The following is a 56,220-nucleotide window of genomic DNA, read 5'->3' as shown; positions in this document are numbered from 1 at the left end:
GAAGGGCGTGTTCCGCAAGGCCGCGCCGTTCCTCAAGACCCTCGCGAAGACCGCCGGTCCGCTCGTCGCCACCGCCATCGGCGGGCCGGCCGCGGGCGCCGTCGCCCGGGCCGTCACCTCGCAGCTCGAAGGTGAGTACGAGGAGGAGTTCGAGGCCGAGTTCGAAGAGATGGCCGCCACTCCCCTCGCGCCGTCGCAGGCCTTCGCCGAGTACCTCGCGGCGCAGGCGGCGGCCACGGAGTCCGAGTCCGAGGCGGAGGCCCTCGGCGGCGCGGCGGCGTACTCCGGCATCAACGCGCAGGACCGGCGTGAGCTCGAGCGACTGCTGCCGTACCTGTTGCGCGGCGCGGCCACGATCACCCGGATGCTGCACGGCAACCGCAGCACCCGTCCCGCCGTACGTCTCGTGCCCGGTATCGCCGACGGCGCGGCGCGGACGGTCGCCCGGCGGATCGCCGCCGGTGAGCCGGTCGGCCCGGTCGAGCTCGGCCAGGTGATGGGCGCCGCGACCACCAAGGCACTGATGCCCGGTCGCGTCCGTCAGGCAGTGATGCGGCGGCACGCCCGCGGACTCAGCCGCAGCCGCCGGCGCTACCACGGTCGGCGTGGCTCGATGCGTCGTACCGGCGCCCGTCGCGGACGTCCCGGCTACCGCAGCGGGCGGGGCCGGAGCCTGACCGTACGTCGTCAGCCGGTCCGCAGCCGGACCGTCGGCACCGGACGGGTGCCACGTCCCCGTCCCGGCACGGTGCGGATCACCACACCGGTGCGCATTCCGCCGAAGGGCGGCCGGCCCGCGCGAGTGGTCCGGGTCGTCAGTGACGTCCGGGTGCCGAAGGGCGCCGTACCCGCCGGACGGCCGACCAGTGCGGCCGGACGCCGGCCGCGCCGTTGACAGCCGCTGACGACCGCTGATCGCAAACCGACTGGAGGGACAGGACCATGGCATCCGCGCTGAACCGCAGCTACCCCGAGATCCAGGGTGAGTTCGAGCTCGAGGACGAGTTCGAGGACGAAATGGAAGTCGAGGCCGAGGACGAGTTCGAGACCGAATTCGAGGCCGAGGACGAGGACGAGGACTTCCTCGGCGCCATCGGCGGCATCGGCAAGGCCCTGGGCGGCCTGCTGAGCGGCGGTGGCGACGGCGAGTACGAAGCGGAGTTCGAGTTCGAGGCCGAGGCGGAGACCGAGGACGAGGCCGAGGAGGAGTACGAGGACGAGGCGTTCGTGAACCCGGTCCGGCGGATCTATCCCGACGCCGAGCTGATGGCGCACCTGTCGGCGAAGGCCGCGCAGACGTCCAGCGAGTCCGAGGCGGAGGCGTTCCTCGGAGCGCTGGTGCCGATCGCGTCCAAGCTGATCCCGCGCGCCGCGAGTGTCCTGTCCCGCAACGCGCCGGCGCTGATCCGCGGTACGTCGGCGCTCGGTCGGCGCCTGCGCCGGAACCCGGCCACCCGCAAGTACGTGATGGCGATGCCGGTGATCCTGCAGCGGACCGCACAGAGCCTCGCGGACCAGGCCGCGGCCGGGCGCGACGTCTCCCCCGAGACGGCGATCTCGACGATGACGCGGATCGCCGGCCGGATGTTCGGCCGCGCGCCCGAACGCAACCGCGCGATGCGTGCCGTCAGCACGTTCGACCGCCGGTACCGCCAACGCGGCCAACGCAGCCAACGCGGCCAGAGGCCGGATGGGCCGCGGCCGGCGAGGTCCGGCGTCCGGCGGGTACGCCGGCCGCAGCCCACCCGGCGCCGCCGGGCCCGGCGCTGAACCGTGGTGGGGAGGGACGATGCCGTACCTGACGGACCTCGCGGCCGTCGCCCGTAAGACCAGCCTCGAGGTCATCGAGGTGCCGGGCTGGCAGACCCGCGGCCGGGACGAGATGAGCGACGTGCGCGCGGTCGTGTGCCATCACACCGCGACGCTGAACAAGACCGCCGACATGCCGTCGCTGGAGACCCTGATCAACGGGCGGCCGGATCTGAGCGGTCCGTTGTCGCACTTCGGGTTGTCGAGGTCCGGCAAGGTGTACGTGATCGCGGCCGGGCGGTGCAACCACGCGGGGACGGTGCGGGATCCGTCCTGGGGCAACAGCCACTCGATCGGGATCGAGGCCGAGGCGACCGGTACGGACGCGACCTGGCCGGAGGTCCAGATGGCGGCGTTCGCCCAGCTGTGCCGGGTCCTGATCGACCACTTCGGCTTGAGTGTCAGCACGGTGCTCGGGCACAAGGAGGTCGCGGATCCGCCCAAGCGGAAGATCGACCCGAACTTCGACATGGACGCCTTCCGCGCCCGGGTCAGCGCTCTGAGCGGGACCACTCCCCCGGCGATCACCCCGTCCGTCCCGGCCACCCCGGCTCCGTCCACACCGTCGGCGCCACCTACTTCCTCGTGGTTGTCGTGGTTGCCCTCGCTGCCCTGGTTCGAGGGCGAGGCGGCGGCCGCGACCCCGGTTGTCCGGCCGTCGTCGGAACGGGCGGGACGCGACGTACTTCCGGCGTACCTGTCCGGGCAGGCGCTCAACGTCCGCCGGCACCTCACCGCGCTCCGCGACTTCCGCCGCGACGAGTTCGGCGGCCAGCCCGCGCGCCCCAGCGAGGGCCACGTGCAGGCGGTCAACGCGCTTCTCGCCACGCTGCGCGGACCGCTGAACACGATCGTCGAGCGGCTGGACCGCGCGGCCGACGCCGCGCAGGCCAATCCGTCCCCGCACCGGGTCGGCCTCGCGCTGGACCTGAAGACGCAGGCGCACGACCTGGTCCGGGCCACGGAGCGGGTCTGGGATTTCTATTTCGAATTGTTCGGTCAAAGGCAAGGTGCATTCGGTGAATGGCTCGACGCCTGCGACCGGATCACGCTCGACTGCTATCAGCACGTCTTCATGCACCTGGGCAACGAGCGCAGCATTCCCGCGCCGCCGCCGTTCTGCTACATGCGGACCGGCTTCTCTCCCGCGACGTTCCGGCGCGGCATTCCGCTGCGCCGGCTCGGGCGGCAGCTGAACCCGTTCCCCCTTGTGCAGCTGCCTTATCACCGCCTGGTGAACCCCTGGACCATCGGCGCGATCCTGCACGAGGTGTCGCACAACCTGCAGAACGAACTGCAGCTCGAGCAGGCCGTGCCGTCGTCGATCGGACGCAGCCTGCGCGAGGCCGGCGTACCTGTTGCTATCAGCAACATTTGGATCAGGTGGAATCGCGAGATCTTCGGCGACATGGTCGGTGGGCTTCTCGGCGGCGAGGCGTTCGTTTCGTCGTTGATGGACGTGATCGGCCGCGGTCCGGCGCAGAGCTTCGGGTACACGCCGCGGTCGGTGCACCCGACGCCGTACCTTCGAACGTTCCTGTCCTGCGAGCTGTTGCGACGGATGGGGTTCCCCGAGCGGGCCGGCGAGTTCCGGCGCGCCTGGTCGCAGCTGTACCCGGCGCCGCGCGAGTCGGCGATGCCGCCGAAGCTGCTCGCCACCGCCCGGACCGCGATCCCCGCGGTCGTCGACGCCGTCTGCTACACGTCGTTCCAGGGACTCGGCGGCAAGTCGCTGCGCGAGGTCATCTTCTTCGAGCCGCGGCACCAGGCGATGATCGACGAGGCCGGCGTACGGCTCGCGAAGGGTGTCGACCCCGGCGTCGTCCCGGAACGGTTCCTGATCGGCGCCGTACGCTCCGCGCTCGACCACCACCGCGCCGAACCGGACCGGCTGATGCGCAACTTCTACGCGCAACTGGCGAGGCGGTGACCGCCATGACGATCGCAGACCGCCGTACGGCGTTGCACCAAGCCCTGCACACACTCTGGCTCGCCGTCGCCGAGCTGGTCCTGAACGCGAACGACGACCAGCCGGACGAAAGCGATCTGGCGTCGGCGGAACACGTTGCCCAGCTCACGGTCGAGATCCAGGGCCGGCTGGCCGAGGCGATCGCCGCGCAGGACGAGTCGGCGGCGGTCGAGCTCTGCGAGGTCGACCGGCTGGTGCAGGAAGCAAGCCTCATCTACTGGCGCGATCTGCGCGCCCACGAGGCAGTGTCGCGACTGCGCGGCTCCACGAGACGCCGGGGTGGTACCTGGCCGTCGTGGTGGTCAGGCGTCGAACAAAGCCTCGAACGCTGTGAAGAACCGCTCGTCGCCGCCGGTCAAGCGATCGGCGACGCGTGGCACGAGCTCGTCACCGGACCGACCCTCACCGGGATCGGGACGAATACCTCCAGGAGGTCGTCGTGACCGAAAAGAAGCTGCAGCCCGGACTCCCGGTCGTCGAGGTCGACCAGGCTTTCCCACTGCTGACGACGGACGCGGTCGCCCGACCGTCCAGCGCGGGCGGTACCAGCGACCAGGGTCCGGTGGTGAGCGCCGCGATCCGGGACGTGCTCGGCTGGCGCCCGCGCGTCGAGGACCCGAAGGCCTTCACCGCCGCCTTGTCGGCCTCCTTCGAGCTGTCCACGGTCGAGGACCACGTGATCGCGAAGTACGTTCCCCGCGGTGTCGCCGTCCAGGCCGACCTCGGCGGCGTCACCGGCGGCCAGGCGTCGCTGTACCTGCGCGCCAAGTCGGCGCACGAGCAGATCACCCGGATGCTCGACAGCCTCCAGCCGCTGCGCACCGACGCGGACCCGCAGGACTGCGAGGCTTACCGCACCCTGGTCCGCGACTCGGTCCGCCGCGTCGTCACCGAACTCGGCCGCGAAGGCGGTCCGAGGGTCCCGGTGGTCGACTCCGCGTTCAGCGTGCTGACCGGCTTCAACCCGTCGGCGCCACCCTCCGCCGGTGTCCCGGGCGGTGTCATCGTCGACGTCTCCAGGAACGGCGGAACGCGGTCCTCGTCGAACGGCAAGACGCCGCCTGTACCGGCCGTGCTGCCGGGAACCGACCCCGACACCATTCCCGGCCAGCTCGGTGCGTTGCGGGACCGCTTCGGGCTCGACGACGACCACGTCAACACCGTCGACGAGGAGAAGCAGCGGACCAGCTTCTGGACCCTCGTCGATCTGGTCACCGACCTGCAGAACTCCTGGACGAGCCGCCGGATCGGCTTCACCCTCGGCAACGGCAGCGGATTCCTCGGCACCGACCTGGTCCAGATCAGCCGCCTGCTCGCCGCGACCTCCGAACAGGTCGACGAGTTCGAGGCGGTCCTCGACTCGGTCCTGGTGTCCGGAGCGGAGCGCCAGACCGTCCTGCTCGATCGCACCACCGGCCTGACGCTCGACGACATCGTGCAGTGGCTGCGCATCTTCGTCACCCAGGACGGCCCGAACATCATCCGTAACACCGGTCGCGACGGGCTCGTTTCGACGTTCACGCCGACCGTCATCGACCTGATGCTCACGCTGCGCTCGAAACTGGTGCAGCGCCTGGTCCCGTGCGCCGGCCCGAACTGCGCGAACGGCTGCACCTGCAGCTCGCGCAACCGGACCAGCTGCATCCCGCTGGGCTGCGACACCCCGCTCCCGCCCGGCATGTACTCCGGTCGCGTCAAGATCGCGGTCTCCACGCTCTGCGGTCTGATGGAACGCCTCACTGCGAAGGCCATCCGGATCGGCCGGTACGCCGGCGCGGTCCTGCTGGATCTCTCGCTGACGCGCTTCGAGGGCAGGCCGGAATTCGTCCGGGCCGAAGTACGCGGCCTGCACCTGCGGCCGACGTACGTCCCGGCGTTCTTCATCGGCGACGGCAGATCCTTCTCCGATCTTCTGCTCCCGCTGCAGGGCAGCGCGAGCGGCGACGACGACCGCCTGTCGGCCATCTTCCAGATCAACAAGCTGCCGGAGCGCGTGCAGCGGCTCCTCGACGACGGCGGCGGCGTGCTGATGGCGGCGAGTACGGCGCCGATCGCGGTCCTGGACGGCGAGCTCGGCCGCCTCGTCAGCGGCCCGGCCGTCACCACCTGGCCGAAGCTCCGGCGCGCGGACGACCCGGCGAACACCGATGACGACCCGGTCAACTGGGGCGAGATCGGGTCCAACCAGCGCTTCTTCCCGCAGTCGCCGCCCGATCCGATCCAGCCGGAGGCCGAGGAGGACGACTCGGCGCCCGAATGGCCGGCGGACTGGTTCGACGACGACGAGGACGACGACGACCGGGAGCCGGTCGCGGGGCGCACCGTGTCATCGCCGCCGCCGATGGTGAACCCGGCGGATGGGCGGGCCGAGGCACTGGAGGCCGTGCGGCAACTCACCGCGCAGCGGATGGGCAACCTCGAGACGCGCGTCCATCAGATCAGAAACGAACCGGAGGTCCAGAGGTTGCTGATCACCCTGCTGGCCTCGCCGACGGACGACGGCCGATCCGGCACGCACGGAGAGGGGCACTGACATGCTGTCCGAGCGGGATTACCAGAATCTGCTGGATCGGATGCAGGCGCTGCGGAGTCAGGTGGCGGACCGGTTGTCGGGGAGTTTGGTGTCGAATCCGGCGTTGGCGGAGGAGATCAACAAGCAGCTCGACGATCTGGTGACGGCAGCACGGGAGGCTGACTCGAGTGGTCCGCTGCCGCCGGACCGGGGGCTGGCCGAGTTGGTCGGGGTCGGGCCGGATGCGGCGCGGCAGTTCGGCGACGTCAAGATTCCGCAGGGCGTCGCGGAGTACGACGAGAACGTCAACTCCGAGCGCGTCGTCGCGGTCGGCGATCTGTACTACATCTACCAGCACGAGAAGATCGGCGTCTTCAAGGTCGTGCAGCGCCTGAAGCAGCTGTTCGAGGGCGGCGCGATCCGGCTGTCGGGCGGCGAGGGCGCGTACCGGCTCTACCAGTTCGACCGTCGCGACGTACTGCGGTACACGGCGAAGGACCGGCTGGCGGCGTACCGCCGGGTGCTCGGCTACGGCCGCGGACTCGGCGCCGGGCAGAGCCGGCCGAACACCGACTTCCACATGCTGTTCTCGCACTTCATCAACCAGGTCACGCTGTTCTGGCGCGACAAGCGGATCAGCGACGTCATCCGGGAGCGGGCGCTGGACCCGAGCTTCGGGTCGATCGCGGTCGTCCGCCGGGCCGGCCTCGACCTGCGCAACAACCTGAAGTTCACGTCGTACGGTCACCTCAACGTGCTGCGGGTCGAAGTCATGCAGTTGCTCGAGGAGTGCTTCGCGATCCTCGGCTCCGATGACGTGAAGGATCTGTTCGGCGCCGCCAACGCGTGGGACGTCGTCGACGAGGTGCTGATCAGGTACTTCGACGTCCGCCTGCAGAGCAGTCCACGCCAACGGATGGCCGTCAACGGCCGGGAGGTACTGCGTTGGCTGTCGGGCAACCACGTGATGGAGACCGGCCGCGGTCAGTTCGAGTCGCTGCTGATGGAGATCGCCGAACCGGCCGAGGAATGGCTGACGTCGGCCCAGGCGATGAGCCTCGCCCGGCGCAGCGGCACCGACCGGGTCATGCCGTGGGAGCAGCTCGGACAGTCCGGCGTCGCGGCCCGGTACGGCGAACGCTCGCCCTCGCAGATGCCGGCAACCGCCCGCGCTGGTGGTCCCGTCTACCCGAAACGCAACGGTCACGGCACCTACCGCGGCGGCCAGGGCGGCGTACCCGTCCGAACCCGTCCGTGAGTGAGCGATGGTCCCGCCGCACGTGCTTGCCGCTGTCCACCAGCGGCAAGCGCGCCGCCTGACCGAACTCCTCGACTGGCTCGCCATTGCCTCGGTCAGCGCGGATCCGCGCTACGAGCCCGACCTCGGCCGGGCGGCGCGCTGGCTCGCGTCCTGGCAACGGGCCCGTGGCGCGACGGTCGACCTCCGCCCGACGCGCCGCGGACGCGACGTCGTGGTGGCGCGCTGGCCGGCGCGACCCGGTGCTCGGCAGGTCGTCATCTACGGCCACTACGACGTACAACCGGCCGGGCCCGGCTGGTCGTCGCATCCGTTCCGTCCGGTGATCCGGGACGGCGTCGTCTACGCTCGCGGGGCGAACGACGACAAGGGTCAGCTCTTCGCGCATCTGTGCGCGCTGGATGCGTGGCCCGGTGTACTGCCCGTCGAGGTCGTCGTGATCGCGGAGGGGGCCGAGGAGGTCGGGAGCCCCGGCTTCGCCGACGTCGTCCGCGAACTGCGGCTCCGCCCCGCCGCGCTGATCGTCTCCGACACCGAGCGGTACGACGACGGCACGCCAACCGTGACGATCAGCCAACGCGGCCGGCTCTCGGCGACGCTGCTGGTCGACACGGGAGGTACGGCGGTGCACGCCGGGCGACTCGGTGGCGCTGTCGTCGACCCGAGCCTCGTCCTCGCCAACGTGCTGCGGACGCTGCGGACCGAACTCTTCCCGCGTACCGTCGCGGGCCGGTCGTCGGCGACGGTACGGACCGACGACTCCGTCAGACGAGCCGCCCGCGGCCGTGCCACCTTCGGCGCCGGCCTGGACGAACGCGTGACGCTGAAGGGATCGGTCGGCGTCACCCAGCTCGACGCCGGCGTCGGCGGCGCGTCACTCCCGTCCGAGGCAGTCGCGCGACTCGACCTCCGGCTGCCACCACGCTCCGCCCCGGCGGACGTCGTACGACGGGCTCGCCGGCTGATCGAGCGGTGCACTCCGCCGGGGACGCGTATTCGTGTGCATTTCAGCGGTGGAATACCCGCGCTCGAGAGCGTTCCGGATGCTGCCGTTCGTCGTGCGGTCGATCAAGCGTGTGTTGAAATTCTCGGCCGGCCGCCTGTTTATGTGCGGTCGGGCGGCACGATCCCCGCTGCCGGGATCCTGGCCCGGGCGTTCCGGATTCGCCCGCTGCTGCTGGGATTCGGGCCGCCGGGCGGGAACGCGCACGGTCCCGACGAGGCCTTGGACATCGCGGGCTGGTCGTCCGCGATCCAGACGTCCGCCGCGCTGATTTCGGCATTATCCAGTCCAATCGGAGTCCGGCCGGTATCGGTATTGCGGCGAAAGGATCACCATAGGAAAAGCCGGCGGTTTCGTTGCGGCGACGGGCCGGTGCATTTCGAGGGGGAGGAACGATGACCGCTACCGCTACGCCTGTGCCGATCCGGGGACCCGCCACCTCCGGTCATTCGCCTCCACCGCTCGCGACCAGTCCCGAGGACACAGCCGACGAGGCCCTGCGGCAGTGCATCGTGACCGCGTTGCAGGCGATGCTCGATCACGTGGAGCTGTACGTCGTGGAGACGACGACCAGCGACAGCGGTGTCTCGGTGATGCTCGAACACGACAACGTCCGCTGCGTACTCGTCGTCTCCGCCCAGGTCCCGCGGCACACACTCAGCCCCCGTGAACTGCAGATCGCCCGCCTCGTCGCCGACGGCGCCACCAACCGCGCCATCGCCAGCTCCCTGGAGATCAGCCCCTGGACGGTCTCCACCCACATGCGCCGCATCTTCGCCAAGTTGGACGTCTCCAGCCGCGCCGAAATGGTCGCCCAGTTCTTCGGCGCCTGAATCAACGCGGACGGGGTGACAGCAGGCTGAGCACCAACGACAGCGGGGGCCAGTTGGTGCGGCCGCGGCGGGTGAGGGTGTAGGCGCGCATGCGGGGTTCTGGGTCGGGGAGGCGGCGGAGGGAGATGCCGGTGGTTTTGGGGTAGGCGGCGGGCATGAGGGCTACGCCGAGGCCCGCGGTGATCATCTCCTGGACCAGTTGGAGGGTGTCGGCGCGCTGGGTGATGTGGGGTTCGAAGCCGGAGAGGGCGGCCAAGGTGCGGACGACGTGTTCGTCGGCGGTGTGGCGGGAGTTCACGATCCAGTTGCTGTCGGCGAAGGCGGCCAGTACGTCGAGCGTCGTGCCGGTCGTGCGCGGGGAACGTGACGGTACGGCGAGGGCCCAGGTGGACTCCCAGAGCGGAGAGGACTCGAGCGCCGGGTCGAGCGGGGCGGGCGCGAGGTTGTAGTCGTAGCTCAACGCGAGGTCGACCTCGTCGCGCTGCAGCAGGTCGAGCGCCTCGGGCGGCTCCTGCTCCTGGATCTCCAGCCGGACGGCCGCAGGCAGTTGGGCCACGACAGGCAGCAGGCTGTCGCGGATCACCGTGTGGAACGCCGCCACGCGAACCGTCCCGGCCGGCTCGGCCGACGGATCGAGGTCGGCCCGCGCGGCCTCGTGCGCCGCGAGGATGTCGACGGCGTGACCGGCCAGCCGCCGACCCGCCGGCGTGAGTCGCACGCGGCGGCCGTCGGGCTCGATCAGCGGCGTGCCGACCTCCTTCGCGAGCGCGGCGATCTGTTGCGAGACGGTCGACGTGGTGACGCCGAGTGTCGCCGAGACCGCCTGCATCGATCCCTGCCGGGACAGCGCGAGGAGCAGCTCGAGGCGTCGTACGTCCATTCATGAATCATGAACGATCTGTCCAGGATTATCACGTGGACGCGAAGAAATTCGCGAGCTTCACTGGAGGGCATGAGCACCCCTGACACCCGGACCGGCGTGGCCTTCGCGGTCCTGTCGATGACGATGGTCCAGCTCGGACTGGCCGCCTCCGTCGGGCTCTTCGACCGCGTCGGGCCGGAGGGCGCGGCCTGGCTGCGGCTGGCCTGCGCCGGGTTGATCGTGCTCGTGCTCTTCCGGCCGCGCCCCAGTTCGTTCGACCGCAACTCGTTCCTGGCAGCGGTCGGTCTCGGCATCGCGACGGCCGGTGTGACATTGCTGTTCATGGCGGCCGCAGCCCGGCTCCCACTCGGTACGGCGAGTGCGTTGGAGTTCCTCGGTCCACTGTCGGTCGCAGTACTGCGGAGTCGCGGGCGGCTGATCTGGCCGGGGCTGGCGTTCGCCGGGGTGATGTTGCTGACCCAGCCCTGGCACGGTTCGGTCGACGGGCTGGGCGTGCTGTTCGCGCTGGGCGCCGCCGCTTGCTGGGCGGCGTACATCGTCCTCACCCAGCATGTCGGCGGGAACGTCACCGGCCTGCAAGGCATGGGCGTCTCGCTGCCGGTGGCGGCGGTGGTCGCGACCGCGGTCGCCGGGCCGAGCACGATCCCGGTCATGACCTGGCAGCTGGTCGTCATCGGTTTCGGGCTGGCGCTGCTCCTGCCGGTGATCCCGTTCAGCCTCGAATACCTGGCCCTTCGCAAGCTCGACGCAGGTCTCTTCGGCACCCTGATGAGCCTCGAGCCGGCGCTGGCCCTACTGGTCGGCTGGATCTTCCTCAGTCAGTCCCCCGGCCTCCTCCAGGCCGTCGGCATCGCCTGCGTCGTGGCCGCCGGCGTCGGCGCCGAACGGGCCGCGCGCCCTCAGGTGAAGGAGCTCGCTGGCGTAGTCGCCGGTCAGTGACAGGTGTACGCCGTTCGACATCAGCCCCGCGCCGGACAGGTCGCCGTAGCTGGCGTGGGCGTCGAGGCCGCGAAGCCTGACCGGGCCGGCAGGTTGGGGGTCTCGAAGGTCAGCATCGTCAGCTCAACCGTGCCGCCGCTGTTCTTGCTGTCGGCGGGTTTGCCGCCCTGTGTGCAGCCGGCAAGCGCTACCGTCAGAAGGGCCGCCAGGGTGACCGTCAACCGCGATCTCATCACGGTCCCTCTCGACGGCACTATGATTTCCTGAATACGCAAGCTAGTTGGCAATATCGGCGCGACCATAAGGACGATTCATCGGATGAGTCAAGATCGAGCCCCCGACGCGCGCACGGGCGATTCGTCGCTGCTGCGCAGGCTCAACCTCTCCGCGGCGCTCGGCGCGTTCCTCGCGGCGGAGTCCTTGACGTTGCGCGAGCTGCGCGCGGTCGTCGGGGTGTCGAGACCGACCGCCGAGGACCTGCTCTCCGAGCTGCTCACCGAGGGGCGCGTCGAGGAGACCTCCGCGCCGCGCACGCCGTCGTCGACGCGCGCGGCCGGGCGACCGGCCCGGCACTTCCGGTTCCGCGCCGAGTCCGGGTACGTCGCCGGCCTGGACATCGGCGCGCACAAGGCGATGGCGGTGGTGACCGATCTGCGCGGCAACCCGCTCGCCACCCATCGGGTCTCGTTGGACCCCTCGCTCGAGGCCCGTGACCGCGTCCGCGCCGCGATCGACGCCGCACAGGCGAGCTGGTCGCAGGCGCGGATCGCCCCCTCGGACATCACCGGCGTCGCGTGCGGCGTCACCGGTGCGCTGCGGGCCGGCGAGGGCGTGCACGACGTCCGCGAGGGACCGGTCGGCTCGGCGCTGGCGCCGTACTCGCTGCCCGGATTCACTGAGATCGACGTGGCCGGGGAGTTGTCGGCGGGGCTGGGGAAGCCGGTCGCGGTGGCGAACGACGTGAAGCTGGCCGCGCTCGCCGAGCACTGGAAGGGGGCGGCGCGGAAGTACCGGGACATCGTCTACATGTTCGCGGGCCACCGGGCGGGCGCCGGCGTCCTGATCGACGGCCAGGTGCACCAAGGCCGGCACGGCGCAGCGGGCGAGATCGGCGTCTTCCCGGCGCTGGGCTGGGCCGCGGCGATGGAGCGACTGCATGCCCGCGGTGCCGAGCTGGCGGCAGCTGAGGCCGCGAGCAACGCCCGCGCGGCGGGTCGCTCCCACGCGGGGCCGTACGGCGCGGGGCACGAGGGCGAGCTGGTGATCGCGTCGGCGGCGCGGCAGGACCCGGACAGCCTCGAAGTACTGATCGAGTTCGCCGAGGTGCTGGCTCGCGGCGCGGCCGTGCTCGCGCTGGCGGTCGACCCCGAGGTGATCGTGCTCGGCGGCGGGATGTCGCGCGGCGGGGCGATCATCGCCGAGCCGTTCCGGCGCGAGCTGGCGAAGCTGACGCTGGTCCCGATCGAGGTGGTCAGCTCCACGATGGGCGCCGATTCGGTCGCGCTCGGCGCGGCCCGGATGGCGCTGGGCGCGGTGGTCGCGGAACTCCTGGCGGTGCCGGGGTCTTGACCGGGCGGGGTCGGCCGATGAAAGATCGGATCTCTGAATAGGCAATCTGGTTGCCGTAATTCTTCCGCCCAGCTGGAAGTGAGAGATCACCGATGGCCCTGCGACTCCCCCGCATCGTCCTGCTCGTCCTCGCCCTACTGGGCACCCTCTTGTCGGTGACCTCCACGGCCCGGGCCGAAGTGGAGAACCCGCGCCAGCAGTGGCTGCGCGACTCCACCGCCGGCCTGTTCCTGCACTGGGGCATGTTCACCGCGCCCCGCCATACCGACTGCGCCGCCTGGGAGCGGGACGTCACCGCCGGCGGCTGGAGCGCCGACTACTGGGTGGACGAGGCACTCAAGCTGCACGCGTCGTACATCGTGCTCGCGACCTTCCACAGCCGCCTGGGGTACGCCCGGCCGTGGCCGTCGAAGATCCCCGGTAGTTGCTCCACGCAACGAGACTTCCTCGGCGAGCTGGTTGCCGCAGGCAAGGCCAAGGGGGTGCACGTGCTGCTCTACATGACCGACGACCCGCAGTGGCACAACGAAGTACCCGGTGTCGAGACGCTCGACTCGGCCGCGTACTCGGCGTACAAGGGTCAGCAGGTCGACCTGACCACGCGGCAAGGGTTCGGGATGTACAGCTACGACCTGTTCCACGAGGTGATGGACAAGTACCCCGACCTGTCCGGGTTCTGGATCGACAACGACAACGAATACTGGGAACAGCACGGACTGTACGAGCAGATCCGGCAGCAACGGCCCTCGTGGTTGCTCAGCAACAACAACGAGGACACGCCGATCATGGACACGGTCAGCAACGAGCAGAAGACCGGCATGACCCCGGCGTACGACTATCCGCAGGCGACGTTCACGCCGATGCCGCGGCTGACCGAGGCCGACTACAAGCTGCCGACGACCGGCCAGTGGTGGTACGACGGGAGCGACGGCAAGGTCGACTACGGCCTCAGCGTCGGCCGGTACGTCGCCAACGCCGGCTCGTCGATCAAGTCGCTGATGGCCGAGACCGCGATGGTCAACGGGAAGTTCCCGCCGCAGCAGGTCGCCTTCAACAACTTCATGGCGGGATGGTTGCCGCCGATCGTCTCGTCGCTGGCGAAGACGCAGGGCGGCGGCTACATGTACGGCGGCATGCAGCCCGGGTTCTGGAACGACGGGGCGCACGGCGTGATCACCTTGTCCGGCGACACGCAGTACGTCCATGTGCTGACCAAGCCTGTGTCGCAGGACCTGGTTCGGTTGCGGGACAACGGGTACGCGGTGAAGTCGGTCAGCGATGTCCGGACGGGGCGGTCCTTCCGCTTCAACCAGTCCGGCGGGTACCTGACCATCCTCGGCGTCAGCACGTGGGACCAGTACGACACCGTCTTCAAGGTCACCACCGCGGGACAGACCGGGGTGTATCCGAACAGCATGCTCAAGGCAACTGCTTCGTCCTCCGCCGCTGGGCATCCCGCCGCTGCGCTGGTGGACGGCAGCTACCCGTCGTACTGGGACGCCGACGGGCAGCTCCCCGTCTCGATGACGCTCGACCTCGAGCGGCCTCGGTTGGCGACGTACCTGGCGGTCAACCAGACCGAGTGGTCCCCGACCCACGCACGCGAATCCTTCGGCCGCCCTGAGGACTCCGCGCGGATCAAGGACTACAAGGTGTCGGTCAGCCTCGACGGACGGCACTGGAAACAGGTGAGCGCCGCCGCCATGCCAAGCCGTCGAGGCGTGCAGTTCATTGACATCGGCAACCAACTTGCGCGGTACATCAAGCTGGACGTACTCAACACCTGGGCCGGCGCGCAGTCCCCGACGTACTTCGGGAAGCTGAAGATCGACGAGATCCGGGTCGGATATGCCTATCCGAAGGCGCTTCACAACTCGCTCCCGCTCGAGGCCGAGTCGGTTCACGGGACGCATGTACGGCCATGCCCGGCCTGCTCGGGGTCCGCCGCGGTGGTCGGCGGAGTCACCTACCGGAACGTCCAGGCTCCCGCAGACGGGTCCTACAAACTCGAGCTGACCGCGCTGCCGACCCACGACCGCGCCTTGAGCGTGCGCGCCAACGGCGGTCCTCCGGTGCGGGTCACGCTCGACGCCGGCAACCCCGACGTACCCACGAGCATTGCCCTTCCCGTGCAGTTGCGGGCCGGCGCCAACACTGTCCAGATCACGGGTGATTCGCCCGTCGACCGCATCACGGTCGGCCCGCTCCCGCCCGCGTCGTACATCCCGAAGACAACCATGACGGTGAAACCGTCAGGCATCGTCTGGGTCGGCCCCGGCGAGCAGTCGGTCACCGTCACGGCAAATCTCCGTCTCGACGAGGACGCCGTCGACAACATCCGAATGGCACCCACCGCCCCAGCGGGCTGGACCGTCACCGGCGCCCCGGTCACCGCATCCCGCCTCCGACTGGGCCAGACCATCTCCGGCACCTGGACCCTCACCGGCTCGACGGCCGCGAAGGTCCCGATCGACGTCACGTTCGACACCGTTGGCCTGCCCCACAAAGTCTCGCAGACGGTACCGATCCAGATCCGCCCCGCCGACCGCATCTTCAGGCGCGAAGCCGAAAGCTCCCTGAACCAGATCGGCTCCGCCGGCATCACCAGCTGCGGCGCATGCTCCGGCGGCCAGAAGGTCCGCAACCTAGGTGGTGCCGATGACGCCCACGTCGTCTTCCCAGACGTCACAGTCCCCACCGAAGGCGACTACTCCCTCTACCTCGACTACACCGTCAACGGCACCAAGTCGTACTTCGTCTCCGTCAACAACGCCGCCCCCACCGAGGTCTCAGTCACCGACGTAGGCAACACCACAGTCCGCACAACCCAACTCCCCATCCACCTAGCCGCGGGCACCAACACCATCCGCATCTACAACACCGAGGATGCTGCCCCCGACCTGGACCGAATCTCGCTCGGCTGACAGCCGTCTTTGAGCACCCACCAACCAGAAGGTCCGCGGACGAACGGTTGGTGGGTGCCCAAAGACGCTGGGCTTGGGAAGTTACGCGGCAGCGCGGGCCGCGGCTACCTCTTGGCCTTTGACGGTTTCGGGGAAGCGGGCGAGCATTTCGCGTAGTTCGGCTGCAGCGACATTCGCGCCGAAAGGTTCGGTGCCGGGCTCGAGGCGTTTGCCCTCGGCGAGCGAGCCGGCGAGGACCGGATCGAAGCCCAGCGCGTCGACGAGCTTCGCCACCTCGGCCGCGTCGACGGACTCGCCGGCGATCGCGATCGCCTTGCGGTCCGGCGCTCCCGCAGGGCGAGCTCCCTCGTCGAGGTCGTGGTAGCCCATGTGGTTGAAGGCCTTGACGACGCGGGACCCGGGCAGGAACTCCTGGACGAGCTCGGAGGACGACGTTCGCGGGTCCGTGAGGTCATCGCGGATGCCGTCGACCTCCCACCAGTAGTTCATCGCGTCGATGACGAGCTTCCCGCGCGACGCGTCCACCGGGATCGTCCGGTGCTTCCCGAGCGGCAGCGCGAGGATCACCACATCGGCCTCGGCGGCCGCCTCCGCGGCGGTCGTCGCGACGGCGCCCGGCGTGACAACCTCCACGATCAGCGCGATCTTCGAGACCTCACCCGACCCCGCGATCAGCACCCGGTACCCGGCAGCGACCGCGAGCCGGGCCAGGACGGTCCCGACCTTGCCGGCCCCCAGGATCCCGATCGTCGTCACTGCGACTCCTCCGCGAGAATGTCCCGCACCAGCGGGATCACCTTCGTGCCGTACAACTCGACGGCCTTCATCCGCGCACTCACCGGCAGCGGACCACCCGAGTAGATCAGGTCGAACCGCGACACCCCCAGCGTCTTCACCGCAGCGGCGATCCGGCGCGCGACGGTCTCCGGCGAGCCGACGTACATCGATCCGTGCAGTATTTCGGACTCGAACTCCTCGCGCTTCAACGGCGGCCAGCCGCGCAGCGCCCCGATCCGGTCCCGCATCACCTTGTACGGCTCGAAGTAGATCTCCTTCGCCAGCTCGTCCGTCTCCGCGACGAACCCCGGCGAGTGCATCCCGACCGGATGCGCAACGGTGCCGAACTGCTCCGCCGCCCGCTTGTACAGATCCAGGTACGGCGCGAACCGGTCCGGCGCCCCGCCGATGATCGCGAGCATCAGCGGCAACCCGTAGTACGCCGTGCGTACGACGGACTGCGGCGAGCCGCCGACCCCGACCCAGGTCTTCAGCCGCCCGGACTCGGTCTTCGGATAGACGTCGGCGTTGTCGAGCGCGGCGCGGACGGTGCCTTCCCAGGTCACCGGCTTCTCGTCGAGCAGCTGCACGAACAGCTGCAGCTTCTCCTCGAACAGCACGTCGTAGTCGGCCAGGTCGTACCCGAACAGCGGGAAGGACTCGGTGAACGAGCCGCGCCCGAGGATCACCTCGGCCCGCCCGTTCGACAGCGCGTCGACGGTGGCGAACCGCTGGAACACCCGCACCGGGTCGTCCGAGCTCAGCACGGTCACGCCGGAGCCGAGCTTGAGGTTCGACGTCTTGGTCGCGATGCCGGCCAGCACCGTCTCCGGCGACGAGATCGAGTACTCCGGCCGGTGGTGCTCACCGAGCGCGATCGCGTTCACGCCGATCTGGTCGGCCAGTACCGCCTCGTCGACGACCTGCCGGATCGCCGCCGCGTCCGTCACCGGCGCGCCGCTGTCGTCCACCGGGATGTCCCCGAAGGTGTCGAGCCCGAAATCCAGCTCGGCCAACTCGGCCATGTCGCCACTCTCCTGTCCGCTCACCACAACAAGTCTAGGTTGACACGTCAACACCAGACCAGGGGTGTTCATTCCCGAGAGAGGGTCAGACCCAGTGCCGCAGTTTGTCCGGGTTCAGAACGATCCAGACAGCGGCAACCCTCGCGCCCGTCACCTTCAGGCTCACGACGGCGACGACCCCGTCGACGCCACGCAGCACGACGCCCGGCTGGCCGTTGACCGCCTCGACGGTCAGCGCCCGGTCCGGGTGTACGCCGAGCAGCTCGCTCACGCACTGCGCGACCTGGGCGACCCCGCGGACCGCACCCGCCGCGGCGAACACCTGCCCGCCGCCGTCGCTGACCGCGATCACCTCAGGCGCCAGCAGACTCCGGATCGCAGCGGCACTACCGGCTCGGCACGCCGTCGCGAACCGGTGCACGACAGCATGATCGCCTCGCTTGAACACTTCTCCTCCAGCTCAAGCGACGGCGGTGAGCTTCGACAGGTTCATCATCCACAGCACCTCGTCGATACCGTCGGCCGACGCGACCACGGTGCAGACCGCGAACAGCTCACCGTCGCGCTTACACATCGCGGCCGTGCTGCCGTTGACCGCGCCGAACTCGACGTCGACGCCCTCCCAGAAGCGCGCGTGGAACGCGCGGTAGTACTTCGCCACCCGCTCCCGCCCGACCACCGGGAACTTCGACGCCCGGGCGGCGCCGCCGCCGTCGGAGTAGCTGATCGCGTCCTTGGCCAGCAACTGCTCCAGGTCGGCGAGATCGCCCGACCGCGCCGCCGCGACGAATGCCGAGAGCAACTTCTTCTGCTCGGTGCCGGTGACCTCGTGACGTCGCTCCGCGCGGATCCGTTTGCGCGCCCGGCTGACCAGCTGCCGCACGGCCGGCACGGTCGTCTGCAGCGTCGTGGCGAGCTCGTCGTACGGCACGTCGAACGCCTCCCGCAGGATGTACGCCGCCCGCTCGGTCGGCGACAGCCGCTCGAGCACGAGGAGGACCGCGAAACTCAGCGCCTCCCCGCGCTCGGCCCCGAGGTACGGGTCGGCGCTGGTGTCGACGGGCTCCGGCAGCCACGGCCCGACGTAGGTCTCCCGCCGGGCGCGCGCGGACTGGCTCACGTTGATCGCGAGCCTCGTCACCGCCGTCGACAGGTAGGCCACCGGATTCTGGACCGTACTTCGATCCGCCGCCTGCCAGCGCAGCCACACCTCCTGGACCAGGTCCTCGGCCTCGGTGTGGCTGCCCAGCATCCGGTACGCGATACCCATCAGGCGCGGCCGCACCTCGTTGAAGACCGCCACCGCGTCGTCGAGCTCCATCGACACCCTTCTGTCAGTAATCAGCTCTGTCAGTTCCCAGCCGGAGAATACGGCGGATCGTCACCCTCGAGGGCCCGGATCGCGCCGCGCAGGCTGTTCAGATCGGCGGTCTCGGCCTGCGCCTCGTACGGATCGAGCGCCCAGTCGGTCTCGTCGTCATCGGGTACGGCGCCGGCCGCGTCCAGCTGGATGTCGGCCTCGACCTCGACCTCGAGGTCCCGAAGGAAAGGATCGCCCTCGCCCATCGTCATCGACCGGCCTGCGCGGCGTACCACTCGTCGTAGTGCAGCTTGCCCAGGGTGACCTCGCCGATCGGGACCAGGCTGCGCTCCTTGAGCTCGGAGCCGAAGTACCGGGCGTGCTCGTCAGAGACGACCTCGCGGGCGTCGCCGCGCTGCGCCAGCGCCTTGCGGAAGAACTCGTCCATCCGGTACTCGTCCGGCCCGGCGATGTCGATCCGCGCGTTCAGCGGCTCGCCCATCGCGACCCGCGCGAGGTTCTCCGCGACGTCCTCGCCGGCGATCGGCGCCCACGCGACCGGCGCGATGTGCACCTTGCCGTCGTCCCGGGTGCCCTCGTCCGCGGTCGGGCCGACGAACTCGAAGAACTGCGTCGAGTGCACCAGCGAGTACGGCAGGCCGGAGGCCTTGATCAGCTCCTCCTGGGCGATCTTCGCCGCGAAGTACCCGTTGTCGGGCATCCGCTCGGTGCCGACGATCGAGATCCCGACGTGGTGCCGGACCCCGGCCGCGTCCTCGGCCTGCAGCACGTTCCCGGTCGAGGTCTTGAAGAACTCCATCACCGGCCCGGCCTCGAACGACGGCGAGTTGGCCACGTCGACGACGACCTCGGCGCCCTTCAGTACGTCGGCCAGGCCCTCACCGGTGATGGTGTTCACGCCGGTGCTCGGCGCGGCCGGCACGGCCTCGTGGCCGTGCTCGGTGAGCTTCGCCACCAGCTTCGTGCCGATCAGGCCGGTGCCGCCGATCACGACGATCTTCATCGCAGAACCCCTTCGATTGTTTTGTGCTGTCATCAGGTAAGACAGGGCACCCACCCGGCTTGTGACAGGCAATCCCCGTCACATCCGAGCTATCTGCGCTGTCTGTTTGTCGACGACCTCTGACGAAGGGAGACGCTGTGCCCAACGCGACCGTCCGCATCCGGGTGCGGATGACGGCGCGGCCGATCGACGAGCCGCACCGGGTCTCCAGTCAGCTGGAGCTGCTGTTCGACCTGACCTTCGTGGTCGCGGTCGCCGCGGTCACCGAGCAGTTCGCGCACACGATCGCCGAAGGGCAGGCCAGCGCGGGCCTGCTGCCGTTCCTGCAGGTGTTCTTCGCGATCTGGTGGGCGTGGATGAACTTCACCTGGTTCGCCTCGTCGTACGACACCGACGACGTCACCTACCGGATCCTGACGATGGTGCAGATGGCCGGAGTGCTGCTGCTCGCCGCGGGCGTCCCGGCGGCCGCGGACCACGGCGACTACCTGATCATGACGCTCGGCTATCTGACCATGCGGCTCGGGCTGATCTCGCTCTGGTTGCGTGCGGGCATCGAGGACCCGGACTCACGGCGTACGGCGTTCCGGTACGCCTTCGGGATCGGGGCGTTGCAGGTCGGCTGGTTCCTTCGGCTGTTCCTGGCCGACAGCGGGGCGTCGGACGGCGTGCTGCTCGCGGCGTTCGTCATCCTGGCGATCCTCGAGCTGTCCGTGCCGCTGTGGGCCGAGCGGCCGCGGGCGACTCACTGGCATCCACACCACATCGCCGAGCGGTACGGACTGTTCACGATCATCCTTCTCGGCGAGGCGGTCCTGGCCGCGTCCAACGGCGTACGGCGGGCCGTCGAGGAGACCGAGATCAGTGGCGAGCTGATCGCGGTCGCCGGTTGCGGTCTGGTGATCCTGTTCGCGTTGTGGTGGCTGTACTTCCTGCAGCCGGCCGGTCCGCGGCTCGAGGAGCGCCGGCACCGCTCGTACCGCTGGGGCTACGGGCACTACGGCCTCTTCGCGTCGCTCGCGGCACTCGGCGCCGGCCTGGAGGTCGTCGTCGAGCAGACCAGCCACGACCTGCACATCTCCCCCACCGCGGCGAGCTACGCGGTGGCCATCCCGGCCGCCTGCTTCGTCGGCCTGTTGTGGGGCGTGCACACGATCGTCTCGGAGCCATCCCGGGTGCAGCTGGGTTCGGCGACGGCGGGAGTGGCGATCCTGCTGTTGCTGCCGCTGGCGACGCCGCAGCTCGGCTCCGTGGCGGACCTCGCGCTGGTCGCCGCGACCTGTGTCGCGCTGGTCGGCGTGGCCTCCTGGCACGAGAGCGTCAAGCAGTCAGACCCGACAGCGTCTTCAACGTCGCTCGGATGACATCCACGATCGATTCGCCGTCCGGGTCGGAGACCCAGCGCTCGTAGGACACCCGGAACACCGCGACACCGGTCTCGGCCGCGAGCGCCGCGACGTCCGGGGCGACTCCACGCTCGAGCAGGCCGTTGGTGAGCGCCGATGTCAGCGCGGCCATCTTGATCAGCTCGCGCTCCCGCAGCTCGGGCGTCGCGTTGATGACGGCCTGCCGGCGACGTGAGTACGTCTGGCGGATGTCGTCGAAGAACTCGGCCGACGCCAGGACGGCGGCTGCGACGGCCTCCATCGGGGTCGCGTCCGCCGGCGCCGCGGCCAGCGCGGTGACCATCTGCTGCTCGAGGAGCTCGGACCCGGCGAACAGCACCTCGCGCTTGTCCGCGAAGTGCCGGAAGAACGTGCGCGCGGTGACCCCGGCCCGGTCGGCGATGTCGGCAACGGTCGTGCCGTCGTACCCGTGCTCGGCGTACAGCGCCATCGCGGCCTCACGCAGCCGCCCGGCCGCGTCCGGTTCCCACCGTCCCATGGGTCGATCCTAGCTGATGTCATTGACTGACATCAGAACGTGTAGCATCGTGATGTCAGTCAATGACATCACTCGAAAGGTACCTCCATGCGTGTGTTCATCACCGGAGCCTCCGGACACGTCGGCTCCGCCCTCGTGCCGGAGCTCCTGCACAACGGCCACTCGGTCCTCGGCCTGGCCCGCTCGGACGACTCGGCGAAGCGCCTGACGGACTGGGGCGCCGAGGCCGTCCGCGGCGACCTCGACGATCTCGACCGGCTGCAAGCAGCGGCAGCCGCCGCGGACGGAGTCGTCCACCTCGCGTTCCGCCACGACGCCATGCAGGCCGGCGACATGGCCGGCGCGGCCGCGTCCGATCTCGCCGCGCTGCAGGCGATCGGCGATGCGCTGGCCGGCACGGACAAGCCGTTGGTCAGTACGTCGGGCACGGGCATGCTCGCCGGCATCGTCCGGGATCGCACCGCGACCGAGGACGACTTCGATCCGAACGGCGGCTACCGCATCGACGCGGAGAACTTCGTCGTCGAGCTGGCCGGCAAGGGCGTCCGGTCGTCAGTCGTCCGGCTGCCGCAGATCACCCACAGCCGGCTCGACCACCACGGCTTCGCTCCCTCGCTCATCGGATTCGCCCGGCAGAACGGCTTCTCGGCGTACGTCGGCGACGGGACCAACCGTTGGCCGTCCGTGCACACCCTCGACGCCGCCCGGCTCTACCGCCTGGCCCTCGAGTCCGCACCCGCGGGCAGCCGTCTGCACGCCGTCCAGGACGAGGGCGTCGAGTTCCGCACGATCGCCGAGGCCATCGGTTCGGGTCTCGGCCTGCCGGCGCGATCGATCACGCCCGACGAGGCAGCGCGGTACCTCGGCTACCTCGCTCGCTTCGCCACCATGAACAGCCCGACGTCCTCAGCCCGGACGCGTGAGCTGCTCGATTGGCAGCCCACGCACCCGGGCCTCCTCGCGGACCTGGCGGAGGGGTTCTACTTCGATTAGACCTTCAGGACCGGCGCGATGGTCTTCGAGCGAGAGCCTTCGTACGCCGCCAGCAGGATGCCGAGGACGGCGATCCCTTCCTCCTCGGTGTGCAGCGGGCGGGTCTTGCCGAGCAGGGAGTCGGCGAAGTGGCCGATCTCGGCGATGAAGGTGTCGACCGGTTCGAAGTCGAAGTTCTCGGTCTCGCCGGACCGGAGGCGGTAGGACAGGGTCGTACCGTCGCTGGTCAGTGAGCCGAGCTCACCGACGGCGGAGAAACGCTCGGTGGACGCGGCCGGCTGGTAAGCCCAGCTGGTCACCAGCTGACCGACGACTCCGTTGTCGAACTTGATCAGTACCTGCGCGGAGTCCTCGCCCTCCATGAACTTCAACCGGTGCGTGGAGAGCATCGCGGTCGCCTCGACCGGCAGCCCGCCGGCGAGGTGCAGCATCAGATAGGTGGGGTGGTACCCGGTGTCAATGAGCTCGCCGCCACCACTCGTCTTGCTGCTCGCCCGCCAGCCCATCGAACTCGGGTCGAAGTCGTTGTAGAAGCTGTCGGTCGTCCGTACTTCGTAAACGGTGCCGATCGTGCCCGCCTGCAGCAGCTCGCGCGCCTTGGCGACAGCCGGCATGAACAACTGGTTGTGCGCGCACATCAGCGTCACGCCGCTCTTGACCACCGCCTTGCGCACGTCGGCTGCCTCTTCGGCCGACAGGCAGAGCGGCTTCTCACACAGGATGTGCTTGCCCGCCTCGGCGGCCGCGACGATCGCGTCCCGGTGCAGGTGGTGCGGCAGGCAGATGTCGACCGCGTCGAGGTCCTCGTTGGCGAGCATCTCGCGGTAGTCCGTGTACGGCGTTGCTCCGAGTTCCTCGCCGCGCTTCGTCGCCGTCTCCGCGACCGCATCCGCGACCGCGGTGACGCCGATCTTGTCGGCATGCGCCCGGTACCCCTTGATGTGGGCCGATGCGATCCCGCCGGCCCCGATAAGTCCGACCTTGATCATGGGCATCTCCTCAGTTGTAGGCGATCACGCGGCTGGACTTGGCGGCCTCGTTGGCGGCCACCACCAAACGGGTCAACTCGACTGCGCGCGCGATGTTGTCGTCCGCCCGGGTCCCGCTGCTGATGTGATCCACCCACTGCGCGAACGCGTCCGTCGAGTGCTCGGGCACGTCGACCTGCTCGCCGTTCACCAGCAGCACGTTGCCGGCGTCGGAGTACGTCAGGGTCCCGTCCGTCCCGAACAGCTCGATCGTGAACGGGTTGTTGCTCGCGAACCCGGCCTCGATCACGCCGATCTTCTGGTCCGGGTACCCGACGACCACGACAGCGTTGTCTTCGAGGCCGCGCTCGGCGATCGAGCGGTACGTCGCGCTCACCGTCTCGGGCCGTGCGCCGAGGAACAGCTGGGTGAGGTAGACCGGGTGGCAGCCGAGGTCGGTGAGCGCGCCGCCGATCGCGGTCGACGGCTCGAAGAACCGCTGCGGCAGCCAGCCCTCGACACCGTCGCGCGGGATGGCGCCGTCGTGCGAGAGCCGGACCCGGCCGTAGGTGATCGTGCCCAGCGTGCCGTCCTCGATGACTTCCCTGATCGCCTGCGTGTAGCCGTGGTAGAGCCGCGGCAGCGACACCGTCAGCTTCACACCGGCCGCGTCGGTGGCGGCGATGATCTCCTCGGCCTCGGCGACCGTCGGCGCGAGCACCTTCTCGGTGAAGATGTGCTTGCCGGCCCGGGCCGCCTTCACCATCACGTCGCGGTGCACGTCGGTCGGGGTCGTGATCACGACGCCGTCGAGATCCTCGCGGGCGAGCAGCGCGTCGAGGTCGTCGGTGAACTCCACGCCGAACTGCTCGGCGCCGCTCTTGCCGCGATCCGGGTCGTCGTCCCAGACGGCCACCAGGTCCGTCCCCGGGTGCGCCTGGGCCTGCCTCGAGTAATCGCCGGCGTGCACGTGCCAGAAGCTGAGGGTCGCGATCTTCAGTGGATTGGACACTCTGGTCTCCTCATATCGGAAGCATTCGGAAACGTTTCGGATCGACCGTCGGCAGATCACGGTACAACGTTGTCAGGAGGTCTGGACAGGGGTCCGGCACGCCCTTTCACACGGTGAGACCAGGGCCGGATCTGTGCGCAGCCGGAGTGCTTATAGTTATCCAGGAGTCCTGGTTAACGTGAGGAGCCACGATGAGTGAGGAGCCCGTCGGCGGGGATCTCTCGCGGTTGCGCCAGCTCAACGCATCCGCCGTACTGCGGGAGTTGCGGGGCGATCAGCCGCTCACGCTCACCGAATTGTCCAAACGGACGGGATTGTCGCGCGCATCGACCGAGGATGTTGCACGCGACCTGCTCGGACGCGGCTGGCTGGCCGAGGTGGCGCCCGCGTTGGGGTCGGTCGGGCGGCCGGCGCGGCGGTACCGGTTCAACGCCGGGGCCGGGCGGTTGCTCGGCGTCGACATCGGCGGGCACAAGGCGCTCGCCCTCGTCACCGACCTCGACGGCGAGGTGCTCAGCCAGACCCGGATCGCAGTCGAACCCGAGGCCGGCCGGCGCGAGCGGCTCGCAGTACTGGACCGGTGCGTGGCCAAGGCGCTCGCCGGGGCGGGCGTCGAGGCCGGCCAAATCTGGTCCACCGGCGTGGCGACCACGGGCCTCGTCGACGGCTCCGGCAAGGTCATGCTCTCCGACTCACTGCCGGAGTGGAGCGGCGTCGACCTGGCTGCGCACGTACGCCGCCTGGTCCCGGGCCCGGTCCGCGTCGAAAACGACTGCAAACTCGCGGCGCTCGCGGAGACGTGGCACGGAGTGGCCCGCTACGCCAAGGACGTCGTCTTCCTACTGGCCGGCCTGCGCACCGGCGCCGGTCTGATCATCGACGGCAAACTCCACCGAGGCTTCGCCAACTGGTCGGGCGAAATAGGCGCCCTCCCCGCCGCCGGCTGGCTGCGCGCCCCGGAACACCTCACCAACTGGCTCGAGGGAACCGCGCAACCGGCCGCGCCATCCAGTGCAACCTCGGCTTCGTCCCCCGCTCCGGTCGAGTTCGAGAGCGTGTTCATCGCCGCCCGGGCAGGTGATCCGGGTGCCACCCAAGCCGTCCGCGACTACGTGCGTGATCTGGCGGTCGGGACCTCGGCGTTGGTGCTGACGCTGGATCCGCAGTTGGTGGTGATCGGGGGTGGGTTCTCGCGGTCGGCGGACGTGATGGTGGAGCCGCTGCGGCGGGAGCTGGATCGGTGGTGCCTGCGGACGCCGGAGATCCGGGTGTCCGCGTTCGCCGACGAAGGGGTCGCGCTCGGGGCGGTCCGGCTGGCGCTCGACGCGGTGGAGTCGACGATCACCACCGGCCTGAGACCTTGACATAATTTTCCTGGACTCCATGATTATTCCCATCGCCCCGCCCAGCGAGAGGAAGCATCATGATGCGTCCGTTCCGCCTGCTCAGCGCACTCCTCACCGGTGCGCTGCTTGCCGCGCTGCTGGTCTCCCCCGCCCAAGCGACGATCAGCGGCACGTCCGCGACCAACACCGCCACGACCGTGACCTACCGCTTCACCTACACCGGCACCCCGCAGTTCCTCCGCGTGTACGTCGACACCGACCGCAACCCGTCGACCGGCTTCGCGCAGGCGGGCACCGGCGCCGACTACCTGCTCGAGAACGGCAGCCTCTACCAGCACACGGGCACCGGCTGGAGCTGGGCGCTCGTCCGCACGGTTACCTTCTCCAGCACCGGCGGAGTCGCCCAGTGGACCGTCAACCGCTCCGACCTCGGCGAGACCGCAACCCCGAACGACGCCGACCTCATCTTCCAGGTGGAAGCACCCCTCGAGACCTCCACGAAGTACACCCACGTGTACTCCGGCAGCGCCGGCGGCGCCGTGACCTACACACCGTCGACCGACAACTTCGCCAACCCCGAGCGCGGCTTCTACCACCACACCGGTGACTGCGACAAAGCCGACTTCTCCCAGAGCACTCTCGAGAGCTACCGCACCGGCCAGGGCATCTCGCTGGTGATGTGCGTCTTCTACCTGGCCGAGTACAAGAACGGCCCGATCGCGCAGGCCGCCCTCGACCAGCTCCAGCAGCAGATCAACACGGTCCGCGCGGCCGGACTCAAGATGGTGCTCCGCTTCGCGTACACCACCTCGACCGCGGGCGACGACACCACCAAGGACAGGATCCTCGCTCACCTCGACCAGCTGGCGCCGTACCTCAACGCAGGCAAGGACGTCATCGCGGTCGTCCAGGCCGGCCTGATCGGCGCGTGGGGTGAGTGGTACTACACGCAGAACTTCGGCAACGCCGGCACGGTCACCTCGACCGACTGGGCCAACCGCAAGGCCGTCACCGACAAGCTCCTGAGCGTCGTCCCGTCGACCCGGATGATCCAGCTCCGTACGCCGAAGTTCAAGCGCACCATGTACTCGACCACGGCCGTACAGCCGGGCGCCGCCTACAACGGCTCGGCTCTGTCGCGGATCGGTCACCACAACGACTGCTTCCTCGCCAGCGCCGACGACTTCGGCACGTACGAGAACCCGTCCGTCGAGTACCCGTACTTGCAGGCCGACACGACGTACGTCCCGATGGGCGGCGAGACCTGCGGGTCGAACCCGCCGCGCTCCAGCTGCCCGACCGCGACCGGCGAGCTCGCGCAGTTCCACTGGTCGTTCATCAACACCGACTACGAACCGACCGTCCTCAACTCGTGGAGCTCCGGCGGCTGCCTCGCCGGCATCAGCAAGAACCTCGGCTACCGCTTCCGCCTCGAGTCCGGCACCTACCCCGCGACCGGCTCCGCCGGCGGCAGCCTGCCCGTCTCCTTCACCGTCCACAACGACGGCTACGCGACGCCCTTCAACCCCCGCAACCTCTCGCTGGTACTGCGCAACACGTCGACCGGCTCGACGTACAAGCTCGCGATGAGTTCCGACCCGCGCCGCTGGACCGCGGGTACGTCGACCACCGTGTCGCAGACGCTCACGCTACCCACGAATCTTCCGGCAGGTTCATACACCCTGCTGCTGAACCTGCCGGATCCCCTCCTGTCCACCCGCCCCGAGTACTCCATCCACCTCGCGAACCAGGGCACCTGGGACGCAGGCACCGGGATGAACTCGCTCCTGCACACGCTCACCGTCAGCTAGTTCGAGGAGATCCCCCATGAGACGGCTTGCCGCAGGTCTCGCCATCGTCGGATTGTTGCTCCCGGCACAGACCGCGATGGCGCACCACGCACCGCCGAGTACCACCGTCACCTACACCACCTCCGACGAGAACATCTCCAACCAGGAGCGCGGCTTCTACCACCACGCCGAGACGCACTACTACGCCGACAACTCCGGCTACGTCCCGCTCGACGTCACCAAGCTGCGCGACTTCCGGACGCAGGAGCACATCACCCAGATCCTGCGCCTGTTCTACCTGGAGAAGTTCTCCAAGCAGGACGTGATCGACAAGCACTACCTCGACCTGATGCAGGCCGACTTCAACACCGCGCGGGCTGCCGGGGTGAAGATGATCGTCCGGTTCGCGTATGCGCTTCCGGGTGACGGCTGGCCGCCGCCCACGCCGTACGGCGACGCGCCGGTCACGCGAGTCGTCAAGCAGATCAAGCAGTTGACGCCGATCCTGCGGAAGAACGCCGACATGATCGCCGTCGTCCAGTCCGGTTTCGTCGGGCTGTGGGGCGAGGGCTACTACACGGACTACTTCTCGAACCCGGCCGACCCGAGCCAGGTCTCGGACCAGAACTGGGCCGACCGCAAGGCCGTCATCGACGCGCTGCTCCAGGCGCTGCCGAAGGACAAGATGGTCCAGGTGCGTACGCCGTACATGAAGCAGCGGATGTACGGGCTGCCGACGGGTACCGCGGGCGGATTGACCGCGCAGCAGGCGTACAGCGGCTCGGCGGTGGCCCGGATCGGGCAGCACAACGACTGCTTCCTGGCCAGCCCGGACGACTTCGGCACGTACCTGAGCGATCCGATCGAGCTGGACAAGGATTTCGTTGCCCAGGACACCAATTACGTCCCGGAGGGCGGCGAGACGTGCGGCGTCGACGCACCGCGCTCGGAGTGGCCGTCGGCCTCGGCCGAGATGGCGCGGCTGCACTTCTCGTTCCTGAACATCGAGTACCACCCGGACGTGCTCGCGAGCTGGGGCGACAACATCAACATCGCGAAGCAGAAGCTCGGCTACCGGTTCGCGCTGACCCAGTCCACGGTCAGCGAGTCCCACGGCAAGGTCCAGGTCGGCGTGAAGATCCGGAACGACGGCTGGGCGGCGCCGTACAACCCACGCCAGGTACAGCTGGTCTTCCAGAACGCCAAGCACACCTACCGCATCAACGTGCCGGCCGATCCGCGCCGCTGGGGGGCCGGCCAAACCGTCAGCCTGAACTGGACCGCCAAGCTCCCCGCAGGCAAGTACAAGGTCCTGCTCAACATCGCGGACCCGAAACTACAGTCCCAGTCCCACCTCCCAGGCTCTACCGAAACCTACAACGCCGTCTACGCGGTGCAGTTGGCAAACAACGGCACCTGGCAACCAACCACCGGCTACAACGACCTAGGCCAGACGGTCATCGTCAGATAGAGACCTGAGGGGTTCTCCTCTGGTGTTGCTCCTTCTCCCCGCTTACACGGCCAGAGAAGGAGCAACACCAAGGGATATCCGTTCGCGTGTCACGGGGTGCGGGCGCCGCGGGGGATGCCGGCGGCGGCGTAGGCGTCGGGTTCGTCGAGGGTTTCGTGGAGGAGGAGTTGGGCGGCGATGGAGTCGAGGCGGGGGCGGTTGTCGCGGAGGAGGCGGCGGGCCTCGGCGTAGCACTGTTCGATCAGGCGGCGGACTTCCTCGTCGACGGTGTTGAGCAGTTCGTCCGAGACGCCCGCGGTCCGCGCGTCGCCCTCGGACGGGAGGATGGAGACCGGGCCGATCGCCTCGGACATGCCCCAGCGGCCGACCATCGAGCGGGCGATCCGGGTCGCCGTCTCCAGGTCGCTCTCGGCGCCCGTCGTGACGACGCCGAGAACCTCCTGCTCGGCGGCCATCCCGCCGAGGGCGCCGATGATCCGGCCGCGTAGATACTCCACGTCGTACCCGTAGCGGTCGGACTCCGGCGTCGACAGCGTCACGCCCAGCGCACGGCCGCGCGGGATGATCGACACCTTGCGGACGGGATCCGCGCCCTTCTGGATCATCCCGAGCAGCGCGTGCCCGCCTTCGTGGTACGCCGTACGCCGGCGCTCCTCCTCCGGCATGACGACGTTGCGTGCCGCCCCGAGCTGGATCTTCTCCAGCGCGTCGGTCAGATCGCGCTGGGTGATCTGCGACTCGCCCTGACGAGCTGCCGCGAGCGCCGCCTCGTTGAGCAGGTTGGCGAGATCGGCGCCGGTCATCCCCGGCGTGGACTTGGACAGGGCGTTCAGGTCGGCGTCCGGCGCGAGCGGTTTGCCGCGCGCGTGCACCTTCAGGATCGCCTCGCGGCCCGGCTGGTCCGGCGCGTTCACCGTGATCGTGCGGTCGAACCGTCCGGGCCGCAGCAGCGCCGGGTCGAGTACGTCGGCGCGGTTCGTGGCCGCGAGCGTGACGACGCCCTCGGTGCCGGAGAAGCCGTCCATCTCGGTGAGGATCTGGTTCAGCGTCTGCTCGCCCTCGTCGTGCCCGCCGATCGAGCGGGCACCGCCGCGCGCCCGGCCGATGGTGTCGATCTCGTCGATGAAGATGATCGCCGGCGCCACCTTGCGCGCCTCGCCGAACAGCTCCCGGACCCGGCTCGCGCCGACCCCCACGATCATCTCGATGAACTCCGAGGCACTCGCGGAGAAGAAGGGTACGCCGGCCTCCCCCGCGGTCGCCCGCGCCAGCAGGGTCTTGCCGGTACCGGGCGCTCCCGACAGCAGCACGCCCTTCGGCGCCCGCGCACCGAGCCGCCGGTACTTCTCCGGATCCTTCAGGTAGTCGACGACCTCCTCGATCTCGGCCTCGACCTCGTCGATCCCCGCGACGTCGGCGAACGTCACGCGGACCGTGGTCGGATCGACCGGCTTCTTCTGCTGGCCGCTGCCGCCGAACAGCCCGCCGATACCACCGAGACCGCCGGAGGCGCGCTGCCGGCGGAACAGCCACCAGTAGAACGCGGCGATCAGCAGGAACGGGCTGAGCGAGATCAGCAGGTTGAGCAGTACGCCGCGCTGCGCGACCACCGGGGTCGCCCGAACCGTGGCGCCGCCCTTCTGCAGATCGGCGTACAGGTTGTCGTTGGCGAACGTCGGCCGCTCGGTGGTGAACTTCGTGAAGTTCTGATCCGTCTTGCCCGGCACCGGCGCGGCGTTCTTCAGCCGGCCCTGGATGGTGTCGCCCCGGGCGAAGACCTCGGCGACGTTCTGCTTCTGCACCTGCGCGGTGAAATCGGTGTAGGCGATCGTCTGCTCGCCGCCGGCCAACTGGTCCTGCATCGTCGTGAGCAGGAACAGGACGAGGTACCCGCCGACGATCCACGCGGCCCACTTCCACCACCGCGGCCGGCGAGGCTTCTCGCCGTCACCGTGCCCGGGCGGCAGACCCTCGGTCCGCCACGGCTTGTGCGGGGGACGCTGCGCGCCGTCGCGCCCATTCCCCTGCGCAGGGCCCTGTCCCGAGCCCTGACCAGACCCTTGGCCGGCGTCCTGCCCGCGATCGGCCGTGGACTGGTCCTTCGGCGGCGGCTGATCCTTGTCGCTCATGAAGCCAACATAGGACCTGAACCGGCCGCGAAACAGCAACAACTCCAGCGACGTACCCTGGCTCATGCCGGTACAGATGCCAACCCCCTTGATCCTCGACTGCGATCCCGGCCACGACGACGCGATGGCAATCCTGCTTGCGGTGGCCGATCCGGCCGTCGACCTGCTCGCGGTGACGACCGTGGCCGGCAACCAGACCGTCGACAAGTGCACCGTGAACGCACGCCGTGTGCTGTCCCTCGCGCAAGTGGCCGACATCCCGGTCGCGCGGGGTGCGGATCGGCCGCTGGCACGCCGTTTGCGCATCGCCGACGACGTCCACGGGCAGACCGGCCTCGACGGCCCGCTGTTCGAGGACGAGCCGTCCGTGCCGGAGTCGCCGTACTCCGCGCACGGGCTGCTGGTCGACGTACTGCGGGCGAGGCCGGCGACGATCGTGGCGACCGGAGCACTGACGAACGTCGCGCGGCTGCTCTCCGAAGAACCGGCGCTGGCCGCGAACATCACCGAGATCGTCTGGATGGGCGGATCCACCGGCCGCGGCAACATCGCACCGCTCGCCGAGGCCAACGCGTCCGTCGATCCCGAGGCGGCGGACGTCGTGGTGCGGTCGGGCGTGCCGTTCACGATGTGCGGGCTGAACGTCACGCATCAGGCGCTCGTGACCGACGAGGTACTGGCACGCTTCGACCGGATCGGTACGCCGTTGGCACGGGTCTGCATGGAGTGGATGACGTTCTTCGCGTCGACGTACCGCGAGCTGTTCGGCTTCGAGGCGCCACCGCTGCACGATCCGGTCGCCGTGGCGCGAGTGATCGACCCGGCCATCGTCGGTTGCGTCGAGGCGAATCTGGTGATCGAGACCAAAGGCGAGTGGACCGCCGGAGCAACCGTCGTGGACCTGGACGGCTACACCGGGCGCCCGGCCAATGCGCGGATCGCGGTCGAGCTGGATCGGGATGCGTTCTGGGACCGGATGGTCGGCGCCGTGAGCTCGTTCGTCTGCTGACAGCGGAAGAGTCTTCTCCCGGCGGATCGGGTGGCGCAGGGTGGTGGGGAACGAAGCAACCGGGAGGAAAGCATGTACCTGGACAAGCCCGCCGCACTCTGGCCGCCGGGTCCGGAGATCCCGAGCCCGGGGCCCGCGACCCCGAGCAGGCCGGGACCCGCACCGTCGCCAGGGACGCCTCAGCCGGCCCCGCAGCCCATCCTGCCCACCTGGTACGAGCCGACCTCGATCAGCCTCGAGCGGGAGCTCGCCGACCGGCTGCTCGCGCAACGGACCATCCTGGTCAGTGGCCGGCTGGACGACGCACTCGCAAGTCACGTGACGGCGCAGCTCCTGCTGCTTGATGCCCACAGCAACGACCTGGTCACACTGCAGCTGTCCTCCGCCGACTCCGAGCTCGAAGCCGCACTCGCGCTCGCCGCCGCGATCGACCTGGTCGGTTCGCCGGTCCATGCCGTTGCCCGCGGCACCGTTCGCGGTCCGGCCGTCGGCGTACTCGCGGCGGCCGCGCAGCGCGAAGCCCACCGCCACACCATGTTCGTCCTGTCGTTGCCGCACTTCGTTGCCGAAGGCACCGCGGACCAGCTCGCCACCCTCGCCGACCACCACGAACGCCAGGTCGCCCGCTTCCGGGACCTGATCGCCCACGCCACCGGCCGCTCCGCCGACGAGGTGGCAACCGACCTCGACCCAGGTCGCGTCCTCAACGCCCAGGAGGCAAAGGACTACGGCCTGATCACCCAGCTGCTGTGATCGTCAGCACCAGGCGGCCGGCGGTATCGCCGGTCGCCTGACGTTTCCACGCGTCCGCGACCTCGTCGAGCGTGACGGTCTCATGTGCCACCGCGATGGCGCCGAACGCCGCATGCTGCAGTACGGCGGTGAGCGCGTCACGCCGCTGGTCCGCCGTCAGCGCGTTGTTCGTGTACCCGAGAACACTCGCGGTCCGGCTCCGCAGTACCGACGACGAGAACACCGCCTCGTCACCCGACGACCCACCGAGATTGACGAGCCGCCCGCCCGCAGCAAGCACCCGCGCCGCAGCCGTTGCCGCCGCACCGAAGACCGGATCGATCACCACGTCGTACGACGGCTCGCCGAGGGCCGCCGTCAGCTGGTCGACCTCGGTGCTCGCGGCAACCACCTCGTCCGCGCCTGCCGCCAGCGCACGCTGTTGTGACGCCTCCGACCGCGCCACCGCCACCACCCGCGACGCCCCGAGAACCTTCGCCGCCCCGATCGCCACCTGCCCGACCGCACCGCCACCACCGAGCACGAGGACCTGCTCCCCCGCCGCCATCTCAGCCCGCCAGGTCAAGGCCATCCACCCGGCAACCCCCGACAACCCGATCGCCGCAACCGCAGCGTCGCTCACGCCGGTCGCGTCCAGCGGCACCAGGTCGGCATCGGGTACGGCGGCCAACTCCGCGAAGCTTCCGTTGCCGGCGGCCATCCCGGCCGAGGTCGCGAAGAACACGCGTGTCCCCGGCGCCACCACCTCGGACTGTTCGACCACGCCGACGCCTTGCACACCCGGCACGTACGGCAGCGCCGGCGGCCCGAAGTACGACGTACCGGAAGCACACAACAGATCGAGCGGCACGATCGGAGCCGCGGTGACGCGGACGATCGACACGCCCTCGGACGCGACCGGCGCCGGGTGGTCGCCGTGCGCCGGTGGCTCACCATGGGTGTGCAGAACAGCGGCTCGCACGCGAACTCCTCAGGTGGCGATGTCGGGATAGGGCAACGAGTAGTGCTCCTGCAGGACACGACCGTACGCCTTCTGGTACTCGAGCGGCCCGTGGTCCCGTTCGAACATTGCGATGAACAGCGTCAGCGTCAGGAACGGATGTGCGCCGAGGCCGAACAGCGCGACATGATCATGGTCACGCAACGCCTTCCGCTCGTCGTCGGTGAACGCGAGCCACGTCGACTTCTCCGCGACCGCGCAGTTCAGGATCTCGTTGGCCCGCTCCTGCTCCCACCACGCCACCGTGCCGGCCGGATCGTCGCGGTAGCGCTCGACCAGCTCAGGATCCCGGTCGACGGTGTAGAGGAACTTGTCCAGCAGGTACTTGCTCATGCCGGCACTCCGTTCGGGTACCAGGTGAAGTACGCCTCCATGGTGTGGAACAGGTCCAGCGAGTCGACGTGATCCGCCTTCGCCCCCGCCCCTGCGGCGCCCATCATGAGCATGAAGTCCATGAACCCGTGCGTCGCGTTGCCCGGCTGGTGCAGGCTGTCCAGCGTCACCTCGGACAGGCATCCCTCGACGTCGCCGCTCGCGATCCACTCCACCGCCTTGCGGTCGAACTCCGGGTCGGGCCCATGCTCGCCGAACTGCCGCGGCCCGCCGAGCTCCAGCGACAGGTGCCCGGTGCCGATGATCGCGACCCGCTTGTCGATCGGCCACGACTCGACCAGCTGCCGGATCGTCCGGCCCAGCTCGACGAACCGGCCGGGACGCGGCAGCGGCGGCGCGAAGATGTTCGTGTAGATCGGCACGATCGGCAGGTCCGCCTCCGGGCGCAGCGTGATGATCGGGCAGGTGATGCTGTGGTCGATCCGCAGTTCGTTGCTGAAGGCAAGGTCGAAGCCGGCGTCCAGCCCGTTCCGCAGCAGGTGCGACGCCAGTTGCTCGTCGCCGGCCAGTCGCATCCGCGGCAGCCCGAACTCGCGCTCCTCGTTGTACCAGTTCGCGTCGAAGTACGGCGCTTTGCCGACCAGGAACTGCGGCATGTTGTCCAGCCACAACTGGTGGAAATGATCGCTGCCGACCATCACCAGGATGTCCGGGCGCGCCTTCGTCAACGTCTCCCGGAAGGCCTCGATCTTCGCCACCCATTCATCGGCGAACGGCGGCCGGTCCGCCCCGGTAGCGGTGCTCGCACGGTAGTAGAACGGATGGTGGGTGGAGGCGATCACCGCGGCGACTGTTGCCATGTGGTGCTCCTTCAGCTTTCCGGATCGACGTAGACGGCGTTGCGATCGACAGTCAGGTAGGCGTCCATACCGATGGGACGCCGGCGCTCCTCGGCGAGCTGGCCGAGGAGGCCCGCCGCCCGCGCGAGCAGCGCGAAGCCCCGCAGCAACTCGACCGGCAGGCCGAGGTCGGCGAGCGCTGCGCCGCACACACCGGCGCCGTTCAACGGGAGCTTGCGGCCCAGCACCTGTTCGTGCACGCGCCCGATCGCCTGGAAGAGTTTGAGATGCGGACCTTCGAGACCTTCCTCGCGGGCGATTCCGATGAGCACCGGGGTCCGTGGGTCCTGGACCTTGTGCACCGGATGCCCGAGACCAGGGATGTACGTTCCGTCGGCGCGGGACTGTTCGACGAGCTCGAGCGCGAGGGCGTCCCAGCCCGCATCATCCGCCGGAAGGTCCTCGCCGAGCGCCGCGTGCAGGAACTGTCCGCAGTCCTCGGTCACGCCCAGGAACCGCGATCCGCCACCCAGCAGACCCGCGGCCAGCGCACCCTGCAAGGAGTCGGGCGCCGACAGGTACGTCAGCCGGGCGGCGATCGCGGTGGGAGTGAACCCGTGATCCGCCAACGCGACCAGGACCGCCTCGAACACCCGGGTCTCCGACGGTGTCGGCCGGCGCATCGCGACCAGCCAGAACGCCAGCTCGCCGAACCCGACCTTCCCCATCAGATCAGCGGTGAGATCCTGCCCGAGCAGGCGGATCTCGTCGGCGGTCGACGTACCGAGCGAGGTCGGGAACGCCGGCGGTACGACCTGGTCGTCGCTCATCGGTCAGCCTCCAGCCACTTCCTCAGCTCGGCGCCGTGTTCGTCGAGCGACGGTGGGGGAAGCCGGTACGACGCGGCGCCATCGGCACCGCCCGAATTGCCGGTGAACGTGATCGGGTTCCGCACACCGGGGATCCCGCCGACCGTCACCACCGGATCCAGCCCGATGTCCTCCGCGAACGCCACCCCGCCGTCGACGGTGTTGATCGGCCCGCACGGCACGCCGGCCGCGATGATGTCCCGGAACCACTCCAGCTTCGTCCGCGTCGCCAACCGCGCGATCAGCAACGGCCGCAGCTCCTCCCGGTTGGCGGTCCGCTTCTCGTTCCGGTCGAAGCGCGGATCGTCGGCCAGCTCCGGTACGCCGAGGACTTCCACGAGCTTGCGGAACTGCCCGTTGTTCCCGGCCGTGATGATCAGGTCCCCGTCCGCGCACGGCATCGGCTCGTACGGGAAGAGGCTCGGATGGCTGTTGCCCATCCGCAGCGGTACGACGCCGCCCGCGACGTACGCGCTCGACTGGTTGACCAGCCCGGACAGCGCCGACGACAGCAGGTTGACCTCGACGTGCTGACCGCGACCGGTCTCGTGCCGCGCGTTCAGCGCGGACAGTACGCCGATCGTCGCGTGCAACCCCGCCATCACGTCGAAGACCGAGATCCCGGCCCGGAACGGCTCGCCGTTGGGGTCGCCGGTCAGGCTCATCAGCCCGGAGATGGCCTGCACGATCAGGTCGTACCCGGGCAGCTCGGCGCCCTTCGGTCCGGAGCCGAATCCGCTGATCGACGCGTAGATCAGCTTCGGGTTGCCCTCGGCAACGGTTTCGTAGTCCAGGCCGAACCGGGCCAGCCCGCCCGGCCGGAAGTTCTCCACCAGCACGTCCGCGCGGCGCGCCAGCTCCTGCGCCGCCGCGCGGTCCCCGGCGTCCTTCAGGTCGAGCGCGATTGACCGCTTGTTCCGGTTCACCGCGAGGTAGTACGTCGAGATGCCGTCGCGGACCGGTGGCTGCCAGGACCGGGTGTCGTCCCCGCCGGGCGCCTCGACCTTGACCACGTCGGCGCCGAGGTCGGCGAGCAGCATGGTCGCGTACGGCCCGGCCAGGATCCGGGAGAAGTCGGCCACCAGCAGTCCCGAGAGCGGACCCGTCACACGACCTCCCCGACGTCATCTACGGACATCTGTCCGCGCTTCAGTCTCAACCGGCCCGGATCCGCCTGTCAACCGCCCTGTCCGAGACCTTGACACCGTTCGCACCGACTCCAATAGTGAGCCCCACCGCCCCATTGACCGTCATACGGACGCCTGTCCGATTGCTCCTGGGAGGGGATCAGATGACCACCGCCGAACCACCGATCGCCGGCCGTCCGGTACTGCTGCGCGGCGGCACCGTGCTGACCATGGACGATCGCCACACGATCGTCGACAAGGGCGACGTGCTGATTGCCGACAATCAGATTGCAGCCATCGGCCCGGCCCTCGAGGTCCCCGAGAACACCCAGGTGATCGACGCGACCGGCGGCATCGTGATGCCCGGCATGATCGACACCCACCGGCACATGTGGCAGACCGCGATGCGCGCGTACGGCGCCGACTGGACGCTGACGCAGTACTTCGTCTGGTACTACCTCGAGCACGGCAAGACGTTCCGGCCGGAGGACATCCACGCCGGCAACCTGACCTCGGCCTGGGAGTCGCTCGAGGCAGGTGTGACCACGACCGTCGACTGGTCGCACGGGTTGCAGAGCGTCGACCACGCCGAGGCGGCCGCGGACGCGTTGCGCGCGGTACCCGGGCGGTTTGTTCTTGCCTACGGCAACATTCAGGCTGGACCGTGGGAGTGGACCGCGGACCCGGCCGTGCGGTCGTTCCTGGAGCGGTTGCGGGACGACTCGCAGCTCGGTCTGCAACTGGCCTTCGACGTGACCGGCGACCCGGCGTTCCCGGAGCGGGCCGCGTTCGAGGTGGCGCGCGAGCTCGGGCTCGGCGTGACCACGCACGCGGGTGTGTGGGGCGCGACCAACGACAACGGCATCAAGCTGATGCACGAGAACGACTTCATGACCCCGCAGAACATCTACGTCCACGCGGCCACGCTGACGACGGACTCGTACCAGCGGATCGCCGCGACCGGCGGATCGATCTCGGTCTCGACCGAGTCCGAGCAGAGCGCCGGCCAGGGCTACCCGCCCACCTGGCAGGTACGCCGGCACGACATCCCGGTGTCGTTGTCGATGGACACGAGCGTGTGGTGGAGCGGCGACCTGTTCAGCTCGATGCGGACCACGCTCGGCGCCGATCGGGCCCGCGAACACCTCGAGGCGCACATGAAGGGCGCCACCGTGACCCACAGCCATCTACGCGCCGAGCATGTCGTCGAGTGGGCCACCCGCGGCGGCGCGAAGGCACTCGGCCGCGACGACCTCGGCAGCCTCGAACCGGGCAAGAAGGCCGACGTGATCCTGATCAAGAACGATGCGTCGCCGGTGTCGTTCCCGCTGATCAACCCGTACGGGCAGGTGGCGTTCCAGGCCCAGCGCGGCGACGTGCACACGGTCATCGTCGACGGCCGGGTGGTGAAGTTCGCGCACGAGTTGGTCGGCTGCGACCTGTCCGCCGTCCGCCAGGAGGTCGAGGCTACCGTCGACTACCTGCGCTCGAGTCTGGGCGAGGAGGCGTGGCGGAGCGGGATGAACCCGGAGCTCCCGAAGGGCGAGGTGCTCGACAACCCGTACCAGTACACCGACTACAAGTCCGACTCGACGCGGGAAGCACGTGGCACCATCTTCGGTGAGTCGTAGTCGATCGAGGAGGAAGAACTGATGGCAGGGCGTGGCGCGGGTCCGGATTTCGTCGAGTCGCTGGCTCGCGGGCTGGATGTGCTCGCCTGCTTCGACGCCGGCCACCGGACCATGTCGCTCAGCGAGGTCGCAAGCGCGGCCGGTCTCGCCAGGCCGACCGCGCGCCGCCTCCTGCTGACTCTCGAGGAGCTCGGCTTCGTCCGCACCACCGACGGCGCGTTCCAGCTGACCCCGAAGGTCCTCACCCTCGGGATGGCGTACGTCGGTTCGCTCGGACTCTGGGACATCGCCAAACCGCACCTCGAATCGCTCGTCGCGCGGACCGGTGAGTCGTCGTCGATGGCGCAGCTCGACGGCTCCGACATCGTCTACGTGGCCCGGGTATCGGTGCCGAAGCTGATCGCGCTCCGGGTCGACATCGGCACCCGCTTCCCGGCCGCGCAGACCTCACAGGGCAAGGTGCTGCTCTCCGCCCTCTCCCCCGACGAGCTGGCCGATGTCCTCGCGTTGCCGAGTCGCGCCGGACTTCCGCCGTACATCGGCCGGACGGCGGAGCAGCTACACGACCAGCTCACCGAGATCCGCGCCCGCGGGTGGGCGCTGGCCGACGAGGAGCTCGCGCCGGGCGTCCGCTCGGTCGCGGCACCGGTCCGCGACGGTACCGGTACGGTCCGGGCCGCGATGAACGTGACCGTCCATGCCGCCGAGACCACCGTCGACACGCTGCTGCACGACCACCTCCCGCTCCTGCTGCGTGCTGCGGGCGACGTGAGTGCGGAGTGGGCGCTCTGGCAATCTCGTCCCCACGTCGAGATCGAGCAACAGCGCGAAACGACTGCTTGAATGGCCGCATGACAGTTCTCGACTCCCCCATTCCGCGCTTCCATCTCGCGATGCCGGTCGACGACCTCGACGCGGCCCGGCACTTCTACGGCGAGGTCCTCGGCCTCGAGCAAGGCCGCAGCTCCGGGTCCTGGATCGACTGGAACCTGCGCGGCCACCAGTTCGTCACGCACCTCGCCCCGGAGCGCCGGCAGCGGATCCACAACCCGGTCGACGGCCACGACGTACCCGTGCCGCACTTCGGGCTGATCCTTACCGTCGAGCAGTTCCAGGAGTTCGCGGAGCGGTTGAAGGCGGCCGGCGTCGAGTTCGTCATCGAGCCGTACGTCCGCTTCCAGGGCCAGACCGGCGAACAGTGGACGATGTTCTTCCTCGACCCGGCCGGGAACGCCCTGGAATTCAAGGCGTTCGCGGACGATTCGCAGGTCTTTACGGCGTGATCCAGCCGGTGAGGATCGTGGTGCCGGAGCGCGTTGCGCAGACCAAACGGTATGGAACGTTGGGCGGTGGATGGAGGACGAAGAAGCCGAGGTCGTCGATGTCCGTGGCCGACAGCTTGCCGCCCTCGCCGCGGGCACTGACCGTGCCGGCCTCGGGCGGGTCCAGCTGACCGAGCACTGCGTCGGGGGTCAGCTCGAGCTCGACCGTCCAGCCGTCGGAGGCGAAGGTGAGCGACCGCAGGATCGCGCTCTCGGAGCGGATCGCGAGTGCGTCGAGTGAGTCCCAGGCCGAGTCGTAGGTGAGCGCCGCCAGTTCGGCGTCGATGGTCCGCCACGCGAACGCCGCCTTGCCTGCGTCGACGAACGCCGTCGGCACCTCATCGGTAGACCCCAGCGCGTCACGCAGGGCATCGATCAACTTCTCGTCGTCGTTCCAGTCCGGATGAATCACGGTTCTCACCTCCTCGTCCCTTGATCGAATCCTTCGGGTCCGTCCGCGGCCAGCAACGCCAGCGCCGGGGTCTGCCGTAGCCGGGTCAGGCAGCGGGCCCGGTTCGGCCCGATGCTGCCGATCGGCACCTGCAGTCGCCGGCTGATCTCGTCGTACGGCGCCGGCGGGTCCTGGATCAGCAGCGCCAGCAGGAGCTGACACCGCCGCGACAGCTCGGCGAACGCCGTCCGCAGGATCGCGCGGCGCTCGTGCCGCAGTACTTCCTCTTCGGCGATCGCCTGCTCGGGCACATCGGCCGACTCCGCGATGTCGACCGGCTCGACCCGGCTGGTCGAACGGATCAGCCGGAAACATTCCCGCTGGGTCGTGGTCGCGATCCACCCCGGCAAGGCGGCCGGCTCGCGCAGACCGGGTAAGTGCTCGACCAGCCGCAGCCAGACACTCTGCCCGACATCGTCGATATCAGGCTGCGCCAATCGGCACCGTCGGCACACCGAGAAGACCAGCGGCGCGTAGCGCTCCACCAGCTCGTCCCAGGCGCTCTTGTCGCCGTCCCTGGCCCGGGTGACCAGGTCGACGACTGTCGGGTCGTCCCGCATGCCGCCCCCCTTTCTCACCGGACCGCTTCACTAGTACAGAGTCGGTCCGGACGACTGCTGATACAACCGGTCGCTAAGCGCCGAGGGCGACGAACGATCGCGCCGCGGCGACAGTGACCGGATCGCCCCGTGCCTCGGCCCGCGCCCCGGCGAACGCGGCCGCGAGCGACTGGCCGGCCTGCAGGTTGTCGTGCAACGCGAGCATGAGCGGCGCGGTGGCCGGATCGTTCACCGGTACGACGCTCGCCAGGATTCCCGCCGCACCCAACGGGATCAGGCTGCTGCTCAACCCGAGCAGCTCGTCCGCGCCGACCGGCTTCGCGAGGCCGGAGTCGCAGCTCGACAACACCATCCGGTACGGCGCTCTGCGCAGCCGCTCGAAGTCGTACACGGTCAGCGGCCCGTCGTCGAGCCGCAACGACGAGAAGAGCGGACTGTCCGCGCGGAACGTCCCATGCGCGGCGATGTGTGCGATCCAGGCCCCGTCGAGCTCGCGCAGGACCTTCTCCGCGGTCGCATCGCCGTCCGCCAGCACGGTCGCGTCCGGATACTTCTCCGCCAACCGCATGACCTCGGCCCGGCCGGCCGACAACCCCGGACCGAGCACCAGCACGACACGCCGATCGGCGGGTGGCCGCAACCGCCGCGCCCGCAACCAGGTCGCCGCCGACGGCACCACGTTGACGGACCGGTCGGCCAAGGCCGGCACCAGCCCCCACGGCAACGCCTGCAACCGGCTCGGCGGCACCATCACCACCGCCCGATCCCCCATCTGCTCCTGCGCCGCCCCGAGAATCGCGTCCCCGAGCCGAGCCCCCAACACCTCCAGCGACGGCCCTCGTTGCGCCTGACCACGCGCTCCTCGACCGTGAGCCAACCAACGGAGGCGGAAGCGGGAGCGTTCGACCTCGACCGCCGCGGCCGTCAGCGGGCCGACCTCGTGCCGACTGATCCGCCCGTCCCGTACCACCACCGCGTGCAGCATGCCGTCGACCTCGATCAGCTCGACGAGCACCGTCTCGCCCAACGCCTCGACCAGAGCGTCGACGTCCAACCGCGCCGCGCCGCCAGGCAACGCGCCGCCCTGCGCCCGCAACGCCTGATCCCGAACAGCCTTCTCCAGTCGCCGACGTTCCTTGTCCAGCGAAGGATCGGGCGACGCGTCCAACCGCCGTACGACGTCCCGCAACGCCGCAAGGTCAGCGCCGAGCTGCTCGTCGTCCGACGGCCGAACCGGCGGAACGCCGAGCGCAGTCGCCCGCCACCGCTCGCCCCAGACCAGCAGGCGCCGCGGATCGTCCCGCCGCAACGCATCCCGCAGCGCCAGCTCCGCCAACTCCGCACCCTGGCCGGTCGCCAATGCCCGAAGCTCGGTCGCCCCCATCGTCAGCCGATGCTCGTCCAACGCATCGAGCCCTCGACCGCAAGCCGCCAACATGCCGCGCACATCGGACCGAGCCTCCGCCCGCAACGCCTTCCCCAGCCAGCCCGCGCTCCGAGCGATCGGCGGCGCATCCTTGCTGTGCTTCCCCGCGAGCTCGAGCTCGCGATCCGCGGTCCGCGACCGACCGTCCGCCAGCGCGAGCCGACCCGCCAGCAGATGCGCGGCCGACGCCTCGGACGCACCCAGCGCATCCAGCCGCCGAGCCACCGCGCCCACCCGCCGCAACAACCGCTCGCCGCGCTCGCCGGACTGATACCGAGACTCCAGCTGCACCATCGACGAACGGACCGACCACCACTCGCGGTGCTGCGCGGAGAACAACCGCCGCGCCCGATCGGCCCGCTCCCGCGCCGCCTCCGGATCGCCCGCCGCGAGCGCTGCCGTCGCGGCGGCGAACCACAGCTCGCCGCGCTTGGTCGCCGTACCGCCCTCTGCCTGCATCTGAGCGATCGCCTGATCCATCTCGGCCAGCGCCTCGGCACTGAGCCCGGCCGCGAGCAGTACGCCGCAGCGGTCGATCGCGAGGTCCGGCCACGCCACACCGACCGTGGCGAACCGGCGGCCGGCTTCGTCCAGATAGCGCAGCGCCGACGGAAGATCGCCCCGCGAGTACGCGACCAATCCACGATTTTGTCGCGCCTCGGCGTACTCGAACTCTTGACCGGTCGCGGCGTACAACTTCTCGGCCACTGCGAAATCCGCGTCCGCACGCTTCGTCCCGCCCAGCGCGAGCTGGATGAATCCGCGATAGTTCCGCGACCGCGCCTCCCAGACCTGATCGCCCGAACGCCGCAACCGCGCGATCGCCAACCGCAGGTCGTCCAGCGCCTCGCGATGCCGACCGAGGACGAGCAGTACGTCGGCGCGCCGTACCAGCACGCGCCCCGTCAGCGCACCGCGACTGAGCTCGACCGCACGATCGAGGCGCGCCAGACCTTCGCGACTCCGGCCCGCGCGACCGAGCGTTGCGCCCAACGTGGCAAGGACATCCGCCTCACGCTCGGAACGCCCGGACTGCTCCGCCAACCGCAGTGCGGTGCGCAACTCGCGCACGGCCGATGTGACGTCGCCGAGCTGACGCAGACCGATGCCCCAGGCCTGGTGCGCGATCGAGGCCTCGACCGCGCGGGCATCACTCGCCAGCAGGCTGCGCGCGGACGCGATCGCATCGTGCGGGCGCGACAACGCGAGTGGCAGCAGATTTTCTGCCGCCTCGGCACTCCCCCCGGCCGTCGGCATTCTGAAATGATAACGGCCGTTACATTCATCGAGGGGGGAAGGAAGGAAATGGCGGATCAAACGAGCGACCGAAAATACGTCGCTCAGATCGAACTGATTCTGGCCGCGTTCGGGCGCGAGGTCGAAGTGTCTCCCGAGGACTGGGAGAAGCGGCCGGAAGGCGCCGACTATCTGTACCGCACGGGGGTCGTCCTGGTCCGGGACGAGGACCTCACCCGGGTGATCGAGCTCTTCCAGGGCGGGCGCCCGGCCGAGGGCGGGATCGGCGGGGTCACCAGGCTGCTGCTGCCGGACAAGGTTCCGCCGGAGGCGCCGGAGGACCGGTCGACGACCCAGCGATTCCTCAAGTACGCCGACCTGCGGCTCGGACGCGGCGTGGTCACGCCCGAGCACCTGTTCTATGTGACGCCGAGCGTCAGCCCCTGTCCGGCCACCGAGCCCGAGGAGGTCCCGCCCGGGATCCCGCCGGACCCGGCGCTACCGACGCCGTTCCTCTCCGCGGGCGCCGCGGACGGGCGGGGCGTGAAGGTCGTCGTACTCGACGTCGGCTGGTCCGACGCACCCGCGGCGTACTGGCTGAACGGCGTGACCGGTGATCCGGAGAACGCGTTCGACGGTTCCGGGCGGATCCGGCCGTACGCCGGGCACGGGACGTTCATCGCCGGCGTGATGCGAGCGATCGCCCGCAACGTCGAGATCGTGGTGAAGAGCTACTTCACCTCGGCCGGCGCGATGTGGGAGTTCGACCTCGCGGCGGCCCTGGACGAAGTACTCGACCTGGCGCCGGACATCATCAGCCTCTCGGCCGGCACCAGGACGCGGTTCGACCTGCCGGCGCTCGGCCTGGACGTGTTCATCCAGACCCGGCTGAACCGCGTCAACGGCCTCACGCTGGTCGCCGCGGCCGGGAACGAAGCGAGCCGGGACTACTTCTGGCCGGCCGCGTTCCCGGAGACCGTCGGCGTCGGCGCGCTCGCGGACAACGGCCGCGACCGGGCGTCGTTCAGCAACTTCGGTGGCTGGGTCGACGTCTACGCCCCGGGCGAGAATCTGGTGAACGCGTTCCTCACCGGCGACTACGAGTGCACCGAACCGCCGAACGCCGGCCAGCTGCGCTCGTTCGCCGGCATGGCGCGCTGGAGCGGTACGTCGTTCGCGACGCCGCTCGTCGCGGGCCTGATCGCCGGCCGGATGTCGCTCACCGGTGAGAACGCCAAGCAGGCCGCCGACGCGCTGCTCGCCTTCGCGCTGACCCAGCCGGAGCCGGGCGTCGGTCCGGTGCTGCGGGCCGGAGACGCGATCCCGTCCGTGAGCTGAGCCCGGCGGATCACGCGCTGAGGCGATGCGGAATCACCGGCCTGACCGCCGGACTTCCGCACCGCCTCAGCCTCCCCCTCTGCGCGCCTCCGCGCTGTCCTCCCCCCTGCGACAACCCGAAGGCTTACCCCCCATTTGTGCGGAGTCACCCTCGGTGCAGGTTGATACACCCGGTCATCGAAAAGTTTTCAGCCGGTCGGGGACTGCGGATGCTCACAGAGGAACGGGGCGCGGTTGGCGCCGGAGTGGTACTGGTACTGCGTCCCGTCGACCTCGAGGACGATCCGCGCACCCGGCACCAGCGCCTGGGTGTACATCATCCCCGGCTCCGGACAGCCGAGACTGCCGTCCGACCAGGTGACCTCCTCCGAACTCACCACCGTCACCCGGGTCGCATCGACACTCAGCCGCTCGGCCAGGTCGGCCTTGGCCTGCTCGACGGGTCCGCCGGCCGGAGTACTGCTGCTGCTCGAGGGGCTCGGTGTCATCGAAGGATTCGCTCCCGTTCCGGTGTCGGTGCCGGTGTTATTGCCGCAAGCAACCAATAGGCCAGCTGTCAGCAGTACGACACTCACTGTCCGCATCACGATCACCTCCCACAGTAGACGCCGGCGTACCTGCATTCGTTGCAGATGTATCGGACGAATGTTGTTCAGCTTCTGTTTGCCGGTCGTGACCCGGAGCCCTGAAGGATCGGGGGGACTCGGGAACCGCCTGTCCAAGGAGCATTGCATGTCAGTCGATCGTCGTTCCGTCCTCCGGGGAGCCGCCGTAGGTGCGGCCGGAGTCGGTTTCACCACCGTCGGCGCCGTACCGACCCTCGCCGAGGCCGCCCCGGCATCGTCGGCGCGCAACGGCCACACCCCGTTCCCGCAGCACCGGCCCTTCCCGCCGCTGCTGGACGACCCGAAGGGCATCCTCGCGCTGCCGGCCGGGTTCAAGTACCGCGTCGTCACGCAGGCCGGCGAGACCAAGCTGAAGAGCGGTCACCCGACGCCGGGCCTGCACGACGGCACCGCGGTCTTCAGCGCCGGCCACGGCCGCTACCAGCTGATCCAGAACCACGAGATCAGCGACAACAACGCCCTCGGAGTACCGCAGCTCGAGGGCACCGTGTACGACGCGGGCGTCGGCTCGGCCGGCGGCTGCACCGTCATCGACGTCGACAAGGACGGCAAGAACCTCGGCGAGTGGGTCGGCATCTCCGGCACGCTGACGAACTGCGCCGGCGGTCCCACCCCGTGGGGCACCTGGATGACGTGCGAGGAGACCGAGAGCAAGGCCAACGGCACCACCCGGCTGAAGGACCACGGCTACGTCTTCGAGGTGTGGGGCGACGGCAGGACCGCGCACCCCGTGCCGCTCAAGGCCCTCGGCCGGTACGCGCACGAGGCGCTCGCGATCGACGAGGACCGCACGCACATCTACCTGTCCGAGGACGCCTCCGGCCCCAACGGCACGTTCTACCGCTGGTCGGCGCCCCGCGGCTACCGGCTCAGCTCGCGCAGCTACAAGGACCTGGCCGACAAGGACTTCGGCACGCTCGAGGCGCTGGCGATCCTCGGCGACGACGGCAAGCCGATCCCGGACGTCGCGTACCTGACGTCGGCCCAGCTGCTCCGGCCGTTCCGGACCGCGTGGGTGGCGGTGCCGGACCGCGACGGCGCGACGACCTCGGTCCGCAAGCAGTTCACCGACGGCCAGATCACCCGCGGCAAGAAGTTCGAGGGCGTCTACGGCACCAAGCAGGGCGTGTACGTGGTGAACTCCTACGCCGAGTCCGGCACCGCCGACCTGCCCGCCGACGCCGTGCCGCACGACGGCATGGTGTGGTTCTACGACTACGAGGCCCGCACCATCCAGCTGGTCACGTACTTTCCCGAGAACGCCGCCGCGAACAAGGGGCCCGAGGCGAAGTACGACGACCTGAACTTCGACAGCCCGGACAACGTCACCGTGACGCCGTGGGGCTCGCTGATCCTGGCCGAGGACGGTCAGGCCAGCAGCCACGTGCTGAGCGCGACGCCGGGCGGACCGGCGTACGCCATCGCCCGGAACATGCTGAACGACTCCGAGTTCACCGGTCCGTCGTTCTCCGAGGACGGCAAGGTGCTGTTCGTCAACATCCAGACCCCCGGCATCACGCTGGCCATCACCGGCCCGTGGCGCGACTACCTCGGCTGAGCGCCGCCAGCAGGGTGAGCGAGCGTTCGTCCGGTCCGACGCGTACCTCGTTCATCAAGTAGGAGAAGGCGGTCTCGCGGCCCGGCCACGCGCCGTGCCGCGAGCCGCCAGCTCCCGCGTGACCGAACGCGTCGGCCGGCCCGTCGCCGGTCTGCAGCTCGAAGCCGGCGCCGTAAACCATTGGACTCCCCCACGTCGGCTCGATGCCGCGCCGGATCTCCCGGCGACCGAGTTCGACGGTCTCCGGCGACAGGACGCCGTCACCCAGGAGGGACGCGTAGAACTTCGCCATCCCTCGCGCCGTCGCGTAGCCGCCGACCGCGGCGAGCCCGGCGCTGCGATATTCCTCGCTGTTCCAGATCTTCTCCGAACCCGGGACCCACAGCGGGTTGGGCCGGTTCAGCTCCGACCAGGGTCCGTCGACGAGCACACCCTCCGGAGACACCATCGTCGCCACCCGCCAGTGCAGCTCGTCGGGCAGGCCGATCCACACCTCGAGGTCCAGCGGTACGGCGAACTCGTCGGCGAAGAGCTGGCCCACCACGCGGCCGTCGACGCGCCGTACAAGCTCGTCGAGGAGCCATCCCCAGGTCACCGGGTGGTACATGAACGCGGCGCGCGGATCGGACGCCGGTGCCTGCGCGGCGAGCTGTGCAGCCATCACGTCGTGGTCGAACAAGTCGGCATACCCGGCCGCCACCCACGGCAGGCGGGCCTGGTGGGACAACACCTCCGCGACCGTGATCCGATCCTTGCCCTCGGCACCGAACTCGGGCCAGTAGCGACTCAGCGGATCGTCCAATGACAGTTGGTCACGCTGCATCAGCAGCAGAACGCACGCACTGGTGAGGCCCTTGGTGCCGGAGAACATCAGGTGGATCGTGTCGCGATCCCACGCTCGGCCCGTTTCCGGATCAGCGATCCCACCCCACAGGTCGACCACCAACTCGCCCCGGTGGTACGCCGCGAACGCCGCGCCGAGCTCACCGCGCTGCGCGAAGTTCCGGTCGAAGGCCTCGGCCACGTGCTCGAATCCCGGTGCTGTCCACATGAGCTTGATGGTACCGATCGTTCTCATCTTGGTCCAGCTCGGTAGGCTGGGGGCCGGAGGTGGTTGGACCATGCCGGTCAAGGCTGGGGAACGATTGGATCCGGAGGCGACCAAGGCCAGGATCCTGAGCGCGGCGGCGGACGTGTTCGGCCGGAGCGGGATCCACGCGACCGGGATGAACGAGATCGTCGAGGCCGCCGGCGCGTCCAAGCTGACCATCTACAGGAACTTCGGATCCAAGGACGGCCTGGTCGAAGCGGTGCTTGCCGACCGCACCCGACGGGTCCGCGCCTGGTACAACGCCGCGGTCGAGCAGGCACCGCCCGGCCTCGACCAGATCCTCGCCGTCTTCGACCTGGCCGCAAGTTGGTACGCCGAGGCCGGGTTCCGCGGCTGCGCGATGATGAACGCCGCGACCGAGGACCGTGGCCAGGACGGCGCGCCGCGACGGCTCGCGCGCGAGCATCTCGCCTTCTACCGCGCGCTTTTCGAGCGCTTGCTGACCAATGCCGGGGCTCGCGATCCCGAGCGGACCGCGCGGCAACTGGTCGTCGTACTGGAAGGCGCGACGCTGATCAGCGCGGTCGACCAGGATCCGGAGCTCGGCGCGGAGGCCCGGGTCATCGTGGAGACCCTGCTCGAGTCGGCACTGTAACCGCGACCAGGACACAAAGCAGTCCCGCTCCGACCGCGAGCGCCAGCGCTACGCCAGCGTGGCCCCGAACGCGAGGTACCCGCACAGGACCGCGACCTACAACCGTCGTACCGGAACAGCCATGGCTGAGCTGGTACCGCTTGTTATTATGTCTGCCGCGGGCGATCCAGGAGAACGACCTCACACGCGTAGTGCTGCGAGGCCGTCATCTCACCGCGGAACCAGAGCAGCGGGACACGAGCCGGATCGCCGGGCGCGACGATCGGCCGGAGATTGTCGACCGCGGAGTTCTCGGTCACCGGCGTCCAGGTCTCCCCGGCGTCGTTCAGGCGCGCGTGGAAGATCTCATGGTGCTTCAGCGCGGCGCCGTCGCGCGGGTCGATCGGTGTCGAGACGTAGACCGAGTCGAGGTCGTACGGGTCGATCGCGACGAGGCCGGTGTAGTCGTTCTCATGGACCAGCAGGCCGTGGCCGGCCTTCGCCAGTTGCCGCACCTGCCACGTGCCGCCCGGAGCGAGGCGCGCGTAGAAGAAGCGGTGGTCCGGCACCGGGTGCTGTCGCGCGAACGCGTCCTCCGGCTTCTCCGGTACGTCGTGGCGCGCCAGCAGGACGGCCGCGAGACATCCGTCGTCGCCGCGACGGATGTCGACGGTCCAGCAGTGCGTCATCGGCTCGCCGTCCCAGACCGAGTCCGCGGCGAGCACCGTGGTCAGCTCCACCTGCGACGGCGCGTCCGCGTCGAGCGCTTTGGCGTCCACCACCGTGCCGTCGGTCCGGTGCAGAGCACCACCCTCCAGATAGCCGTGGTAGATCGAGTTGTTGTAGTCGCGCGGGTGGTGGTCCGTCGTGATGAGGTCGACGCGCTCAGGTGTCGAGACGTAGCGCGTGTAGCCGTTGACGTATCCGACCTTCGGGCGGGTGAACAGCTTGCCGGCGTACTCCCAGGTGTCGCCTTCGTCGTCGGACACCAGAGCGCACGGGTCGTCGTTCACCGCTCGGGCGAAGCAGTAGAGGCGGCCGTCGAGCTCATGCAGGTTCGAGTACGTGACACCGCGGCCGCCGGTGAACTCGCTCCAGTCGAACGTCTGCTCCGGTCCCCACGTGCGCGGATCGCCGGGCTCACTCACCCGCCACCGCGTCAGGTCGTCCGTCTTGTGCTTGGTGTACACCGCCAGCCAACGACCGTCCCGCCGCCGCCACAGCGCCGGTACGTCGTGGTCGTCCGCCTCGAACCGCTCGTGCAGTACGACGACCTCGCTCGTTCCGGACCGCAGATCGACCAGGGTCAGCTCGACATTGCCGGCCCGCTCGTCCCCGTCAGGCCCCTCCGGCGCGGCGATCGAACCGGCGACCAGCACACCGCCGTCCGGATCCACCACCGCCCGCTCGTCCTGGAACCAGCACCAAGCACCGTTGTCATTGATCACCCGAGGCGCATCCATGGTCGCCCAGTGTTGCAGAGATCAGCCGCGTTGGGTAAGCGCTTGCCAGCATGTGGGCAGGATTGTCCGGAGGCCGTGCGAGGATCGGGACATGCCGATCGATCAGCACCTTCTCCTCGCGTTCCTGCTGACCGCGACGATCGCGATGATCACGCCCGGGCCGGACATGCTGTTCATCCTCGGCTGCGGGATGCGCAGCGGGCCGCGGGCCGGGTTGCTCGCGACGGCGGGTGTCGCGACAAGTGAGGCGGTGCATGTCGCGGTGGCCGCGGCCGGTTTGGCCGCGTTGTTCGCGGCGGTGCCGGTGGCGTTCGCCGCGGTCCGGATCGTCGGCGCGGCGTACCTGATCTATCTCGGGGTGCAGATGATCCGGCACCGCAACGACGCCATCGACGACGCGCCGGCCGGTGCGGCGATGTCGGGGCGGAAGGCGTACTTCACCGGCCTCACCACGAACTTGCTGAACCCGAAGATGGTGACGTTCACGATCGCGTTCCTGCCGCAGTTCGTGGTGCCGGACCACGGTCGGGTGTGGCTGCAGTTCGCGGTGCTCGGCGCGATCCTGATCGTGCTCGAGTTCCTCGTCGACGGCACGGTCGGGCTGCTCTCGGGGCGGATCGGCGGCTGGCTGCGCGCTCGCCGTACCGCCCGGCGCCGGATCGACACGGCGACGGGCGGCATCTTCATCGGCCTCGGCGTTCGGCTCGCGTTGCTGCGGTAGAGCTTCAGAAGGTCCTTCAGACCAGACCGAAGCCGCCGGTCCAGGAGACCTTCTCACCGATCGCGAGGGTGAGCTGAAGGAAGCCGAGGGCCTCGAGTTCGCGAGCGCGCTTCAGCGACCCGGCGTCGACCGCCTTCAGACCGCCCGCGGACACGATCCCGGCGAACTGCGCCTTGGCGCCGGCGTCGTCGCCGGCGATCAGGACAGTGGTCGGGACCTGACCCGCCTGCCCCGACGCGACCGTCGCCGCGAACGTGGTGTTGAAGGCCTTCAGCACCTTGGCCTCCGGCAGCTTCTCGGCCAGCTCGGCAGCCGCCGAACCGTCCGCGGGAACGACGAGCGAGTCGAACGTCTCGAAGTTCAGCGGGTTGGTGATGTCGACGACGACCTTGCCGCCCAACTGGTCGGCGCGGTCGGCCAGGACCTGGTCGATCGCCGGGTACGGCACCGCGAGGATCACGACGTCGCCGGTGACCGGCTTGTCCTTGTCGGTGGAGTTGAACAGCTCAACGGTGTTGCCGCCCTTGGCAACGACCGACGAGATCGCCTGCCCCATGTTGCCGCTGCCGATGATGCTGACGTGCGTCATGCTCTCGCTCCTTTTGGTTGTACCTTCAACCATCACGATAGCGCAGAATAGTTGTAGCTACAACCATTAGACTGTTGTCGTGAGCACACGCTGGCTGGACGACACGGAGATGACCGCGTGGGTGCGGCTCGCGGCCGTACTCGAGCTGCTGCCCGGCGTCCTCGACGCCCAGCTGCGACGCGACGCGGAGCTGACGCACTACGAGTACTACGTGATGGCGATGCTCTCCGAGGCGCCGAAGCGCACGCTCCGGATGACCGCACTCGCGCAGCGGACCAACGCCACGCTCCCCCGCTTGTCCCACGTCGTGAAGCGACTCGAGGACCGCGGTCTGATCGAGCGCTTCCCTTGTCCGGAGGATGCGCGCGCGACGAACGCCCGCCTGACCGCCGACGGCTGGAAGAAGATCCGTGCCACCGCCCCCGGCCACGTCGCGACGGTCCGGCAGCACGTCATCGACGTACTCACCCCCGACCAGATCACCCAACTGGCCGGCATCACCGAGGCCATCCTCGGGTCGGTCGACCCCGACGGCAAGCTCGGCGACGTCTACCGCCGCTGACCCTTAAGTTGCCTCAAGCAACTGCTTGAGCCGGGCCAGATCCTTGGTGTTCGCCCGCCGCATCGACGCCGCCATCAACGGCGCCGCGACCCCGGCGAACCCCTTCGGCTCGCCACGGTTCCGCAACGTCATCCGCGTCGCGCCGTCACCGGCCGGCGACCACTCGTAACTCGTCTCCATCGGGAACGGCCCCTGCGCCGTACACATCACGAGGCGACTGCCGGGGACCAACTCGGCGACCTCATAGGTGTACGCGAGCCGCCTGCCCAGAAAGTGCGCGACGAAGTCCATCCGCGATCCGACCCCGACCGGCGGCTCCGTCTGCCACACCACCGACTCGATGTTCGCGTACCACTCCGGCGCGTTGGACGGATCCCCGACGTACGCCGCGACTACGTCGACCGGCCGCGCAATCACCGTCTCCGTCAACACATCGACAGCCATCGTTCCTCCTCCGAGCACTGTACGACGACCTGTCGTGTATCGCGGCGGCCTGTTGATGACTCCGACTGGTGAGGGGGAATCATCATGAGCAACACACTCGAACCACATCGGCGGCGGACCAGGACCGTACGGCGCTCCCACCGTCGGCTGATCGTCGCCATCAACATTGCCGAGGCGCTCATCGCACTGCCGTGCCTCGTCGCGGCGTACGGCCTGGCAGAACACCTGGTCGCGGCGCAGGAGGCCGTCGGCCCACACCATGTCGCGAGCCGCACAGTCATCCCGGGGCTTGTCGCGGTCACGCTGAACATGAGCCTGCTCATCGTCGGCGCTGCCGCCGGGGCGGTCGGCAGCGTCATCCAGCAGAGCATGACCTTCGCCCGTACGAGCAGCCCGAATCACCAGGTCGCGTGGTACGTCATGCGCCCTCTCTGGTCCGCTCTCCTGGCCTCAGTCTCGGTCATCGCCGTCAATACCGGCCTGATCAGCATCGGCGACGAGTCCACCTCCAGCGCCGGCGTAGCAGTCCTGGTCCTCACCGGCGCCCTGACCGGCCTCTTCACCGACCAAGCCCTGACCCGCCTCCGTCGAATCCTCACCCGCCAACCACGCGGAGCCGGTACATAACCAGGCGCTCGGTGCGATCGGCCGGGGCCCCGACAACGTGCCATCCGTTCAGAGGCGTCGTACGCGCAGTACGGCGGTCAGCAGGGGGAGGGTGAAGTCGTTGTGGGCGGTCTCTGGTTTGGTTGCGAGGAAGGCGCGGATTCGGGTCAGTGTTGCCGTTCGGTCCTGTTCTGGCATTACCAGTAGGCCTGCGCGGGTGGCGAGGGTTGCGACGAGGGAGTCCGCCGTACGGCGTTGGCCGTGGGGGAACTCGAGCTGCTCCGGATCGCCGAAGCGGGCTGCGCCAGTCCTTGGAAGGTGCATGCCGGCCGTCTCGGCGCGCCAGCTGGCGGGCGTGTCACGCGGACCGATGGCGGCGCTCCCGCTGACCCTCGTGAGCCCTTCAACCCAACCGACGCTGTCGTCCATGACGTTCCACAGCCCGGCCAGGATGCCGCCGGGTGCAAGAACCCTGGCGATCTCAGGCCCCGCAACAGCTCCGGCCGATGCTCCGCATACGCGACCGCCGCCGTTCCGAACGAAGAAGCATGAACCGACCGCTCACCCTCATCCACACCCCGACGCTACGCCCCCTAGGCTTTGCCGTTGTGACGGACAGCTTTGATCCAGTGGCGTACAACCGTGCCGCCTGGGACCGCGAGGTGGAGAACAGCAACGAGTGGACCCGGCCGGCCGGGGCGGAGGTCATCGCCCGGGCACGGGCCGGCGATTGGTCCGTCGTCCTGATCGGCTACGAGGCAGTGCCGCGCGACTGGTTTCCGGCTGAACTGGCCGGCGCCGAGGTGCTGTGCCTGGCTTCCGGCGGCGGGCAGCAGGGGCCGGTGCTCTCGGCAGCGGGCGCGGCCGTGACGGTACTGGACAACTCGCCTCGGCAACTGGATCGCGACCAGGAGGTCGCCACCCGCGAGGGACTGGCCGTCCGTACCGTGCTCGGCGACATGCGCGACCTGAGCGTGTTCCCCGATGCCTGCTTCGATGTCGTCTTCAACCCGGTGTCCAACGTGTTCTGCCCCGATCTTGCACCGGTCTGGCGGGAGTCGTTCCGCGTACTGCGCCCGGGCGGAATCCTGATGACCGGGTTCCTGAACCCTGACATCTTCATCTTCGACGTCACGGCGTTGGAGGAGCGGGACGAGCTCATAGTGCGCCACCCGCTCCCGTTCAGCAGCCTTGATCTGCCGGACGACGAGCGGCAGCGCTCGTACGGGACCGGGCCGATCGAATACAGCCACTCACTCGCCGGGCAGATCGGCGGCCAGCTCGCGGCAGGCTTCACCCTGACCCACTTCGAGGAAGCCCCGCACCACGCGGATGCCACGGCCCGGTACCTGCCTGGTTACTTCGCCACCCGGGCCGTCAAGCCGTAGCCGAGACAGTTGCTTGCGGCAACAGTCAGCGGAAGTCCCGGGATTTGGTCCGGGCGGCCAGGGGGAGGCGTTGGAGGTGCTCGGCGGAGAGGTTGGTGACTTCGCCGGCGCGTTCTACCCGGCCGCGGATGATCAGGGCGGCGGCGTTGCGGGCTACGGCGGCGTGGTGGTGCCAGCAACCGACGGTGATGACGATGTTGGCCATGCCGGTTTCGTCTTCGAGGTTCATGAAGGTGACGCCGGAGGCGGTGGCGGGGCGCTGGCGGTGGGTGACGACGCCGGCTACCCGGACGCGGGCGCCGTTGGGGGCTTCGCGGAGCTGGGCGGCGGACAGGATGCCTTCGGCGCGGAGTCGTTCGCGGACGCGTTCCATCGGGTGGGTGGAGGTGGTGATCGAGGTGGACCACAGGTCGGCCATGTCGGCTTCGATGTCGCTCATCCCGGGCAGCGTCGGTGGCGGGCCGGCCGCGGTGATCCCGGCGAGCTGACCCGGACGCTCCTCGGCTGCGCGGCCCGCCTCCCACAACGCCTGCCGCCGGTCGAGGCCGAAGCAGTCGAACGCGCCGGCCGTCGCGAGCGCCTCGACCTGGGCCGCGGTGATCCCGGTACGCCGGACCAGGTCGGCCATCTCGGTGAACGGCCCACCCCGCTCCCGCTCCTCGACGATCAGCTTCGCGCCCTTCTCCCCCACCGTGCGCACTTCGGACAACCCGAGCCGGACCGCGAAAGCCCCGTCCCGCCGGTGCACAGTCGTGTCGAACGGCGCCTTCGGGTCGAACGGGCCCACCAACGGCTGCGGATCCGCCAAACAGCCCGGAGAACCGGTCGGCCCGTTCAGCTCCTGCCCGTCGACCAGCAATTCCAGCCCCGCATCGACCCCGGACAGATGCAGCTCCGGACGCCGTACTTCGACACCGTGACGGCGGGCGTCGGCCACCAGGGACTGCGGTGAGTAGAACCCCATCGGCTGCGCCCGCAGCAATGCGGCCAGGAAGGCGGCCGGGTAGTGCAGCCGCAGCCACGTGCTGGAGTAGACGAGCAGGGCGAAGCTGATCGAGTGCGACTCGGCGAATCCGAAGTTCGCGAACGCTTCGATCTTGTCGTAGATCTCGTCGGCCAGGTCCCCGGTGATCCCGTTGCCGGCCATCCCCGCGTACAGCTTGTCCTTGAGTGACGAGATCTTCTCGATGCCGCGTTTGGATCCCATCGCCCGGCGGAGCAGGTCGGCCTCGTCGCCGTCGATCTCGCCGACCGCCATCGCCATCT

54 protein-coding genes (2 of these 54 cut by a window edge) are annotated in these 56,220 nt (G+C 69.3%); 28 read left to right on the top strand and 26 right to left on the bottom strand.

The genetic code is table 11. The annotated features are described in order from the left end of the window. The 8 genes in view from ACIA58_RS21820 to ACIA58_RS21785 are tightly spaced (at most 47 nt apart) and all read left to right on the top strand, a layout consistent with a single transcriptional unit that may run on beyond the window. A protein-coding gene (locus tag ACIA58_RS21820) for a hypothetical protein (RefSeq protein WP_396405563.1) crosses the window boundary here: on the top strand, positions 1-895 show its 3' portion. 404 nt of this gene lie to the left of the window's left edge; 895 of the gene's 1,299 nt are visible here — the last part of the coding sequence; its start codon lies beyond the left edge, outside the window; it ends in the stop codon at positions 893-895. A 47-nt stretch (positions 896-942) separates the two neighbouring features. Further along, positions 943-1,770 (top strand): hypothetical protein, encoded by an 828-nt coding sequence (locus ACIA58_RS21815; protein WP_396405562.1) that lies wholly within the window; start codon positions 943-945, stop codon positions 1,768-1,770. A 19-nt stretch (positions 1,771-1,789) separates the two neighbouring features. Next, entirely contained in the window at positions 1,790-3,739 is a 1,950-nt protein-coding gene (locus tag ACIA58_RS21810; RefSeq protein WP_396405561.1) for an N-acetylmuramoyl-L-alanine amidase, read from the top strand. Between the two features lie 5 nt (positions 3,740-3,744). Then, positions 3,745-4,221, top strand: a complete 477-nt coding sequence (locus tag ACIA58_RS21805) for a hypothetical protein (RefSeq protein WP_396405560.1) — start codon at positions 3,745-3,747, stop codon at positions 4,219-4,221. After that, the gene (locus ACIA58_RS21800; RefSeq protein ID WP_396405559.1) at positions 4,218-6,311 is read left to right on the top strand and encodes a hypothetical protein; all 2,094 of its coding nucleotides are present in this window, start codon (positions 4,218-4,220) and stop codon (positions 6,309-6,311) included. The genes ACIA58_RS21805 and ACIA58_RS21800 overlap by 4 nt, the downstream gene beginning before the upstream one ends. 1 nt (position 6,312) lies before the next feature. After that, on the top strand, positions 6,313-7,548 hold the full coding sequence (locus ACIA58_RS21795; protein ID WP_396405558.1) for a hypothetical protein: 1,236 nt from the start codon (positions 6,313-6,315) through the stop codon (positions 7,546-7,548). 7 nt (positions 7,549-7,555) lie between these two features. Beyond that, positions 7,556-8,950, top strand: coding sequence for a M20/M25/M40 family metallo-hydrolase (locus ACIA58_RS21790; protein ID WP_396405557.1), 1,395 nt, complete (start codon positions 7,556-7,558; stop codon positions 8,948-8,950). Then, the gene (locus ACIA58_RS21785; RefSeq protein WP_396405556.1) at positions 8,947-9,384 is read left to right on the top strand and encodes a LuxR family transcriptional regulator; all 438 of its coding nucleotides are present in this window, start codon (positions 8,947-8,949) and stop codon (positions 9,382-9,384) included. The genes ACIA58_RS21790 and ACIA58_RS21785 overlap by 4 nt, the downstream gene beginning before the upstream one ends. 1 nt (position 9,385) lies before the next feature. On the opposite strand, the gene ACIA58_RS21780 is transcribed toward ACIA58_RS21785, so the two are convergent. Continuing rightward, complete coding sequence (locus ACIA58_RS21780; RefSeq protein ID WP_396405555.1) at positions 9,386-10,264, bottom strand: LysR family transcriptional regulator; 879 nt, start codon at positions 10,262-10,264, stop codon at positions 9,386-9,388. Between the two features lie 72 nt (positions 10,265-10,336). On the opposite strand from ACIA58_RS21780, the gene ACIA58_RS21775 reads away from it, so the two are divergent. From ACIA58_RS21775 to ACIA58_RS21765, 3 genes are all read left to right on the top strand, one after another. Continuing rightward, the gene (locus ACIA58_RS21775) at positions 10,337-11,206 is read left to right on the top strand and encodes an EamA family transporter (protein WP_396405554.1); all 870 of its coding nucleotides are present in this window, start codon (positions 10,337-10,339) and stop codon (positions 11,204-11,206) included. Between the two features lie 318 nt (positions 11,207-11,524). Further along, positions 11,525-12,775 (top strand): ROK family protein, encoded by a 1,251-nt coding sequence (locus ACIA58_RS21770; protein WP_396405553.1) that lies wholly within the window; start codon positions 11,525-11,527, stop codon positions 12,773-12,775. Positions 12,776-12,867: 92 nt separating this feature from the next. Continuing rightward, complete coding sequence (locus ACIA58_RS21765) at positions 12,868-15,699, top strand: discoidin domain-containing protein (protein ID WP_396405552.1); 2,832 nt, start codon at positions 12,868-12,870, stop codon at positions 15,697-15,699. 81 nt (positions 15,700-15,780) lie between these two features. Here the strand turns inward: ACIA58_RS21765 and ACIA58_RS21760 are convergent, their stop codons facing one another. The 6 genes from ACIA58_RS21760 to ACIA58_RS21735 form a co-directional block, all read right to left on the bottom strand. Beyond that, entirely contained in the window at positions 15,781-16,455 is a 675-nt protein-coding gene (locus tag ACIA58_RS21760; protein WP_396405551.1) for an NADPH-dependent F420 reductase, read from the bottom strand. Continuing rightward, positions 16,452-17,525, bottom strand: coding sequence for an LLM class flavin-dependent oxidoreductase (locus tag ACIA58_RS21755; RefSeq protein ID WP_396405550.1), 1,074 nt, complete (start codon positions 17,523-17,525; stop codon positions 16,452-16,454). Before ACIA58_RS21755 ends, ACIA58_RS21760 begins: the two co-directional genes overlap by 4 nt. A 61-nt stretch (positions 17,526-17,586) precedes the next feature. Continuing rightward, on the bottom strand, positions 17,587-17,922 hold the full coding sequence (locus tag ACIA58_RS21750) for a hypothetical protein (RefSeq protein WP_396405549.1): 336 nt from the start codon (positions 17,920-17,922) through the stop codon (positions 17,587-17,589). A gap of 39 nt (positions 17,923-17,961) precedes the next feature. Then, the gene (locus ACIA58_RS21745) at positions 17,962-18,822 is read right to left on the bottom strand and encodes an RNA polymerase sigma-70 factor (RefSeq protein ID WP_396405548.1); all 861 of its coding nucleotides are present in this window, start codon (positions 18,820-18,822) and stop codon (positions 17,962-17,964) included. A gap of 29 nt (positions 18,823-18,851) precedes the next feature. Next, the gene (locus ACIA58_RS21740) at positions 18,852-19,073 is read right to left on the bottom strand and encodes a hypothetical protein (protein WP_396405547.1); all 222 of its coding nucleotides are present in this window, start codon (positions 19,071-19,073) and stop codon (positions 18,852-18,854) included. Beyond that, positions 19,070-19,825, bottom strand: coding sequence for an SDR family oxidoreductase (locus ACIA58_RS21735; RefSeq protein ID WP_396405546.1), 756 nt, complete (start codon positions 19,823-19,825; stop codon positions 19,070-19,072). The genes ACIA58_RS21740 and ACIA58_RS21735 overlap by 4 nt, the downstream gene beginning before the upstream one ends. 137 nt (positions 19,826-19,962) lie before the next feature. Between ACIA58_RS21735 and ACIA58_RS21730 the strand changes: the two genes are divergently transcribed. Continuing rightward, positions 19,963-21,189, top strand: coding sequence for a low temperature requirement protein A (locus tag ACIA58_RS21730; protein WP_396405545.1), 1,227 nt, complete (start codon positions 19,963-19,965; stop codon positions 21,187-21,189). On the opposite strand, the gene ACIA58_RS21725 is transcribed toward ACIA58_RS21730, so the two are convergent. Further along, entirely contained in the window at positions 21,146-21,709 is a 564-nt protein-coding gene (locus ACIA58_RS21725; protein WP_396405544.1) for a helix-turn-helix domain-containing protein, read from the bottom strand. The two genes, ACIA58_RS21730 and ACIA58_RS21725, sit on opposite strands and share 44 nt — an antisense overlap. Positions 21,710-21,796: 87 nt before the next feature. On the opposite strand from ACIA58_RS21725, the gene ACIA58_RS21720 reads away from it, so the two are divergent. After that, positions 21,797-22,702 (top strand): SDR family oxidoreductase, encoded by a 906-nt coding sequence (locus tag ACIA58_RS21720; protein ID WP_396405543.1) that lies wholly within the window; start codon positions 21,797-21,799, stop codon positions 22,700-22,702. Here the strand turns inward: ACIA58_RS21720 and ACIA58_RS21715 are convergent. Then, a complete protein-coding gene (locus tag ACIA58_RS21715) occupies positions 22,699-23,691 on the bottom strand; it encodes a Gfo/Idh/MocA family protein (RefSeq protein WP_396405542.1) in 993 nt (330 codons plus the stop codon). The genes ACIA58_RS21720 and ACIA58_RS21715 overlap by 4 nt on opposite strands. A gap of 10 nt (positions 23,692-23,701) precedes the next feature. Then, positions 23,702-24,682, bottom strand: a complete 981-nt coding sequence (locus tag ACIA58_RS21710) for a Gfo/Idh/MocA family protein (RefSeq protein ID WP_396405541.1) — start codon at positions 24,680-24,682, stop codon at positions 23,702-23,704. A gap of 191 nt (positions 24,683-24,873) precedes the next feature. Here ACIA58_RS21710 and ACIA58_RS21705 point away from each other — a divergent pair, with 191 nt between their 5' ends. The 3 genes from ACIA58_RS21705 to ACIA58_RS21695 are packed head-to-tail and all read left to right on the top strand — an operon-like array spanning position 24,874 to position 29,289. Next, positions 24,874-26,046 (top strand): ROK family protein, encoded by a 1,173-nt coding sequence (locus ACIA58_RS21705; RefSeq protein ID WP_396405540.1) that lies wholly within the window; start codon positions 24,874-24,876, stop codon positions 26,044-26,046. Positions 26,047-26,105: 59 nt separating this feature from the next. Next, positions 26,106-27,839 (top strand): DUF4832 domain-containing protein, encoded by a 1,734-nt coding sequence (locus ACIA58_RS21700; protein WP_396405539.1) that lies wholly within the window; start codon positions 26,106-26,108, stop codon positions 27,837-27,839. Positions 27,840-27,855: 16 nt separating this feature from the next. Next, on the top strand, positions 27,856-29,289 hold the full coding sequence (locus ACIA58_RS21695; protein WP_396405538.1) for a DUF4832 domain-containing protein: 1,434 nt from the start codon (positions 27,856-27,858) through the stop codon (positions 29,287-29,289). A gap of 89 nt (positions 29,290-29,378) precedes the next feature. Here ACIA58_RS21695 and ftsH read toward each other — a convergent pair whose 3' ends face one another. Next, positions 29,379-31,418 carry an ATP-dependent zinc metalloprotease FtsH gene (gene ftsH / locus ACIA58_RS21690; protein ID WP_396405537.1) on the bottom strand — a complete coding sequence of 680 codons (2,040 nt, stop codon included), beginning with the start codon at positions 31,416-31,418 and terminating at the stop codon, positions 29,379-29,381. A 76-nt stretch (positions 31,419-31,494) separates the two neighbouring features. Here ftsH and ACIA58_RS21685 point away from each other — a divergent pair, with 76 nt between their 5' ends. Next, on the top strand, positions 31,495-32,427 hold the full coding sequence (locus ACIA58_RS21685) for a nucleoside hydrolase (protein WP_396405536.1): 933 nt from the start codon (positions 31,495-31,497) through the stop codon (positions 32,425-32,427). A 72-nt stretch (positions 32,428-32,499) separates the two neighbouring features. After that, the gene (locus ACIA58_RS21680) at positions 32,500-33,180 is read left to right on the top strand and encodes an ATP-dependent Clp protease proteolytic subunit (RefSeq protein WP_396405535.1); all 681 of its coding nucleotides are present in this window, start codon (positions 32,500-32,502) and stop codon (positions 33,178-33,180) included. On the opposite strand, the gene ACIA58_RS21675 is transcribed toward ACIA58_RS21680, so the two are convergent. The 5 genes from ACIA58_RS21675 to ACIA58_RS21655 are packed head-to-tail and all read right to left on the bottom strand — an operon-like array spanning position 33,164 to position 37,330. Then, positions 33,164-34,141 carry a zinc-binding alcohol dehydrogenase family protein gene (locus ACIA58_RS21675; protein WP_396405534.1) on the bottom strand — a complete coding sequence of 326 codons (978 nt, stop codon included), beginning with the start codon at positions 34,139-34,141 and terminating at the stop codon, positions 33,164-33,166. The two genes, ACIA58_RS21680 and ACIA58_RS21675, sit on opposite strands and share 17 nt — an antisense overlap. 9 nt (positions 34,142-34,150) lie before the next feature. Beyond that, positions 34,151-34,513, bottom strand: a complete 363-nt coding sequence (locus ACIA58_RS21670) for a hypothetical protein (RefSeq protein WP_396405533.1) — start codon at positions 34,511-34,513, stop codon at positions 34,151-34,153. After that, positions 34,510-35,373, bottom strand: coding sequence for a hypothetical protein (locus ACIA58_RS21665; RefSeq protein WP_396405532.1), 864 nt, complete (start codon positions 35,371-35,373; stop codon positions 34,510-34,512). Before ACIA58_RS21665 ends, ACIA58_RS21670 begins: the two co-directional genes overlap by 4 nt. A gap of 11 nt (positions 35,374-35,384) precedes the next feature. After that, positions 35,385-36,182, bottom strand: a complete 798-nt coding sequence (locus tag ACIA58_RS21660; protein WP_396405531.1) for a citryl-CoA lyase — start codon at positions 36,180-36,182, stop codon at positions 35,385-35,387. Then, positions 36,179-37,330 (bottom strand): CaiB/BaiF CoA transferase family protein, encoded by a 1,152-nt coding sequence (locus ACIA58_RS21655; protein WP_396405530.1) that lies wholly within the window; start codon positions 37,328-37,330, stop codon positions 36,179-36,181. The genes ACIA58_RS21660 and ACIA58_RS21655 overlap by 4 nt, the downstream gene beginning before the upstream one ends. A 182-nt stretch (positions 37,331-37,512) precedes the next feature. On the opposite strand from ACIA58_RS21655, the gene ACIA58_RS21650 reads away from it, so the two are divergent. From ACIA58_RS21650 to ACIA58_RS21640, 3 genes are read left to right on the top strand one after another with little or no spacing between them, the layout of a single operon-like run. Further along, the gene (locus ACIA58_RS21650) at positions 37,513-38,979 is read left to right on the top strand and encodes an amidohydrolase family protein (RefSeq protein ID WP_396405529.1); all 1,467 of its coding nucleotides are present in this window, start codon (positions 37,513-37,515) and stop codon (positions 38,977-38,979) included. A gap of 21 nt (positions 38,980-39,000) precedes the next feature. Further along, entirely contained in the window at positions 39,001-39,822 is an 822-nt protein-coding gene (locus tag ACIA58_RS21645; RefSeq protein WP_396405528.1) for an IclR family transcriptional regulator C-terminal domain-containing protein, read from the top strand. Positions 39,823-39,830: 8 nt separating this feature from the next. Further along, positions 39,831-40,262: a VOC family protein gene (locus ACIA58_RS21640; protein ID WP_396405527.1), complete on the top strand. Its 432-nt coding sequence runs from the start codon at positions 39,831-39,833 to the stop codon at positions 40,260-40,262. On the opposite strand, the gene ACIA58_RS21635 is transcribed toward ACIA58_RS21640, so the two are convergent. The 3 genes from ACIA58_RS21635 to ACIA58_RS21625 all read right to left on the bottom strand — a co-directional run bounded on the left by ACIA58_RS21635 (position 40,252) and on the right by ACIA58_RS21625 (position 43,995). Next, on the bottom strand, positions 40,252-40,722 hold the full coding sequence (locus tag ACIA58_RS21635) for a hypothetical protein (protein WP_396405526.1): 471 nt from the start codon (positions 40,720-40,722) through the stop codon (positions 40,252-40,254). The genes ACIA58_RS21640 and ACIA58_RS21635 overlap by 11 nt on opposite strands. Next, positions 40,719-41,312: an RNA polymerase sigma factor gene (locus ACIA58_RS21630; protein WP_396405525.1), complete on the bottom strand. Its 594-nt coding sequence runs from the start codon at positions 41,310-41,312 to the stop codon at positions 40,719-40,721. Before ACIA58_RS21630 ends, ACIA58_RS21635 begins: the two co-directional genes overlap by 4 nt. Before the next feature lie 73 nt (positions 41,313-41,385). Continuing rightward, positions 41,386-43,995: a CHAT domain-containing protein gene (locus ACIA58_RS21625; RefSeq protein WP_396405524.1), complete on the bottom strand. Its 2,610-nt coding sequence runs from the start codon at positions 43,993-43,995 to the stop codon at positions 41,386-41,388. Between the two features lie 48 nt (positions 43,996-44,043). On the opposite strand from ACIA58_RS21625, the gene ACIA58_RS21620 reads away from it, so the two are divergent. Then, a complete protein-coding gene (locus tag ACIA58_RS21620; RefSeq protein WP_396405523.1) occupies positions 44,044-45,312 on the top strand; it encodes a S8 family peptidase in 1,269 nt (422 codons plus the stop codon). Positions 45,313-45,500: 188 nt separating this feature from the next. Here the strand turns inward: ACIA58_RS21620 and ACIA58_RS21615 are convergent, their stop codons facing one another. Continuing rightward, complete coding sequence (locus ACIA58_RS21615; protein ID WP_396405522.1) at positions 45,501-45,800, bottom strand: hypothetical protein; 300 nt, start codon at positions 45,798-45,800, stop codon at positions 45,501-45,503. Positions 45,801-46,044: 244 nt separating this feature from the next. On the opposite strand from ACIA58_RS21615, the gene ACIA58_RS21610 reads away from it, so the two are divergent. Next, positions 46,045-47,496 (top strand): alkaline phosphatase PhoX, encoded by a 1,452-nt coding sequence (locus ACIA58_RS21610; RefSeq protein ID WP_396405521.1) that lies wholly within the window; start codon positions 46,045-46,047, stop codon positions 47,494-47,496. Here the strand turns inward: ACIA58_RS21610 and ACIA58_RS21605 are convergent. Further along, entirely contained in the window at positions 47,465-48,547 is a 1,083-nt protein-coding gene (locus tag ACIA58_RS21605) for a serine hydrolase domain-containing protein (RefSeq protein ID WP_396405520.1), read from the bottom strand. The two genes, ACIA58_RS21610 and ACIA58_RS21605, sit on opposite strands and share 32 nt — an antisense overlap. Before the next feature lie 70 nt (positions 48,548-48,617). Between ACIA58_RS21605 and ACIA58_RS21600 the strand changes: the two genes are divergently transcribed. Further along, positions 48,618-49,202: a TetR/AcrR family transcriptional regulator gene (locus tag ACIA58_RS21600; RefSeq protein ID WP_396405519.1), complete on the top strand. Its 585-nt coding sequence runs from the start codon at positions 48,618-48,620 to the stop codon at positions 49,200-49,202. Between the two features lie 146 nt (positions 49,203-49,348). Here the strand turns inward: ACIA58_RS21600 and ACIA58_RS21595 are convergent, their stop codons facing one another. Then, entirely contained in the window at positions 49,349-50,644 is a 1,296-nt protein-coding gene (locus ACIA58_RS21595) for a BNR-4 repeat-containing protein (RefSeq protein ID WP_396405518.1), read from the bottom strand. A 91-nt stretch (positions 50,645-50,735) separates the two neighbouring features. Between ACIA58_RS21595 and ACIA58_RS21590 the strand changes: the two genes are divergently transcribed. Next, complete coding sequence (locus tag ACIA58_RS21590; protein ID WP_396405517.1) at positions 50,736-51,365, top strand: LysE family translocator; 630 nt, start codon at positions 50,736-50,738, stop codon at positions 51,363-51,365. A gap of 16 nt (positions 51,366-51,381) precedes the next feature. Here ACIA58_RS21590 and ACIA58_RS21585 read toward each other — a convergent pair whose 3' ends face one another. Next, positions 51,382-51,954: an NADPH-dependent F420 reductase gene (locus ACIA58_RS21585; protein ID WP_396405516.1), complete on the bottom strand. Its 573-nt coding sequence runs from the start codon at positions 51,952-51,954 to the stop codon at positions 51,382-51,384. Between the two features lie 79 nt (positions 51,955-52,033). Here ACIA58_RS21585 and ACIA58_RS21580 point away from each other — a divergent pair, with 79 nt between their 5' ends. Beyond that, on the top strand, positions 52,034-52,516 hold the full coding sequence (locus tag ACIA58_RS21580; RefSeq protein ID WP_396405515.1) for a MarR family winged helix-turn-helix transcriptional regulator: 483 nt from the start codon (positions 52,034-52,036) through the stop codon (positions 52,514-52,516). Between the two features lie 3 nt (positions 52,517-52,519). Here the strand turns inward: ACIA58_RS21580 and ACIA58_RS21575 are convergent, their stop codons facing one another. Then, positions 52,520-52,960 carry an SRPBCC family protein gene (locus tag ACIA58_RS21575; protein WP_396405514.1) on the bottom strand — a complete coding sequence of 147 codons (441 nt, stop codon included), beginning with the start codon at positions 52,958-52,960 and terminating at the stop codon, positions 52,520-52,522. 84 nt (positions 52,961-53,044) lie between these two features. Between ACIA58_RS21575 and ACIA58_RS21570 the strand changes: the two genes are divergently transcribed. Continuing rightward, positions 53,045-53,587: a hypothetical protein gene (locus ACIA58_RS21570; RefSeq protein WP_396405513.1), complete on the top strand. Its 543-nt coding sequence runs from the start codon at positions 53,045-53,047 to the stop codon at positions 53,585-53,587. Positions 53,588-53,635: 48 nt separating this feature from the next. On the opposite strand, the gene ACIA58_RS21565 is transcribed toward ACIA58_RS21570, so the two are convergent. After that, positions 53,636-53,890, bottom strand: coding sequence for a hypothetical protein (locus tag ACIA58_RS21565; protein WP_396405512.1), 255 nt, complete (start codon positions 53,888-53,890; stop codon positions 53,636-53,638). A gap of 284 nt (positions 53,891-54,174) precedes the next feature. On the opposite strand from ACIA58_RS21565, the gene ACIA58_RS21560 reads away from it, so the two are divergent. After that, complete coding sequence (locus ACIA58_RS21560; protein ID WP_396405511.1) at positions 54,175-54,954, top strand: class I SAM-dependent methyltransferase; 780 nt, start codon at positions 54,175-54,177, stop codon at positions 54,952-54,954. A gap of 25 nt (positions 54,955-54,979) precedes the next feature. Here ACIA58_RS21560 and ACIA58_RS21555 read toward each other — a convergent pair whose 3' ends face one another. Then, on the bottom strand, positions 54,980-56,220 hold the 3' portion of the coding sequence (locus ACIA58_RS21555) for an error-prone DNA polymerase (protein WP_396405510.1). It continues 2,185 nt past the right edge of the window; the window shows 1,241 of its 3,426 coding nt (coding positions 2,186-3,426); its start codon lies beyond the right edge, outside the window — the gene reads right to left on this strand; its stop codon occupies positions 54,980-54,982.

The sequence above is a fragment of the Kribbella sp. NPDC051586 genome (genome assembly GCF_044453965.1).
GTDB lineage: Bacteria > Actinomycetota > Actinomycetes > Propionibacteriales > Kribbellaceae > Kribbella.
The sequence above is the reverse complement of the archived record's forward strand: the minus strand, read 5'-3'. Positions and strand labels throughout refer to the sequence as shown.

Coding starts and splice junctions, on each gene's coding strand:
- ACIA58_RS21740 (WP_396405547.1), bottom strand. CDS start 19,073: ATGACGATGGGCGAGGGCGATCCTTTCCTTCGGGACCTCGAGGTCGAG.
- ACIA58_RS21765 (WP_396405552.1), top strand. CDS start 12,868: ATGGCCCTGCGACTCCCCCGCATCGTCCTGCTCGTCCTCGCCCTACTG.
- ACIA58_RS21570 (WP_396405513.1), top strand. CDS start 53,045: ATGAGCAACACACTCGAACCACATCGGCGGCGGACCAGGACCGTACGG.
- ACIA58_RS21575 (WP_396405514.1), bottom strand. CDS start 52,960: ATGGCTGTCGATGTGTTGACGGAGACGGTGATTGCGCGGCCGGTCGAC.
- ACIA58_RS21665 (WP_396405532.1), bottom strand. CDS start 35,373: ATGGCAACAGTCGCCGCGGTGATCGCCTCCACCCACCATCCGTTCTAC.
- ACIA58_RS21795 (WP_396405558.1), top strand. CDS start 6,313: ATGCTGTCCGAGCGGGATTACCAGAATCTGCTGGATCGGATGCAGGCG.
- ACIA58_RS21625 (WP_396405524.1), bottom strand. CDS start 43,995: ATGCCGACGGCCGGGGGGAGTGCCGAGGCGGCAGAAAATCTGCTGCCA.
- ACIA58_RS21650 (WP_396405529.1), top strand. CDS start 37,513: ATGACCACCGCCGAACCACCGATCGCCGGCCGTCCGGTACTGCTGCGC.
- ACIA58_RS21645 (WP_396405528.1), top strand. CDS start 39,001: ATGGCAGGGCGTGGCGCGGGTCCGGATTTCGTCGAGTCGCTGGCTCGC.
- ACIA58_RS21790 (WP_396405557.1), top strand. CDS start 7,556: ATGGTCCCGCCGCACGTGCTTGCCGCTGTCCACCAGCGGCAAGCGCGC.
- ACIA58_RS21805 (WP_396405560.1), top strand. CDS start 3,745: ATGACGATCGCAGACCGCCGTACGGCGTTGCACCAAGCCCTGCACACA.
- ACIA58_RS21680 (WP_396405535.1), top strand. CDS start 32,500: ATGTACCTGGACAAGCCCGCCGCACTCTGGCCGCCGGGTCCGGAGATC.
- ACIA58_RS21700 (WP_396405539.1), top strand. CDS start 26,106: ATGATGCGTCCGTTCCGCCTGCTCAGCGCACTCCTCACCGGTGCGCTG.
- ACIA58_RS21590 (WP_396405517.1), top strand. CDS start 50,736: ATGCCGATCGATCAGCACCTTCTCCTCGCGTTCCTGCTGACCGCGACG.
- ACIA58_RS21630 (WP_396405525.1), bottom strand. CDS start 41,312: ATGCGGGACGACCCGACAGTCGTCGACCTGGTCACCCGGGCCAGGGAC.
- ACIA58_RS21785 (WP_396405556.1), top strand. CDS start 8,947: ATGACCGCTACCGCTACGCCTGTGCCGATCCGGGGACCCGCCACCTCC.
- ACIA58_RS21775 (WP_396405554.1), top strand. CDS start 10,337: ATGAGCACCCCTGACACCCGGACCGGCGTGGCCTTCGCGGTCCTGTCG.
- ACIA58_RS21770 (WP_396405553.1), top strand. CDS start 11,525: ATGAGTCAAGATCGAGCCCCCGACGCGCGCACGGGCGATTCGTCGCTG.
- ACIA58_RS21610 (WP_396405521.1), top strand. CDS start 46,045: ATGTCAGTCGATCGTCGTTCCGTCCTCCGGGGAGCCGCCGTAGGTGCG.
- ACIA58_RS21745 (WP_396405548.1), bottom strand. CDS start 18,822: ATGGAGCTCGACGACGCGGTGGCGGTCTTCAACGAGGTGCGGCCGCGC.
- ACIA58_RS21620 (WP_396405523.1), top strand. CDS start 44,044: ATGGCGGATCAAACGAGCGACCGAAAATACGTCGCTCAGATCGAACTG.
- ACIA58_RS21660 (WP_396405531.1), bottom strand. CDS start 36,182: ATGAGCGACGACCAGGTCGTACCGCCGGCGTTCCCGACCTCGCTCGGT.
- ACIA58_RS21595 (WP_396405518.1), bottom strand. CDS start 50,644: ATGGATGCGCCTCGGGTGATCAATGACAACGGTGCTTGGTGCTGGTTC.
- ACIA58_RS21670 (WP_396405533.1), bottom strand. CDS start 34,513: ATGAGCAAGTACCTGCTGGACAAGTTCCTCTACACCGTCGACCGGGAT.
- ACIA58_RS21810 (WP_396405561.1), top strand. CDS start 1,790: ATGCCGTACCTGACGGACCTCGCGGCCGTCGCCCGTAAGACCAGCCTC.
- ftsH (WP_396405537.1), bottom strand. CDS start 31,418: ATGAGCGACAAGGATCAGCCGCCGCCGAAGGACCAGTCCACGGCCGAT.
- ACIA58_RS21695 (WP_396405538.1), top strand. CDS start 27,856: ATGAGACGGCTTGCCGCAGGTCTCGCCATCGTCGGATTGTTGCTCCCG.
- ACIA58_RS21640 (WP_396405527.1), top strand. CDS start 39,831: ATGACAGTTCTCGACTCCCCCATTCCGCGCTTCCATCTCGCGATGCCG.
- ACIA58_RS21615 (WP_396405522.1), bottom strand. CDS start 45,800: ATGACACCGAGCCCCTCGAGCAGCAGCAGTACTCCGGCCGGCGGACCC.
- ACIA58_RS21600 (WP_396405519.1), top strand. CDS start 48,618: ATGCCGGTCAAGGCTGGGGAACGATTGGATCCGGAGGCGACCAAGGCC.
- ACIA58_RS21685 (WP_396405536.1), top strand. CDS start 31,495: ATGCCAACCCCCTTGATCCTCGACTGCGATCCCGGCCACGACGACGCG.
- ACIA58_RS21725 (WP_396405544.1), bottom strand. CDS start 21,709: ATGGGACGGTGGGAACCGGACGCGGCCGGGCGGCTGCGTGAGGCCGCG.
- ACIA58_RS21585 (WP_396405516.1), bottom strand. CDS start 51,954: ATGACGCACGTCAGCATCATCGGCAGCGGCAACATGGGGCAGGCGATC.
- ACIA58_RS21605 (WP_396405520.1), bottom strand. CDS start 48,547: ATGTGGACAGCACCGGGATTCGAGCACGTGGCCGAGGCCTTCGACCGG.
- ACIA58_RS21565 (WP_396405512.1), bottom strand. CDS start 53,890: ATGCACCTTCCAAGGACTGGCGCAGCCCGCTTCGGCGATCCGGAGCAG.
- ACIA58_RS21780 (WP_396405555.1), bottom strand. CDS start 10,264: ATGGACGTACGACGCCTCGAGCTGCTCCTCGCGCTGTCCCGGCAGGGA.
- ACIA58_RS21705 (WP_396405540.1), top strand. CDS start 24,874: ATGAGTGAGGAGCCCGTCGGCGGGGATCTCTCGCGGTTGCGCCAGCTC.
- ACIA58_RS21715 (WP_396405542.1), bottom strand. CDS start 23,691: ATGATCAAGGTCGGACTTATCGGGGCCGGCGGGATCGCATCGGCCCAC.
- ACIA58_RS21735 (WP_396405546.1), bottom strand. CDS start 19,825: ATGAAGATCGTCGTGATCGGCGGCACCGGCCTGATCGGCACGAAGCTG.
- ACIA58_RS21815 (WP_396405562.1), top strand. CDS start 943: ATGGCATCCGCGCTGAACCGCAGCTACCCCGAGATCCAGGGTGAGTTC.
- ACIA58_RS21720 (WP_396405543.1), top strand. CDS start 21,797: ATGCGTGTGTTCATCACCGGAGCCTCCGGACACGTCGGCTCCGCCCTC.